The sequence below is a fragment of the Sulfitobacter sp. 1A15299 genome, from assembly GCF_043556915.1.
Taxonomy (GTDB): domain Bacteria; phylum Pseudomonadota; class Alphaproteobacteria; order Rhodobacterales; family Rhodobacteraceae; genus Sulfitobacter.
Genome location: NZ_JBIFFJ010000004.1, coordinates 112,042 through 167,783, shown reverse-complemented (window position 1 = coordinate 167,783; position 55,742 = coordinate 112,042). Strand labels below are relative to the sequence as shown.

At 63.6% G+C, this 55,742-nt stretch carries 52 protein-coding genes and 1 tRNA gene (2 of these 53 only partly in view); 13 read left to right on the top strand and 40 right to left on the bottom strand.

What is annotated here, in order from left to right; genetic code table 11:
* The 9 genes from ACGYK7_RS08090 to ACGYK7_RS08050 form a co-directional block, all read right to left on the bottom strand.
* A protein-coding gene (locus tag ACGYK7_RS08090) for a c-type cytochrome (protein ID WP_394400805.1) crosses the window boundary here: on the bottom strand, positions 1-209 show its 5' end (the start). 850 nt of this gene lie to the left of the window's left edge; only the first 209 of its 1,059 coding nucleotides appear in the window; it begins with the start codon at positions 207-209; the stop codon falls past the left edge of the window.
* Complete coding sequence (gene soxC, locus ACGYK7_RS08085) at positions 193-1,455, bottom strand: sulfite dehydrogenase (RefSeq protein ID WP_394400802.1); 1,263 nt, start codon at positions 1,453-1,455, stop codon at positions 193-195. The genes ACGYK7_RS08090 and soxC overlap by 17 nt, the downstream gene beginning before the upstream one ends.
* Before the next feature lie 73 nt (positions 1,456-1,528).
* Entirely contained in the window at positions 1,529-3,229 is a 1,701-nt protein-coding gene (gene soxB / locus ACGYK7_RS08080) for a thiosulfohydrolase SoxB (protein WP_394400800.1), read from the bottom strand.
* 87 nt (positions 3,230-3,316) lie between these two features.
* Positions 3,317-4,168 (bottom strand): sulfur oxidation c-type cytochrome SoxA, encoded by an 852-nt coding sequence (gene soxA, locus ACGYK7_RS08075; RefSeq protein ID WP_394400798.1) that lies wholly within the window; start codon positions 4,166-4,168, stop codon positions 3,317-3,319.
* Positions 4,169-4,212: 44 nt separating this feature from the next.
* Positions 4,213-4,542, bottom strand: a complete 330-nt coding sequence (soxZ, locus tag ACGYK7_RS08070; RefSeq protein WP_394400795.1) for a thiosulfate oxidation carrier complex protein SoxZ — start codon at positions 4,540-4,542, stop codon at positions 4,213-4,215.
* Positions 4,543-4,574: 32 nt separating this feature from the next.
* Positions 4,575-4,994 (bottom strand): thiosulfate oxidation carrier protein SoxY, encoded by a 420-nt coding sequence (soxY, locus tag ACGYK7_RS08065; RefSeq protein WP_394400792.1) that lies wholly within the window; start codon positions 4,992-4,994, stop codon positions 4,575-4,577.
* 122 nt (positions 4,995-5,116) lie between these two features.
* On the bottom strand, positions 5,117-5,593 hold the full coding sequence (gene soxX / locus ACGYK7_RS08060; RefSeq protein ID WP_394400789.1) for a sulfur oxidation c-type cytochrome SoxX: 477 nt from the start codon (positions 5,591-5,593) through the stop codon (positions 5,117-5,119).
* 136 nt (positions 5,594-5,729) lie between these two features.
* Positions 5,730-6,314 (bottom strand): thioredoxin family protein, encoded by a 585-nt coding sequence (locus ACGYK7_RS08055; protein WP_394400787.1) that lies wholly within the window; start codon positions 6,312-6,314, stop codon positions 5,730-5,732.
* A 27-nt stretch (positions 6,315-6,341) separates the two neighbouring features.
* Positions 6,342-7,079 (bottom strand): cytochrome c biogenesis CcdA family protein, encoded by a 738-nt coding sequence (locus ACGYK7_RS08050; protein WP_394400785.1) that lies wholly within the window; start codon positions 7,077-7,079, stop codon positions 6,342-6,344.
* Positions 7,080-7,176: 97 nt separating this feature from the next.
* Here ACGYK7_RS08050 and ACGYK7_RS08045 point away from each other — a divergent pair, with 97 nt between their 5' ends.
* The 4 genes from ACGYK7_RS08045 to ACGYK7_RS08030 all read left to right on the top strand — a co-directional run bounded on the left by ACGYK7_RS08045 (position 7,177) and on the right by ACGYK7_RS08030 (position 11,021).
* A complete protein-coding gene (locus ACGYK7_RS08045; protein WP_394400782.1) occupies positions 7,177-7,548 on the top strand; it encodes a hypothetical protein in 372 nt (123 codons plus the stop codon).
* Positions 7,545-7,883, top strand: a complete 339-nt coding sequence (locus ACGYK7_RS08040; RefSeq protein WP_394400779.1) for an ArsR/SmtB family transcription factor — start codon at positions 7,545-7,547, stop codon at positions 7,881-7,883. The genes ACGYK7_RS08045 and ACGYK7_RS08040 overlap by 4 nt, the downstream gene beginning before the upstream one ends.
* Complete coding sequence (locus ACGYK7_RS08035) at positions 7,876-8,934, top strand: YeeE/YedE family protein (protein WP_394400776.1); 1,059 nt, start codon at positions 7,876-7,878, stop codon at positions 8,932-8,934. Before ACGYK7_RS08040 ends, ACGYK7_RS08035 begins: the two co-directional genes overlap by 8 nt.
* Before the next feature lie 65 nt (positions 8,935-8,999).
* Complete coding sequence (locus ACGYK7_RS08030; protein ID WP_394400893.1) at positions 9,000-11,021, top strand: PhoX family protein; 2,022 nt, start codon at positions 9,000-9,002, stop codon at positions 11,019-11,021.
* Positions 11,022-11,131: 110 nt separating this feature from the next.
* On the opposite strand, the gene ACGYK7_RS08025 is transcribed toward ACGYK7_RS08030, so the two are convergent.
* Positions 11,132-12,238 (bottom strand): zinc ABC transporter substrate-binding protein, encoded by a 1,107-nt coding sequence (locus ACGYK7_RS08025; protein WP_394400773.1) that lies wholly within the window; start codon positions 12,236-12,238, stop codon positions 11,132-11,134.
* 83 nt (positions 12,239-12,321) lie between these two features.
* On the opposite strand from ACGYK7_RS08025, the gene ACGYK7_RS08020 reads away from it, so the two are divergent.
* Genes ACGYK7_RS08020 through ACGYK7_RS08010 form a run of 3 tightly spaced genes read left to right on the top strand, consistent with a single transcriptional unit; the run spans position 12,322 to position 14,358 of the window.
* Positions 12,322-12,801, top strand: a complete 480-nt coding sequence (locus ACGYK7_RS08020) for a Fur family transcriptional regulator (RefSeq protein ID WP_394400770.1) — start codon at positions 12,322-12,324, stop codon at positions 12,799-12,801.
* Positions 12,798-13,559 (top strand): metal ABC transporter ATP-binding protein, encoded by a 762-nt coding sequence (locus ACGYK7_RS08015; protein WP_394400768.1) that lies wholly within the window; start codon positions 12,798-12,800, stop codon positions 13,557-13,559. Before ACGYK7_RS08020 ends, ACGYK7_RS08015 begins: the two co-directional genes overlap by 4 nt.
* Positions 13,552-14,358 (top strand): metal ABC transporter permease, encoded by an 807-nt coding sequence (locus ACGYK7_RS08010; RefSeq protein WP_394400765.1) that lies wholly within the window; start codon positions 13,552-13,554, stop codon positions 14,356-14,358. Before ACGYK7_RS08015 ends, ACGYK7_RS08010 begins: the two co-directional genes overlap by 8 nt.
* Before the next feature lie 18 nt (positions 14,359-14,376).
* Here the strand turns inward: ACGYK7_RS08010 and ACGYK7_RS08005 are convergent, their stop codons facing one another.
* The 14 genes from ACGYK7_RS08005 to ACGYK7_RS07940 form a co-directional block, all read right to left on the bottom strand.
* Positions 14,377-14,775 carry a RidA family protein gene (locus tag ACGYK7_RS08005; RefSeq protein ID WP_394400762.1) on the bottom strand — a complete coding sequence of 133 codons (399 nt, stop codon included), beginning with the start codon at positions 14,773-14,775 and terminating at the stop codon, positions 14,377-14,379.
* A gap of 23 nt (positions 14,776-14,798) precedes the next feature.
* Positions 14,799-15,488 (bottom strand): ABC transporter ATP-binding protein, encoded by a 690-nt coding sequence (locus tag ACGYK7_RS08000; protein ID WP_394400760.1) that lies wholly within the window; start codon positions 15,486-15,488, stop codon positions 14,799-14,801.
* Entirely contained in the window at positions 15,485-16,240 is a 756-nt protein-coding gene (locus ACGYK7_RS07995) for an ABC transporter ATP-binding protein (protein ID WP_394400758.1), read from the bottom strand. The genes ACGYK7_RS08000 and ACGYK7_RS07995 overlap by 4 nt, the downstream gene beginning before the upstream one ends.
* A complete protein-coding gene (locus ACGYK7_RS07990) occupies positions 16,233-17,216 on the bottom strand; it encodes a branched-chain amino acid ABC transporter permease (RefSeq protein ID WP_394400755.1) in 984 nt (327 codons plus the stop codon). Before ACGYK7_RS07990 ends, ACGYK7_RS07995 begins: the two co-directional genes overlap by 8 nt.
* Before the next feature lie 3 nt (positions 17,217-17,219).
* Positions 17,220-18,137, bottom strand: a complete 918-nt coding sequence (locus ACGYK7_RS07985; RefSeq protein ID WP_394400752.1) for a branched-chain amino acid ABC transporter permease — start codon at positions 18,135-18,137, stop codon at positions 17,220-17,222.
* A gap of 93 nt (positions 18,138-18,230) precedes the next feature.
* The gene (locus ACGYK7_RS07980) at positions 18,231-19,376 is read right to left on the bottom strand and encodes an ABC transporter substrate-binding protein (protein WP_394400750.1); all 1,146 of its coding nucleotides are present in this window, start codon (positions 19,374-19,376) and stop codon (positions 18,231-18,233) included.
* An 87-nt stretch (positions 19,377-19,463) separates the two neighbouring features.
* On the bottom strand, positions 19,464-20,651 hold the full coding sequence (gene kynU / locus ACGYK7_RS07975; protein WP_394400747.1) for a kynureninase: 1,188 nt from the start codon (positions 20,649-20,651) through the stop codon (positions 19,464-19,466).
* A complete protein-coding gene (locus ACGYK7_RS07970; protein WP_394400745.1) occupies positions 20,652-21,479 on the bottom strand; it encodes a tryptophan 2,3-dioxygenase in 828 nt (275 codons plus the stop codon).
* Positions 21,476-23,098, bottom strand: a complete 1,623-nt coding sequence (locus ACGYK7_RS07965) for an AMP-binding protein (protein WP_394400743.1) — start codon at positions 23,096-23,098, stop codon at positions 21,476-21,478. Before ACGYK7_RS07965 ends, ACGYK7_RS07970 begins: the two co-directional genes overlap by 4 nt.
* Positions 23,095-24,246, bottom strand: coding sequence for an acyl-CoA dehydrogenase family protein (locus ACGYK7_RS07960; RefSeq protein WP_394400741.1), 1,152 nt, complete (start codon positions 24,244-24,246; stop codon positions 23,095-23,097). Before ACGYK7_RS07960 ends, ACGYK7_RS07965 begins: the two co-directional genes overlap by 4 nt.
* Positions 24,247-24,291: 45 nt before the next feature.
* A complete protein-coding gene (locus ACGYK7_RS07955; RefSeq protein ID WP_394400738.1) occupies positions 24,292-25,092 on the bottom strand; it encodes an enoyl-CoA hydratase family protein in 801 nt (266 codons plus the stop codon).
* A complete protein-coding gene (locus tag ACGYK7_RS07950; RefSeq protein ID WP_394400736.1) occupies positions 25,082-25,543 on the bottom strand; it encodes a MarR family winged helix-turn-helix transcriptional regulator in 462 nt (153 codons plus the stop codon). The genes ACGYK7_RS07955 and ACGYK7_RS07950 overlap by 11 nt, the downstream gene beginning before the upstream one ends.
* Positions 25,540-26,271 carry an SDR family NAD(P)-dependent oxidoreductase gene (locus ACGYK7_RS07945; RefSeq protein ID WP_394400733.1) on the bottom strand — a complete coding sequence of 244 codons (732 nt, stop codon included), beginning with the start codon at positions 26,269-26,271 and terminating at the stop codon, positions 25,540-25,542. The genes ACGYK7_RS07950 and ACGYK7_RS07945 overlap by 4 nt, the downstream gene beginning before the upstream one ends.
* Positions 26,268-28,559, bottom strand: a complete 2,292-nt coding sequence (locus ACGYK7_RS07940; protein ID WP_394400730.1) for a bifunctional salicylyl-CoA 5-hydroxylase/oxidoreductase — start codon at positions 28,557-28,559, stop codon at positions 26,268-26,270. The genes ACGYK7_RS07945 and ACGYK7_RS07940 overlap by 4 nt, the downstream gene beginning before the upstream one ends.
* A gap of 180 nt (positions 28,560-28,739) precedes the next feature.
* Here ACGYK7_RS07940 and ACGYK7_RS07935 point away from each other — a divergent pair, with 180 nt between their 5' ends.
* The gene (locus ACGYK7_RS07935; RefSeq protein WP_394400728.1) at positions 28,740-29,636 is read left to right on the top strand and encodes a 2-dehydro-3-deoxygalactonokinase; all 897 of its coding nucleotides are present in this window, start codon (positions 28,740-28,742) and stop codon (positions 29,634-29,636) included.
* 8 nt (positions 29,637-29,644) lie between these two features.
* Here ACGYK7_RS07935 and hpaR read toward each other — a convergent pair whose 3' ends face one another.
* Positions 29,645-30,115 (bottom strand): homoprotocatechuate degradation operon regulator HpaR, encoded by a 471-nt coding sequence (gene hpaR, locus ACGYK7_RS07930; protein WP_394400726.1) that lies wholly within the window; start codon positions 30,113-30,115, stop codon positions 29,645-29,647.
* A gap of 187 nt (positions 30,116-30,302) precedes the next feature.
* On the opposite strand from hpaR, the gene ACGYK7_RS07925 reads away from it, so the two are divergent.
* Entirely contained in the window at positions 30,303-31,703 is a 1,401-nt protein-coding gene (locus tag ACGYK7_RS07925) for a pyridoxal phosphate-dependent decarboxylase family protein (RefSeq protein ID WP_394400723.1), read from the top strand.
* On the opposite strand, the gene ACGYK7_RS07920 is transcribed toward ACGYK7_RS07925, so the two are convergent.
* Positions 31,700-32,575: a hypothetical protein gene (locus ACGYK7_RS07920; RefSeq protein ID WP_394400720.1), complete on the bottom strand. Its 876-nt coding sequence runs from the start codon at positions 32,573-32,575 to the stop codon at positions 31,700-31,702. The two genes, ACGYK7_RS07925 and ACGYK7_RS07920, sit on opposite strands and share 4 nt — an antisense overlap.
* A 127-nt stretch (positions 32,576-32,702) precedes the next feature.
* On the opposite strand from ACGYK7_RS07920, the gene ACGYK7_RS07915 reads away from it, so the two are divergent.
* Positions 32,703-32,778, top strand: a tRNA-Thr gene (locus tag ACGYK7_RS07915).
* A 130-nt stretch (positions 32,779-32,908) separates the two neighbouring features.
* On the opposite strand, the gene purU is transcribed toward ACGYK7_RS07915, so the two are convergent.
* The 3 genes from purU to ACGYK7_RS07900 all read right to left on the bottom strand — a co-directional run bounded on the left by purU (position 32,909) and on the right by ACGYK7_RS07900 (position 39,248).
* Positions 32,909-33,793 carry a formyltetrahydrofolate deformylase gene (gene purU, locus ACGYK7_RS07910; RefSeq protein ID WP_394400717.1) on the bottom strand — a complete coding sequence of 295 codons (885 nt, stop codon included), beginning with the start codon at positions 33,791-33,793 and terminating at the stop codon, positions 32,909-32,911.
* A gap of 235 nt (positions 33,794-34,028) precedes the next feature.
* On the bottom strand, positions 34,029-35,417 hold the full coding sequence (locus ACGYK7_RS07905; protein WP_394400714.1) for a DUF11 domain-containing protein: 1,389 nt from the start codon (positions 35,415-35,417) through the stop codon (positions 34,029-34,031).
* Between the two features lie 15 nt (positions 35,418-35,432).
* Positions 35,433-39,248 (bottom strand): DUF6923 family protein, encoded by a 3,816-nt coding sequence (locus ACGYK7_RS07900; RefSeq protein ID WP_394400711.1) that lies wholly within the window; start codon positions 39,246-39,248, stop codon positions 35,433-35,435.
* Between the two features lie 297 nt (positions 39,249-39,545).
* Between ACGYK7_RS07900 and ACGYK7_RS07895 the strand changes: the two genes are divergently transcribed.
* Positions 39,546-42,065 (top strand): heavy metal translocating P-type ATPase, encoded by a 2,520-nt coding sequence (locus tag ACGYK7_RS07895; protein ID WP_394400708.1) that lies wholly within the window; start codon positions 39,546-39,548, stop codon positions 42,063-42,065.
* 9 nt (positions 42,066-42,074) lie between these two features.
* Positions 42,075-42,467, top strand: coding sequence for a Cu(I)-responsive transcriptional regulator (gene cueR, locus ACGYK7_RS07890; protein ID WP_394400705.1), 393 nt, complete (start codon positions 42,075-42,077; stop codon positions 42,465-42,467).
* Positions 42,468-42,536: 69 nt separating this feature from the next.
* Here cueR and choV read toward each other — a convergent pair whose 3' ends face one another.
* The 11 genes from choV to ACGYK7_RS07835 form a co-directional block, all read right to left on the bottom strand.
* Positions 42,537-43,553, bottom strand: coding sequence for a choline ABC transporter ATP-binding protein (gene choV / locus ACGYK7_RS07885; protein WP_394400702.1), 1,017 nt, complete (start codon positions 43,551-43,553; stop codon positions 42,537-42,539).
* Positions 43,550-44,383: a choline ABC transporter permease subunit gene (gene choW, locus ACGYK7_RS07880; protein ID WP_394400700.1), complete on the bottom strand. Its 834-nt coding sequence runs from the start codon at positions 44,381-44,383 to the stop codon at positions 43,550-43,552. The genes choV and choW overlap by 4 nt, the downstream gene beginning before the upstream one ends.
* An 86-nt stretch (positions 44,384-44,469) precedes the next feature.
* Positions 44,470-45,390: a choline ABC transporter substrate-binding protein gene (choX, locus tag ACGYK7_RS07875; protein ID WP_394400697.1), complete on the bottom strand. Its 921-nt coding sequence runs from the start codon at positions 45,388-45,390 to the stop codon at positions 44,470-44,472.
* A gap of 128 nt (positions 45,391-45,518) precedes the next feature.
* Positions 45,519-47,141: a caspase family protein gene (locus ACGYK7_RS07870; RefSeq protein WP_394400695.1), complete on the bottom strand. Its 1,623-nt coding sequence runs from the start codon at positions 47,139-47,141 to the stop codon at positions 45,519-45,521.
* A 145-nt stretch (positions 47,142-47,286) separates the two neighbouring features.
* Positions 47,287-47,682 carry a monovalent cation/H(+) antiporter subunit G gene (gene mnhG, locus ACGYK7_RS07865; protein WP_394400692.1) on the bottom strand — a complete coding sequence of 132 codons (396 nt, stop codon included), beginning with the start codon at positions 47,680-47,682 and terminating at the stop codon, positions 47,287-47,289.
* Complete coding sequence (locus ACGYK7_RS07860; protein WP_067630872.1) at positions 47,679-47,966, bottom strand: K+/H+ antiporter subunit F; 288 nt, start codon at positions 47,964-47,966, stop codon at positions 47,679-47,681. The genes mnhG and ACGYK7_RS07860 overlap by 4 nt, the downstream gene beginning before the upstream one ends.
* Positions 47,963-48,463: a Na+/H+ antiporter subunit E gene (locus tag ACGYK7_RS07855; RefSeq protein WP_394400689.1), complete on the bottom strand. Its 501-nt coding sequence runs from the start codon at positions 48,461-48,463 to the stop codon at positions 47,963-47,965. Before ACGYK7_RS07855 ends, ACGYK7_RS07860 begins: the two co-directional genes overlap by 4 nt.
* Position 48,464: 1 nt before the next feature.
* Positions 48,465-50,009: a monovalent cation/H+ antiporter subunit D gene (locus tag ACGYK7_RS07850; RefSeq protein WP_394400687.1), complete on the bottom strand. Its 1,545-nt coding sequence runs from the start codon at positions 50,007-50,009 to the stop codon at positions 48,465-48,467.
* Positions 50,006-50,353, bottom strand: a complete 348-nt coding sequence (locus ACGYK7_RS07845; RefSeq protein ID WP_067260931.1) for a Na+/H+ antiporter subunit C — start codon at positions 50,351-50,353, stop codon at positions 50,006-50,008. Before ACGYK7_RS07845 ends, ACGYK7_RS07850 begins: the two co-directional genes overlap by 4 nt.
* A gap of 2 nt (positions 50,354-50,355) precedes the next feature.
* Positions 50,356-53,214 carry a monovalent cation/H+ antiporter subunit A gene (locus ACGYK7_RS07840; protein WP_394400684.1) on the bottom strand — a complete coding sequence of 953 codons (2,859 nt, stop codon included), beginning with the start codon at positions 53,212-53,214 and terminating at the stop codon, positions 50,356-50,358.
* A gap of 174 nt (positions 53,215-53,388) precedes the next feature.
* Entirely contained in the window at positions 53,389-54,906 is a 1,518-nt protein-coding gene (locus tag ACGYK7_RS07835) for a malonyl-CoA synthase (RefSeq protein WP_394400682.1), read from the bottom strand.
* Between the two features lie 351 nt (positions 54,907-55,257).
* Here ACGYK7_RS07835 and ACGYK7_RS07830 point away from each other — a divergent pair, with 351 nt between their 5' ends.
* Positions 55,258-55,742, top strand: partial view of a putative DNA modification/repair radical SAM protein gene (locus tag ACGYK7_RS07830; protein WP_394400679.1) — the beginning only. It continues 751 nt past the right edge of the window; only the first 485 of its 1,236 coding nucleotides appear in the window; it begins with the start codon at positions 55,258-55,260; the stop codon falls past the right edge of the window.

The following is a 55,742-nucleotide window of genomic DNA, read 5'->3' as shown; positions in this document are numbered from 1 at the left end:
TGGCAGGAGGCGCATTTCCCGGTGTAAATCTCATCCCCGGTCATCACGTCGCCACGGCCCTCGGGTAAGCCCAGACCATCGGGGCGCACGTCGATGTCCCACAGCGCCACTTCCTCGGACGTGGCGGCGCGGCCTAGGCCCAAAGGCTCGGCGGCCAGCGGGCTTGCCAGCGCGGTGGTCAGGAGGGCAGCTTTAAGAAATCTCGACATTTTCGGCCTTTCCGTCTGCATCGACCGCCCAGGTCTGGATGCCGTTGTTGTGATAGATCGAATTCTCGCCCCGGACCGCGCGCAGCGCGTGTTTGGTGGGCTGGACGTAGCCGGTGCTGTCATGCGCGCGGCTTTGCAGCAGCAGGGGTTTGCCGTCCCATTCGAAGTCGAAATAGAAGCGGTGCAGCGCCTTGGGTGTGCTCGGCCCGTCCATCCGTGCCTGATGCCAGGTGATGCCGCCATCCAGCGTCACGTCGACGCGCGGGATCGTACCGCGGCCCGACCACGCGAGGCCGGTCAGCACGGTTGGCCCCGGGCCATGGGTGATCGGCGCCTGCGGGCTGGGGCTGGTGATGACCGATTTCGCGTCCATCTCCCAGGTGAAGCGCCGCGCCACGCCGTCGGCCATGAGGTCGGTGTATTTGCTGGTCTCCTCGCGGTGATGCCAGGGCTGATCGCCAACCTCGAGCCGGCGCAGCCATTTGACCCACATGTTGCCCTCCCACCCGGGCACCACGAGGCGCACTGGGTAGCCCTGTTCGGGACGCAGCGCCTCGCCGTTCATCTTGAAGGCGACGAGGCAATCGTCGAGCGCCTTTTCCATTGGGATCGAGCGGCTCATCGCCGCGGCATCCGCGCCTTCGGCCAGAAGCCACTTGCCCTCGGGCTTCACACCGGCCTCCTCCAGCACCAGCCGCAGCGGCACGCCGGTGTATTGGACGTTGTGGATCATGCCGTGGGTGAACTGGCAGCCGTTGAGCTGTGCGCCGCGCCATTCCATCCCGGAGTTCGCCGCGCATTCGAGGAAATAGACATGGTTCTCGCGCGGGAAGCGGTGCAGGTCGTCCATCGTCAGCACCAGCGGCTTGTCGACCAGCCCGTTGATCATCAGACGGTGCTTGGCTGGATCGACCTTGGCTACGCCGGAATGGTGCCGCTCAAAACACAGCCCGTTGGGCGTGATGGTGCCGTCGAGGTCATGCAGCGGGGTAAAGTTGATCGAGCTTACCGGGTCGGCGGTCAGCCATTCCACCGTGCGGCGTTTCACGTCCGCCTCATGCGGCGAGGGCATCCCGTAGGGCGCGACGTCGACGCCGTCGCCCAACTCTTGCATCCATGAATGGATTGCAATGCCCGGATCGGTCTGGGCAGCGCTGGCCTGCCCCGCCAGCGTCCCCGCGGCCGCCGCCCCTGCCCCCGTCAGAAAGGCACGGCGCGATGGCCCCTTGTGGTTCTCTTCTGTCATGTCGTGGCCCTCACATATTCAAATTCATTTTATTGAATTTGTATCTATGTGAGAACCCCTATTCTCATTTTTCTTACTTTGGCAGAACGATTTTCACCGGGGTCCGGGCGCCTTCGCCTACGGTGTTCAGTTTCGAGATATGGCTCTCCACCACGTCCCAGATCGGCGGGCCTTCGGTGCCCTCGTTGACCGAAGCCCAACCGGCGACGACATAGCTGCGCTGCGGATCAATCGGCTCCCCGGTGCTGAGCAAGGTCATCTCGCTGATCCGCTCGCCCTGCGGCTTGGCGATGTCCATCTTGAAGCCCATGCCGCCGACGCGCACCATGTCGCCGCCCTGCTGGTAATAGGGGTCGGGGTTGAACAGGTTGTCGCCGACGTCCTCCAGCACGACTTTCAGGAATTCGCCCGTCATTTCCGTGCGGTAGGCGTTCGGGTAGGTCATCGAGGTGACGTTGAAGATATCCTCGCGGGTGATGTCCTGCCCCGGCAGGATCGACGGCCCCCAACGCACCCCGGGGCTGAGCGCGATCTCGGCGTCGCGCTCGCTTAGCAGGGCGTCGCAGATGAGGTCGTCCCATGTGCCGTTGAAGTTGCCCCGGCGGTAGAGCAGCGCATCCGACTGTCCCACCACATGGGTGAGTTCCTCAAGGAAGGGCGCGCGCTGCGCGTCGATCAGCTTGGCCACCTCTGCGTCCGGCGTGATCAGGTCCGAGAAGATCGGAATGAGCTTGTGCCGCAGCCCCATCATCTTGCCGTCCCGCACGTCAAGATCGACGCGGGAGACGAATTTCCCGTTCGAGCCGGAGGCGATGATATGCGTCTCGCCCACCAGCACAGGCTCCGGCAGCGCGTCATGGGTGTGGCCCGAGAGGATCACGTCGATTCCCTTGACGATGCCCGCCATCTTCTTGTCGACGTCAAAGCCGTTGTGGCTGAGGCAGACGACCAGTTCCGCGCCCTTGCTGCGCACCTCGTCGACCATCTGCTGCATATGCTCGTCACGGATGCCGAAGGAGTATTCGGGGAACATCCAGCCGGGGTTGGCGATCGGCATATAGGGGAAGGTCTGCCCGATCACGGCGATCTTCACGCCGCCGCGCTCGAAGAACTCGTAGGGTTTGAACAGTTCCGCCGGCTCGTCCCATTCACGGTCGAAGATGTTCTGACCAAGAGCGGCGAAGGGCAGACCCTCGACGATCTCCTGCACCCGCTCGGAGCCGAGCGTGAACTCCCAGTGGAAGGTCATCGCGTCGGGCTTCAGCGCGTTCATCACGTTGACCATGTCCTGCCCTTGGGTCTTCAGGCAGGTCATCGAGCCGTGCCAGGTGTCACCGCCGTCCAAGAGCAGCGCATCGGGACGGTCGGCGCGGATCGCGTTCAGCACGGTGGCCACGCGGTCAAGCCCGCCGACCTTGCCGTAGGCCTGCGCATGGGCGACAAAATCGTCATAGGTCAGCGCGTAATCCAGCGGCGTGCCGCCGCCGATCCCGTAGCGGATGCGGAAATCCTCGCCAGTGATATGAGGCACCTTGCCGCGGTTCTCGCCGACGCCGATGTTGACGGCAGGCTCGCGGAAATAGATCGGTTTCAGCTGGGCATGGATGTCGGTCACATGCATCAGAGTGACATTGCCGAAGGTCTCGAATTCCAGTAGCGCGTCCTGATCGAACTTGTCCTGTGCCGCGAGCCGCGCCCAGCTGCCGAAGCCCGAGCCGCCGTAGATGGAGGCCGCGGCCATGGACATTTGCAGAAAATCACGGCGAGACAGCATGTTACGCTCCAGCACTTGAAAACAGGGAAAGGCCCCGCCCCCTTGCGGGGGGCGGGATCAGGTCAGGCAAGACGCCCGGGTTCTAATTCAGTTACGCACCGAAGGCGCTTCGACCGAGAGGCCGTTGCCGCGGCTGGCCACGTAAAGTTCCAGCGCCACGAACTCGGGGCTGCCGGGGCTGAAAGTCTCGGCCCGCGTGTCGCGCACGCAGCCCTTGAAACGCGCATGGGCGCTGTTGAGCTTGGTATTTTTCAGACGGTAGACCGGGAAGCCGTTGATCTGGCCCTGGCTCAGGTGGTCGGCCCGGATCATGTTGCCGTAGTTGTCCTCGTGGCAATTGGCGCAGCTCAGCTCAAGCTGGCCGTAGCGGGTGTAATACATCTCTTTGCCCTGCTCCCATGTGCTCTGGGCCGGGCCGTCGATCGCCACGTTGACCGGCATGCCGCGCGACTGGACCGAGATCAGCGCCTCCATCGCGGTCATCTGGCTGCCGGTGTATTTGTAGGGTTCCGCGCCCATCTGGTTCTCGCGGCAGTCGTTGATCTGCTGCGCCAGCGTGCGCACTTCGCCCGCGTCCTCGTTCCACTTCGGATAGACCGCGCGGACACCCTTCATAGAGGTCTCCACCTCGTTATGACACGACGCACAGGACTTGCCCTCACTGCCCTCTGCCGTGTCCCACGCCGCCTGCGCCTGATCGACGAAGATCATGCCGGAGTTGTCGAAGTCGTCCATTTGAAGCTGCTGCGTCTCGTCCGAGCGGAAGCGCCAGCCAGACATGATCTCGGGCAAGGCGCCGTCGAGATGCGCAGGCGGTTCGGTCTTGGTCACCATCTCGATCTCGCCGTTGACGACAAGCTCGGCCTCCTCATCGGCGGCCCCCAGCGTGGGGGCGGCCACCAAAAGCGCCGCGACCGCGGTCATTGCCTTGAATTTCATGTCTTTCCTCCCTGTTCCATGCGCCGTCTGGCTGACCCGAAAGGTCAGCCGACAGTGATGGATTTGACTTCTTCGTAGACCGAGCCGTCGTCGTCGTACCACGTGAATTTGAACTCACCCGCTTCCGGCACGGTGGCGTCAAATTCGAAATAGGGGTTGGTCGACATCGCCGGTTCCATCTTAACGTCGATCACGCTCTCGCCGTTGAACTCGGCGGTGAAGCGGTTGATGATCGAGCGCGGGATCGGGTTGCCGTCGCTGTCCTTGCGCTGGCCCGATTCCATCGGGTGGCTGATCAGCGTCTTGATCGTGATCACCTCACCGGCCTCTGCCGATTTCGGCACTTTGACGCGGGGTGTTACACCTTCTGCCATTTTCTTGACTCCTGAATATGGGGCGCGCGGGCTTAGCCGCCGCAGCCACCGATTGTGACTTTGATCTCGGCACTGGTTCGGGCAAAGGTGCCGTCTTCCAGCTTGGCGATGGCGATGACATCTTGGGTCTGCGCCAACCGGATGCGGGTGGAGGCGCTGCGCGAGCCTGCCAGCGGGCCGAAGTTAAAGGTGCCCACGGGCGGCGTCGGGTTGCCCGCGGCCAGCACCATGATCGCCGAGGCGCCGGGCGCCTCGACGGAGATCGGCACGGTGTTGCCGTTCTCGGCGATCTCGGGCGCGGTCAGGGTCACGCCGGTCTCGGCCATGTCGGCCCCGCCGGTGAATTCCGCGATCAGTTCGTCCACCGTGGCGGCCGAAGCCCCCACCGGCAGGATGGTCAGCGCCATGGCGCCAAGGCCGAGGCCCAGAGTTTCACGTCTTGAGAAGTTCATCTCGCATCTCCTTGTTCGTCTGCGGCGCGCGGCGCCGTCATTCCGTTCCACGAGGCTTAGGCTCGCGATCTCTTGCACCGGTCCACCGCCGCCGCCTGCTCTCGCAGGGTGGCGGGGCCGCGTTACTCGTCCTTGAGCGTCGCCAAAAAGGCCACGACATCCTCGATTTGCTGCGCGTCGAGCAGCGGTGGCAAAGGTTCTGTCCCCGCTTTGCCGGTGAACCCGTCGCCGGGGCGGATATAGCCGCTGGTCTTGTAATAGGAAGGCATCATGGAGCCTTCGAAGGTCATCTTGCTATTGGCCACGATGCCGCGCAACTCCGCCTCGTTCCAGCGGTCGCCCGCCCCGTCGAGCATCGGACCGATTTCGCCCTGAAAGGGAACCTCGCTAAGCGCGCTGATCTGGTGGCAGGCCACGCAGTTGCCCGCCTTCTTACTGCCGACGATGGCCGCCCCCCTGGCGGCATCGCCGGGTGTCCCTGTCAGGGATTGTTCAACCGAACCATAGTCATCATAGGTCACGTCGGCAGGTGCCACGGTTTCAGCGGCGGCCAGAACGGGCGCGCCCGACACAATTGCGGCGGCGATCCATCTCATCATCGAAAACTTCCTCCCAGTGCCGATCACGGTCATGTGTGATCCGGTTTACCTGACCCTAAGACAGGGATGCGGCGCGGCGCAACAACAAATTCAAACTTTTGAATAGCTTTCCCCGTGCGGCGCCGCTTTCCCCCGGTCAATCCGTGCTGCCATTGTTGCGCTCTTGGATCATCCGCGCGTGGTAGCGTTGGAAATCCTCACCCCCTTCGAGCGCGTAGCGTTCCTCGTTGACCCATGTGAGCATATCAAGCGTGGTTCCCTTGCCAAAGGCCCCCGGCATCACCGCCACCGCCGCCTGCGGCGCGGTCGCCTCTTCGGGCACCTCATGGGGCAGGAACATCAGCGTTGGGGTAAAGAGAATCCCCCATTTCCGCGCCATCTGCTTTTCCGAAAGCGTCTCCCCGTCGAAATCGGTCACTTCGATATCGCCGTGCAGGTTCAGCTGCACGACGAAGTAATTCTCATTGATGTAATTGGCGATTTCGGGGGTGGGAAAAACCTCTTCGTGCATCTTGGTGCAATAGATGCAGCCGCGTTGCTCGAACATCAGCATCAGACGTTTGTCCTCGCCCCGAGCCTCCTCCAGATCCTCGCGCAGGTCTTTGAAGGTGTCGCGCATCCAAGGCGCCTTGTGCAGCCCGTCGTCGCCCAGTTCCGCCGCGGCCAAAGGCCAAGTCAGCATCGCCGCCGCCACCGCGGCCCCTATCCTCGATCCAATCATCTTGGCGTCCTCCTCCTGATTGTGCGTCTATCCTAGCGTCGTGAAGCTGGGGAACCAACGGATCATCGCATCCGCGATCAGTTGCACCCCGCCGGTCACGATCAGCACGGCAAAGAGGATCAGCATCACCCCCATCGCCTTTTCCACCTTTTGCACCAGCGCCATATGCCGCGCGGCCCAATTGAGAAACGGTTTGGCGAAAAGCGCCGCCACCACGAAGGGCGCGGTCATCCCCGCGCCATAGGCGGCCAGCAACAAACCACCCCGCGCGACATCGCCCATGCCTGAGGCAATCATCAAGATCGCCGCCAGCGCGGGGCCGACGCAGGGGGTCCAGCCAAAGCCGAAGGCAAGCCCCATGACATAGGCGCCCCAGACCGAAGTGGGCTTGCCGCCCCCCTCCAGCCGCGCCTCGCGGTAGAGCAGCGGCACTTTGATCACGCCAAGGAAGTGCAGACCGAAAACCATCAGGATCGCCGCCGCCACCCAGCTCAGCGGTTCGAGGTACTGGGTGAACACCTGCCCGATGGCCGTGGCACCCATGCCGAGCAGAACGAAGATCGTCGTGACCCCAAGCGCGAAGAGCAGCGAAGACAGCACCAAGCGCCGCTGCGCCCCCGGTGCGATTGCACCATCGCCGCGCAATTCGGTCACGCTGAGCCCCGCCATATAGCTGAGGTAGAATGGCACCATCGGCAGAATGCAGGGCGTAAAGAAGCTGAGCAGCCCTGCGAAAAGCGCGCCTGCATAGGTGATGTCGAACATGTTACCCCCCGCCCGCGCCGCGCTGGTCCGCCGCGCTTGAACAATTCACATATTCAAATTACGTTGAGTGTCGTCCAAACGTCAATCAGGCAAGCCGATGATCCGCACCCTGACCGCCTTGAGCCTCGCGGCGCTGACCGCCCTGCCCGCCCAGCCCCTACAGGCGGTGGAACTGGTCATGGTCGAACAACCCGGCTGCATCTATTGCCAGCGTTGGGACGAAGAGATCGCCCCCGCCTATCCCAAGACCGCCGAAGGGGCATTCGCCCCGCTGCGCCGCGTCGATATCTCTGCCGTGGAAGAGAGCGTCACCCCGCAGCGTGCGGTGATCTTTACCCCGACCTTTTTGCTGGTCGAAGACGATGTCGAATTGGGCCGCCTCGAAGGCTACCCCGGTGCGGAGTTCTTCTGGCCCATGCTTGATAAGCTCTTGCACGACACGACCGATTTCGAGGATCCGAGCGAATGACAACCTTGCCCGTGATGACCCCCGACATGTCCCAAGAGGACATGGACCGGATGCTGACAAATGCCGTGACCGCGTCGAATTTCCTCAAGGCGATCAGCCATGAGGGGCGGTTGATGATCCTGTGCCACCTCGTCTCTGGCGAAAAATCGGTGAGCGAGTTGGAGGCGCTTTTGTCCACCCGGCAGGCGGCGGTGTCGCAGCAGTTGTCGCGGCTCAGGCTCGAAGGTCTGGTCACGCCGCGCCGCGATGGCAAGACGATCTATTACCGGCTGGCCGACGACCGCCCGCGCAGGATGCTGGAACTGGTCTACGAATTGTTCTGCAAGGATGATTGAGCTTTGGGGCCAGCCGCTGACCGCCGCCCTTCTGGGCGGGCTGGGCGGCGTGTTGCTGGGCCTCGCCGCACGATTGGGGCGGTTTTGTACCCTGGGCGCGATCGAAGACCTGCTCTATGGCGGATCGGGCGACCGGATGCGGATGTGGGGACTGGCCATCGGCATGGCAATGCTGGGCAGTTTCACCCTCTCGGGGCTGGGCCTGATCAACCTCGACCGCGCCTTTCATCTGACGATTGCCTTCGCATGGGCGCCTGCGGTCTTCGGCGGGCTGATCTTCGGCTATGGCATGGCGCTGGCGGGCACCTGCGGCTTTGGCGCTTTGGCGCGGTTGGGCGGGGGTGATCTGCGCGCCTTCGTGATCGTCTTGGTGATGGGGCTTGCGGCTTTCGCCGTACTCTCCGGCCCGCTTGCCCCGGCGCGCGCCCTGCTCTTTCCGCGCCAGATGAACACCGGCCTGCCCGATGGGATCGCCCATGCGGTCGCCGCGCTGACGGGCGGATCGGTGGCGCTGATCGGCATTCTGCTGGGCCTTGCGGTCTGTCTGCTGATGCTCAGCGCCCGCAGCTTCCGGCGTGATCTGCGCAAAGTGGTCTGGGGCGCCGTGGCCGGGCTGGCCATAACCTCGGGCTGGGCGGGCACGGCATGGCTGGCGCAGACCGGTTTCGGCGCGCAGACGCTAATGTCGCATAGCTATGCCGCCCCCGTGGGAGAGACACTGCTCTATGCGATGCAGGGGTCGGTCCGCCCGCTGAGCTTTGGCATCGGCTCGGTCGCCGGGGTCTGGATCGGAGCCTTTCTGGGGTCGCTCTGGCAGGGGCATTTCCGCTGGGAAGCCTGCGAAGACCCGCGCGAACTCCGCCGCCAGATATTCGGCGCGGGGCTCATGGGGGCGGGTGCGGTGATCGCCATGGGCTGCACCATCGGGCAAGGCATCTCGGCCATCTCGGTGCTGGCCTTCAGCGGGCCGGTGACCCTCGCTGCAATCTTTGCGGGCGCGGCTTTGGGCCTGCGCCAACTCATCGTAGGATTTCGCCGCAGCGCCGTCTGACGCGTCATAAAACCGTGACAGTCATGGTGCAGATGGAGGCCAGCCAAGTCACCAAAGGACATATGATGACCCGCCGCGAGATTCTCAACGACCCCGCCATCGGCAACAAGGCCGAAGCCTTTGAAGCCTTTGACGACATCCCCACCAATGCGAACCTGTCGCGCACCATCGGCGATGTGATCAACGCCCGCTATGGCCGCCGCGACATTCTGCGCGGGATGCTTGGGGTGTCGGCCACCACCGCCCTTTTCGGCAGTGCCGCCGCCCTCGCCCCGTCCAAGGCCCGCGCCGCCGAAAGCCGCTATGTCTTTGACGAACTGGCCTGGGGCAATGATGAAACCCACCACGTCGCCCCCGGCTATGACGCGCAGATCCTGTTGCGGTGGGGCGATCCGATCACCGCCGACGCGCCGGAATTCGACGTGATGAACCAGACCGCCGCGGCGCAGTCAAAACAGTTCGGCTATAACAACGACTATGTCGGCTTCGTGCCCCTGAACGACGACGCCAGCCGCGGGCTGCTCTGCGTGAACCACGAATACACCAACGAAGAGGTCATGTTCCCCGGCCTTGGCCGTCAGGACAAGGTGAACTTCAAAGCCATGACGCCCGAGTTGATCGATATCGAGATGGCCGCCCACGGCGGCTCGGTCGTCGAGATCGCCCGCGATGCGGCGGGCAAGTGGCAAGTGGTGCGCGACGGCAAGATGAACCGCCGCATCACCCCGCTCGACACCGCGATGACGCTGAGCGGCCCCGCCGCCGGTCACGCGCGGCTGCAAACCAACGACGACCCCAGCGGCACCAAGGTCATCGGCACGCTCAACAACTGCGCGGGCGGGCTGACCCCTTGGGGCACATGGTTGATGGCCGAGGAAAATTTCCACGGCTATTTCTGGACCGACAAGCTGGATGCCGATGACAAGCCCGACATCACCGGTGCCGCGGAAGAGAAATCATGGGACCGCTACGGCGTGCCGGGCATGTGGTACGCTTGGGGTCAGAAACACGACCGTTTCAATGTGGATGCCGAGCCGAATATGCCCAATAAATTCGGCTGGGTGGTCGAGGTTGACCCGATGGACCCGAGTTCGACCCCCGTCAAACGCACCGCTTTGGGCCGTTTCCGCCATGAGGGCGCCGAGACCACGGTCAGCAAAGACGGCAAGCTCGTGGTCTATATGGGCGACGACAACCGCTTTGATTATCAATACAAATACGTCTCCGCCGGGACCGTTTCCGATGATCCGGCGGCCAATGGCGATCTGCTGGACGAAGGCACGCTCTATGTCGCGCGGTTTGAGGAGGACGGCACGATCAATTGGCTGCCGCTGGTGCATGGCACCGGGCCGCTGACCGCCGAGAATGGGTTCAACGACCAAGGCGACGTGATGATCGACACCCGTCTTGCCGCCGACCTGCTGGGCGCCACCCCGATGGACCGCCCCGAAGACGCGCAGCCGCGCGGCGATGGCACGGCCTATATCCTGCTGACCAACAACACCAAGCGCAAACAGGGCGACACCAACGCCGCCAACCCGCGCCCGGAAAGCAGCTTTGGCCATATCATCGAGATCAAGGAAGCGAATGCCGACCACGCCGCCACCAGCGGCACTTGGACGATCCTCGTGCAATGCGGTGACCCGGAGGTGGCCGAGGTCGGCGCCCAGTGGAACCCCGAGACATCGGAGAACGGCTGGTTCGGCAGCCCCGACAATGCCGCGATGGATGCCGACGGGCGGCTCTGGATCAGCACCGATCAGGGCAGCGGCTGGGGCAAGACCGGCAAATCCGACGGGCTTTATGCGCTTGAGACCGAAGGCGAGGCGCGTGGCACCTCAAAGCTCTTCTTCCGCTGCCCCGTGGGCGGTGAGATGTGCGGCCCCTACTTTACCGAGGATGGCGAGACGCTCTTTGTCGCGGTGCAGCACCCGGGCACGGATGGCACCAAGGACATCCCCGGTTTCGAACGGGAAAGCACCTTTGAAGATCCGGCCACCCGCTGGCCCGACTTCGACCCCAAGATGCCCCCGCGCCCTGCGGTGGTCGTCATCACCAAGCAAGGCGGCGGTAAGATCGCCGTCTGATCAGAATTCCATAAAAGTCATTTCAGCATGTAAGATGTGGTGCAGCTTCCCCGGCTGCACCACTTTTCATTGGCCTGTTCCTATAGGCCGTTTCCTTGCCAGTGGCCAAATCAGTCCGACAGGCAGTCAGACATGCTCTGCGCCATGCCGCGCAGCAGATCGGGGTAGAAAGATACGCCAAGCTCTAGGTCTGCGCCGATCGGGTCGAGCGTGCCGGTCCCGGTCTCCTGCCCCTCGGTCACGGCGGCGATCAGGCCGGGGTTGAACTGCGGTTCGGCGAAGACGCATTTCGCGCCGCTCTCGGCCACGAAGTCGCGCAGCTTGGCCACACGTGCCGCCCCCGGGGCGCGGGCGTCATTTTCGCTGATGGCACCCCGGGCTTCGATGTCGAAGCGCGCTTCGAAATAGTGGTAGGCGTCATGGAAGACGATGAAGGGGCGGTCCTTGACCGGGGCGAGAGTCTCGGCGATGTCTTCCTCTAGGGCCGAAATCTCGGCCTGAGCGGCCTCGGCATTCGCACGGTATTGCGCGGCGTTCTCAGGGTCCAGTTCCGCCAGCGCCTCGGCGATCTGGCCGAGCCAAAGCTGCCCGTTGCGCGGGTCAAGCCAGACGTGGGGATCATCGCTGCCATGGGCGTGATCGTGACCTTCGTGGCCGTGATCGTCGTGATCCTTCTCGCCATGTCCGTGATCGTCCCGATCGCCGTGGTCCTCGTGGTTATGTCCTTCGTGGTCCTGCGCCCCGTGGTCATGCGCGTCGTCATGTTCCTCATGCCCATGCGCGTCGTGGTCATGCCCTTCCTTGGCATGATCATGACCCGCGTGCTGCCCCTGCCCCTCGTCACCATGGCTATGCGGCTCGAAGGTCGCCCCTTCGCGGAAGGCCAGAACCCGCGTGCCGGGCTGTTCCATCAAGGCCAGATGGCTGGCGCTGCCGGCCAGCGATTGCAGCGGATCGACCAGCCATGGGGTCAGCGACGGGCCGACCCAGACGACCAGATCGGCCCCGCTCAGCGCGCGCGCCTCGGAGGGGCGCATGGCATAGCCATGGGGCGAGCTGCGCGGCGGCACAATGAGATCGGGCGTGCCGACCCCTTCCATCACCTGCGACACCAGCCCATGCACCGGGGCGATATCTGTCGCAACGGCGGGGACATCCGCCCAAAGCGGCGAGGCGGCAGCGGCGAGAACAGCGGCGGGGAGCGTGAAACGATACATGGCAGACCTTTAAAATGTTATAGTATCACCTTGCTAACACCGCTGTTATAACATATCAACACCGAAACGAGTTGAGGTCCCCCATGCGCCCCATTGGATTTAGTGATCATGACCACGCCGCCTGCATGCGCAGCACCATGCAGGCTGCCGAGGCGCAATGCGCCGAACGCGGGCTGCGGCTGACCCCGGTGCGCCGCCGCGCGCTGGAGATCCTGCTGTCGGAACACCGCGCCTTGGGCGCCTATGACCTGCTCGCCCACCTGTCGGCCGAGGGGCTGGGCGCACAGCCCCCCGTGGCCTATCGCGCGCTGGATTTTCTGGTGAAGGCGGGGCTTGCCCATAAGATCGAAGCGCTCAACGCCTATGTCGGCTGCGTGCACCCGGGCGAGGATCACGCGCCCGCCTTTCTGATCTGCCGCAGCTGCCGCTCGGTGGCCGAGGCCGAGACCACCCCGAACAAAAGCCGCCTTGGCGATGCTGCCCGCGCCGCAGGCTTCCGCATCGAACGCAGCGTGGTCGAGGCCGAAGGCCTCTGCCCGGCCTGTCAGGAGCCCGGTGTATGAGCCTGATCAAGACGCGCGGCCTGACCCTGCGCCATGACGGTCAGATCGCCCTGCGCGACGTGAACTTCAACATCGACGCCGGTGAGATCGTCACCATCGTCGGCCCCAACGGGTCAGGCAAATCCAGCCTGCTGCGCGCGCTGATCGGCGCGTTAAAACCGGCGGCGGGCAAGATCACCCGCAAACCGGGGCTCCGCATCGGCTATGTGCCGCAAAAATTGCAGATCGACGCGACCCTGCCGCTTACCGTGCGCCGCTTCATCAACCTGCCCCGCCGCCAGAAGCCCGAGGCGATCCGCGAGGCGCTGGCCACCGCTGGCGTGCCGGAATTGGCCGAGCGGCAGATGGTCGACCTCTCAGGCGGGCAGTTCCAGCGCGTGCTGCTGGCCCGCGCACTGCTGGAAAGGCCCGATCTGCTGATCCTCGACGAGGCGACGCAGGGGCTGGACCAGCCCGGCTCCGCCGCCTTTTACCGCCAGATCGAATCCGTGCGCCAAGACCTCGGCTGCGCCGTGCTGATGGTCAGCCACGATCTGCATGTCGTCATGGCGGCGAGCGACCGTGTGCTCTGCCTCAATGGTCATGTCTGCTGCGAAGGCACGCCCGAGACCGTCTCCGAAGCGCCCGAATACCGCGCCCTCTTTGGCAGCGGCACCCAAGGGGCGCTGGCGCTTTACCGGCACGATCACGACCATCACCACCACCACCATCACGGCGCTGCCTGTGACGGCCACCACCAAGAGACTGAGAATGCTTGACGATTTCATTCTGCGCGCCGCCCTCGCCGGCCTCGGCGTGGCGCTGGCCGCCGCCCCGTTGGGCTGTTTCGTGATCTGGCGGCGCATGGCCTATTTCGGCGATGCCACCAGCCACGCCGCGCTTCTGGGCGTGGCGCTGGCACTGGCGACCGATCTGCCGATCACCGCGGGCGTGCTTTTGGTGGCCCTCGTCATGGCGCTGGTGATCAGCACGCTGTCGGGCCGCAATGTCAGTGCCGACGCGCTTTTGGGTGTGATGGCCCATTCCGCACTGGCCCTTGGCCTCGTGGCCGTGTCGCTGCTGCCGGGGCAACGGGTCGATCTGTCGTCCTATCTTTTTGGTGAAATCCTCGCCGTGACGCGGTTTGACCTTGGCGTGATCTGGGGCGGCGCCGTGGCGGTGGCGCTGTTGCTGGCCTGGCGCTGGTCGGCGCTGCTGGCGGCGACGCTGAACCCCGATCTGGCGCAGGCCGCGGGCGGCAATCCGCGGCGCGAGCAATTGATCCTGACGCTGGCGCTGGCAATCATGGTGGCCGTGGCGATCAAAGTGGTCGGCGCGCTGCTGATCGCGGCGATGCTGATCATCCCCGCCGCCACCGCCCGCCCCTTTGCCCGCACGCCGGAAACCATGGCCCTTTGGGCCATGGGTCTGGGCGCGGTGGCGGCCCTCGGGGGGCTGATGGCCTCGCTGGAGTTCGACACGCCCACGGGGCCGAGCATTGTCAGCATCGCGGCGGGTCTCTTTGCGCTTTCCTCGGCCTTTTCGGCGGCCCTTCCGGCGCTGCGCCGCCGCGGGTGATCCCGACGGCGGCTTGGCTTAGCGCGCGATCACCGCGTCGGCTTCGATCTCAAGCTTGGCTTCATCCTCGACCAGACCGGCGACGACCACCATCGCCATGGCCGGGAAATGCTTGCCCATCACCTCGCGATAAGCGCGGCCCACGTCCTTTTGCGCGGCGAGATATTCTTTCTTATCCGTCACATACCACGTCAGACGGGTGATATCCTCGGGCGTGCCGCCGGCGGCTTCAACCACATCGCGGATGTTTTGCAGCGCCTGTTTCATCTGACCGATGAAGTCATGGCATTCAAACTTCTGCTCGGCTGTCCAGCCGATCTGTCCGCCGACGAACAGATGGCCATCCGCGCTCAGCACGCCGTTTGCATAGCCTTTCGCGGGGGCCCAACCGTCGGGCTGAATGATTTGATGCGACATGTCGTGTTCCTTTTTGTTAACAGTCACACGCCGAGGAATTGATCGGCGATTTGGGTGTCGAGCGCGGGCATCGGACCGGCCCAGACCGAGCGGCCCCGTTCGAGGATGACGGCGTGATCGGCCACGCGCCGCAACTCGGCGAGGGATTTGTCCACCACCAGAAGCGCCAGACCGCTGTCGCGCTTCAATTCGGCCACGGCAGCCCAGATTTCTTGACGCACCACCGGGGCCAACCCCTCGGTCGCCTCATCCAACAGCAAAAGCTGCGGGTTGGTCATCAGCGCGCGGCCAATCGCCAGCATCTGCTGCTCCCCGCCAGAGAGGGAGCCTGCGGTCTGGTCGCGCCGCTCGCCCAAGCGGGGGAAGAGCTTGACCACCCGCGCCTCGTCCCACTCCCCGGGGCGCGCGGCGGCGATGAGGTTTTCATGCACCGTCAGCGGCGCGAAACAGCGCCGCCCCTCGGGCACCAGCCCCACCCCGGCCTGAGCCGCACGAAAGGACGGCAGCCCGGCAATGTCGCGCCCATTCAGCCGCAGGCTCCCGCCATCGTGTTTCAGCATCCGGCAGATCACCTTGATGGTGGAGGATTTGCCCATCCCGTTGCGCCCCATCAGCGCGCAGACCTCGCCCGCCTCCAGCGTCAGATCGACACCGAAAAGCGCCTGTGTCGGCCCGTATGAGGCGGTGATGTCTTTCAGTTCCAGCAGGCTCATGCCGCGTCCTCCTCGCCCAGATAGGCCACGCGGACCTGCGGATCGGCCTTGATCTCGGCCGCCGTGCCGCTGGCGATGATGCGCCCGTAGACCAGCACCGAGATGCGGTCGGCGAGTGCAAAGACCGCGTCCATGTCATGTTCCACCAGCAGGATCGGCGCCTCGGCCCGAAGCCCATCGAGAAAGCCGGTCATCTCGCGCGACCCACTTGCGCCAAGCCCGGCCATCGGTTCGTCCATCAGGAAGACCTTGGGCCGCAGCGTCAGCGCCACCGCGACCTCAAGCTGGCGGCGTTGTCCGTGCGACAGGTCCGAGGTGCGCTTGGCCGCGTGATCGGCCAGCCCCACCAGTTCCAGCGCGCGCATCGCCTCGGCCCGCAACTCAGGCTGCCGCATCACCGGCGCGAAGAAGCGCATCACCCGGCCCGACTGGCCAAGCGCGCCCAGCACCGCGTTTTGCAGCACCGTGTATTCCATCGCCAGCGAGGAGATCTGGAAGGTCCGCCCCAACCCGGCCCGCGCGCGCTGCACGGTGCTGAGCGGCGTCACGTCCTGTCCGGCGAAATGCACCGTCCCGCTGTCCGAGCGCAGCCCGCCCGCGATCTGTTTGATCAGCGTCGACTTGCCCGCCCCGTTGGGGCCGATCAGCGCATGGATCTCGCCCGGGCGCAGGGTGATCGAGACATCGTCGGTGGCCTTCAGCGCCCCGAAGCTCTTGTGCAGGTTGCGCACGTCCAGAAGTACGTCAGTCATGGGCCACCTCCCGTCCGGCGATCAGGCCGATCATGCCGCCCCGGGCAAAGAGCACGACCATAAGGAGCAGCAGCCCCAGATAGATGTGCCAGAACTCCGACAGCCCGCCCAAGACATGCTCCAGCAAGATGAACAGAGCCGCCCCGGCCACGGGACCAAACAGCCGCCCCACCCCGCCAAGGATCACGAAGATCATGATCTCGCCCGAGGTCTGCCACGAGAACATCGTTGGGCTCACGAAACGGTTGAGGTCGGCAAAAAGCGCGCCCGCCAGTCCGGTGACAGCACCCGAGATGACAAAAGCCACCAGCCGCAGCCGGAAGGGCGCGAGGCCCACGCTCTCCACCCGCTCGGCGTTCTGCCGTGCCGCCGAGAGCGCGAGGCCAAAGGGCGCGCGCGCCAAACGGCCTGCGAACAACAGCACCAGCGCCAGCACGGCGAAGGCGATGGCGAAAAAGGTCAGCGGGTCCAGCGTGTTCAGCCCCGGAAAGCCATTGCGCACATAGATCGACAGCCCGTCCTCGCCGCCATAGGCCGGCCAAGAGATCGAGAAGTAGAACAGCATCTGCCCGAAGGCGAGCGTGACCATGATGAAATAGACGCCTGAGGTGCGCAGCGACAGCGCCCCGATCAGCAGCGCCGCCAGCGCCGAGACCACAATCGCGACCAGCCAGATCACCGGCATCGACTTCGTGCCCTCGATCAGGAACGGGCTTTCCATGATCGGCGTATAGCTCTGCGCATGCGCCGCGAGGATGCCCATGGCATAGCCGCCAAGGCCGAAGAATGCCGCGTGGCCGAAGCTGACCAACCCGCCCAGCCCAAGCGCGATGTTCAGCCCCACGCCGGCCAGCGCGAGGATCGCGGCCTTGGTCGCCAGCGTGATGATGAAGGGCTCATCCAGCGCAAAGGCCGCCAGTGCCGTGACCGGCAGGAGAAGGAAGAGGAAGACGTTCAGAAGTGTTTCGCGCATCATGGCTCAGGCCTCCCCGAACAGGCCGGTAGGCTTGAACAGCAAGACCCCCGCCATGAGAATGTAGATCGACATGGAGGCGAGCGAGGAGCCGACCGAAGTGGCCGCCGAGGCCTCCATGAAATTGGCAAAGAACAGCGGCAGCAGGACCGAGCCCAGCGTATCCGTCAGCCCCACCAGCAGCGCACCGATGAGCGCGCCCTTGATCGAGCCGATGCCACCGATGACGATGACCACGAAGGCAAGGATCAGCACCGGCTCGCCCATGCCCACCTGCACCGACTGGATCGCCCCCACGAGCGCACCGGCGAGCCCCGCCAGAGCGGCACCAAGCGCGAAGATCAGCGTGTAGAGCTTGGCGATATCGACGCCAAGCGCCGCGATCATCTCGCGGTCGGCTTCGCCCGCGCGGATCTGAATGCCGATGCGGGTGCGCGCGATCAGCAGGAAGAGACCGGCGGCGATGGCAAGGCCCACGCCGATGATGACGAGGCGGTAGAGCGGATATTGGATGCCCCCCGGCAGGGTCACCGGCCCGGCGACGGCGTCCGGCATGTCGAGAAACAGCGGGAAGGAGCCGAAGAGGAAGCGTGTGCCTTCGGAAAAGATCAGGATCAGCGCGAAGGTCGCCAGCACTTGGTCGAGATGGTCGCGGTCGTAAAGGCGGCGGATCATCGTCATCTCTATGAGGCAACCTGCCAACGCAGCCGCGGCAAGGGCCGCCACCAGCGCCAGGAGGAACGACCCGGTGGCCGCCGCCACCGCCGCGGCGGCAAAGGCGCCGACCATGTAGAGCGACCCATGGGCGAGGTTGATCAGCCCCATGACCCCGAAAATGAGCGTGAGCCCCGCGGCCATGAGAAACAACATGACCCCGGACTGGATCCCGTTCAGCACCTGTTCGACGAGCAGGATGAATGACATTTGGCAAAGCCTCCCGGCGCGCCGGACCGAGGGACCGGCGTGAAAGCGTTGGACCGTCGGCCCCGGCGCAAGGCGCACCGGGGCCGCGCGGGATTACATCTTGCAGTCAGCCGCGTAGGCGTCCGCGTGGTCGGTCAGCGAGGGGCCGATGAGCTTGTTGGTATAGACATCGCCCTCCTTGACCACTTCGCGCACGTAGTAGTCCTGCACCGGGTGCTGGTTGTTACCGAAGGAGAACTTGCCGCGCACGCTCTCGAAATCGGCCTCTTTCAGCGCTGCCTGGAAGGCGTCCTGATCCGATACATCGGCCTTTTCCATCGCGCTCAGCAGCAGGTTGGCGGTGTCATAGCCCTGGCTTGCGTAGAGCGAAGGCAAACGGTCGTATTCTGCCTGGAAAGCCTCGACGAAGGTCTTGTTGGCTTCGTTGTCGAGATCCTTGTTCCACTGGCTGGTGTTCTTGATGCCCAGTGCGGCCTCGCCCACGGCCTGAAGGATGCCCTGGTCAAAGCTGAAGGCCGGGCCAACTACGGGCAGGTCCACGCCCGAGTTGGCGTATTGCTTAAGGAAGGAAATCCCCATGCCGCCGGGCAGGAAGAAGAACACGCTGTCGGCGCCCGAGGCCCGGATCTGCGCGATCTCGGCGGCGTAGTCGGTCTGGCCCAGATCGGTATAGACCTCGCCCGCCGCTTCGCCCTCATAGGTGCGTTTGTAACCGGTCAACGCGTCCTTGCCCGCCGGGTAATTCGGCGCCAGCATGAAGGTGTTCGCATAGCCCGCGTCGTTCGCATAGGCGCCCGCGGCCTCATGCAGGTTGTCGTTCTGCCATGCCACGTTGAAGTAAAGCGGGTTGCATCCCTTGCCCGCCAGCGCCGAGGGACCGGCGTTGGGCGAGAGGTAGAATTTGCCCTGCGCCGTCGCCGCCGGCACCACAGCCATGGCGAGGTTGGACCAGATGATGCCGGTCATCACGTCGACCTTCTCGGACTGGATCATCTTGTCGGCCAGTTGCACCGCGATCTCGGGCTTGCGCTGGTCGTCTTCCACCACGACCTCGAGGTTCTCGTTCCCGGCCAGTTTGGTGGCCAGCAGGAACCCGTCGCGCACGTCGATGCCAAGGCCCGCGCCGCCACCCGAGAGGGTGGTGATCATGCCGACCTTCACCTTGCCCTCTTCGGCCCAAGCGCCGCCTGCCGCCAATGCCGCGACCGAGGCCGCCATCACCAGTGATTTCATCTTCATTTCAGTCTCCCTTGGTTGGTTTGGGCCTCTTTGCCGGGCCCGTTCTGTTGGGTCGTCTCGCCAGCTTAACGCCTGCGCCTGATACTGTCAGGTCACCCGCGCGCGGGTCTTGTATTTTTCGTTGTCCCAGAGGCGGTTCTCCATCACGTCGCGGATGATCGCGACGGCCTTGGAGACATCCTCGGCATCCAGATAAAGCGGCGTGAAGCCAAAGCGCATGATGTCGGGCGCGCGGAAATCGCCGATCACGCCGCGGTCGATCACAGCTTGCATCGCGGCATAGCCCTCCTCGAAGCGGAAGGAGACCTGGCTGCCCCGCTCGGCGCTGTTGCGGGGGCTCGCCAGCGTCAGCTGCGGCACGTCGCGCTCGATTTCTTCGATGAACTGCTCCTGCAGCGCCACCGAGGCCTCACGCAGCGCCTGCATGTCGACATCGGCCCAAAGCTCCATCGCCACTTCCAGCGCGGTGAGCTGAATGACCGGCGGGGTGCCGACGCGCATCCGCTCGATCCCCTGTCCCGGCTGATAGCTTTGCTCAAAAGCAAACGGCTGGCGATGGCCGAGCCAGCCCGCCAGCGCCGGCTGCACCTCACCGGCCAGATCGGGGCGCACGTAGATGAAGCCCGGCGCGCCCGGGCCGCCGTTGAGGTACTTGTAGGTGCAGCCCACGGCGAATTCGCAGTTGGAGCCCGCCAAATTCACCGGCAGCGCGCCCGCCGAATGCGCCAGATCCCAGATCATCACCGCGCCATGGGCATGGGCCAGTTCGGTGACCGCCTTCATGTCGTGCTTGCGCCCGGTGCGGTAGTCGACCTCCGTCAGCATCACGGCGGCGATATCCTCGCCAATGGCTTCGGTCACCTCTTCGGGCGCCACGATGCGCAGCTCATAGCCCTGCTCCAAGAGCCCCACCAGCCCCTCGGCCATGTAGAGGTCCGACGGGAAGTTGCCGTTGTCGGACAGGATCACTTTCCTGCCCGGGCGCAGCTTCAACGCCGAGGCCAGCGCCTGAAAGACCTTGATCGACAGCGTGTCGCCCATGACGACCGAGCCTTCCGGCGCGCCGACGATCTTCGCCACCATATTGCCGACGCGGGCAGGCTGTTCCATCCAGCCGGCCTTGTTCCAGCCGCGGATCAGCATCTCGCCCCATTCGTCCGTGATCATCTCCTGCACCCGCGCGGCGGCGGCCTTTGGCAATGGTCCCAGAGAGTTGCCGTCGAGGTAGATGACGCCCTCGGGCAAGACGAACTGATCTTTTTTCAAAACAGACACTTACAGTGCTCCTCTCACATGCCAAAGCTCGGGGAAGAGCTCCACTTCGAGCATCTTGCGCAGGTAGGTCACCCCCGAGGTGCCCCCGGTGCCGCGCTTGAACCCAATGATACGTTCCACGGTGGTGACGTGGTTGAACCGCCAGCGCCGGAAGTAGTCCTCGAGATCGACGAGATTTTCCGCCAATTCGTAGAGTTCCCAATGGGTTGTCGGGTCTTCGTAAACCTTCTGCCAGAGGTCCTGCACTTCTTGCTTGGCCTCCCATGCGCGCGGCTCTGGATCGCCCGCCAACGCGGGCACCCCCATCCGGTCGCACATCAGGTCGATCGCCACTTGATAAAGGCTCGGCTGCTGCATCTCCGCCAGCAGCGCGGCATGTGGCGCGGGCGTATGTTCGTGCAGCTTGGTCAGCGCCGCGATGCGGTTTCCCAGAAGGTACTCGATCAAGCGATACTGGTAGGACTGGAAGCCCGAGGAGGCGCCAAGGTAGGGGCGGAACTGGCTGTATTCGCTAGGCGTCATGGTGCGCAGCACGTCCCAAGCCGAATTGAGCTGCTCGAAGATCCGCGCGACCCGGGTCAACATCTTGAAACTGGGGCGCAAATCGCCGGCCTGCAACGCCTTGCGGCAAGCCGTTAGCTCGTGGATCGCGAGCTTCATCCAAAGCTCCGAGGTCTGGTGCTGGATGATAAAGAGCAGCCCGTCATGCGCCATGTCGAGCGGGTTTTCGGTTGTCAGGATCTGGTCCAGCCCAAGGTAATCGCCATAGGACTTGTCCTTGGCGAAATCCATCTTGGCGCCGCGGGAGGCTTCGTCGAAAGTGCTCATTTGTCCTCTCTCAGCGCGAAACGCTGGATCTTGCCGGTCGCGGTCTTGGGCAGTTCCTTGATGAAACGAATGTCGCGCGGGTATTTGTAAGGCGCGATCGTCGCTTTAACATGATCCTGCAAGGTCTTGATAGTATTAGCATCTTCCGGCGCCCCCTCGACCAGCACCACATGCGCCTGCACGATGGAGCCGCGCGCCTCGTCGGGCGCCGCGACCACGCCGCATTCGCTGACCCATGGGTGGCTCAGAAGCGCGGCTTCCACCTCCGGCCCCGCGATATTGTAGCCCGAACTGATGATCATGTCGTCGTTGCGGGCGGCGAAATGCAGGTAGCCGTCTTCGTCCATGATGAAGCTGTCGCCGGTGATGTTCCAGCCGTCCTTGACGTAATCGGCCTGCCGCTTGTCCCCTAGATAACGGCAACCGATCGGCCCGCGCACTGCCAAACGGCCCACCTCGCCGCGCGGCACTTCCTTGCCCTCCGCGTCGATCACCTTGGCCTCGTAGCCCGTCACCGGCTTGCCGGTACAGGCCGCGCGGTGGTCGTCAAAACGGTTGGAGATGAAGATATGCAGCATCTCCGTCGCGCCGATGCCGTCGAGCATAGCCTTGCCTGTCTTCTCCTGCCATTCGTGATAGACGGGCGCGGGCAGCGTCTCCCCGGCGGATACGGCGGCGCGCAGGCTGCTGAGGTCCGCGCCTTCCTCCATCGCCTGCAGCATGGCGCGGTAGGCGGTGGGCGCGGTGAAACAGACGGTGGCTTTGTACTTCTCGATGATCTCGATCATGTTGGGCGGGCTGGCGGTCTCCAACAGCGTCGCCGCGGCGCCGAAGCGAAGCGGGAAGACGGCGAGCCCGCCAAGGCCGAAGGTAAAGGCCAAGGGCGGGGAGCCGACGAAGACATCTTCAGGGGTGACGTTCAGCACCTCGCGGGCATAGCCATCCGCGATGATCAGAAGATCGCGGTGAAAATGCATTGTGGCCTTAGGGTTACCGGTCGTTCCTGAAGTAAACCCCAAGAGCGCCACATCGTCCTGTGCGGTGTCCAGCGCCTCAAAATGAACCGGTTTTTCCAGCGCGAGGCGGTCCAATTCGGCATCGTGGTTGCTGGTGCCGTCGAAGCCCGCGACGGTTTTCAGGAACTTCGAGGTCTTGGCGCAGGCCGTCATTTCATCCATCAACCGCGTGTCGCAGAGCGCATGGGTGATCTCGGCCTTGTCGACGATGGCCGACAGCTCGCCCGCGCGCAGCATGGGCATGGTGTTGACCACAACCGCGCCCGCCTTGGTCGCCGCGAGCCAGCAGGCCACCATGGCAGGATTGTTGGCCGAGCGGATCAGCACCCGGTTGCCGGGTTTCACGCCCAGATCCTCGACAAGCGCGGCGGCCAGACGGTTGGTCCAGTCCGACAACTCCTTGTAGGTCCGCCGCCGCCCGTTTCCGATCAGCGCTGTGTGGTCGCCAAAGCCCTTTTCCACCATCTTGTCAGTAAGTTCGACGCCGACGTTCAGGCGCTCTGGGTAATCGAAGCGCTCCAGCAGGAGGTCCGGCCACTGGTCGAAGGGCGGCAGGTTGTCGCGGGCGAAAGTGTCCTCATGTCCGGTTGGATGCAGCTTCATGACATGGCTCCCAAAGTCTGTCGCGCGATGACGACACGTTGCACGTCCGAGGCCCCCTCGTAAATGCGCAAGGCCCTGATTTCACGGTAAAGTCGCTCGACTGCCTCCCCATTGCGCACGCCGTCGCCGCCATGCAGTTGCACGGCCTTATCGATGACCTTCTGCGCCTGATCGGTGGCGAAAAGCTTGGCCATCGCCGCCTCGCGGGTGACACGCGGCGCACCGCTGTCCTTGGTCCAAGCCGCGCGGTAGACCAGCAGCGCCGCGGCATCAACGTCGAGCGCCATGTCCGCGATATGGCCCTGCACCATCTGCAACTCGCTTAAAGGCGCGCCCTGCACCTGACGGCTGGTCACCCGCGTGAGCGCCTCGTCCAACGCGCGGCGGGCAAAGCCGAGGGCGGCGGCGGCGACGGTGGAGCGGAAGACGTCGAGCACCGACATGGCGATGGCAAAACCGCGCCCCGCCTCGCCCAGAAGGGCCGAGCCGGGCAGTTTCACCCCGTCGAAATGCAGCGTCGCCAGTGGATGCGGGGCCATGACTTCGAGCCGTTCCTCGACCTTCAGCCCCGGCGTGTCGGCGGGCACGATGAAGGCCGAAAGCCCCTTGGCGCCCGGCGCTTCCCCGGTGCGGGCAAAGACGGTGTAGACATCCGCGATGCCGCCGTTGGAGATCCACGTCTTGCGCCCGTCGAGCACATAGCCGTTGCCATCAGGCTTGGCGGTCATGGTGGAATTGGCCACGTCCGAGCCGGACTGCGGCTCGGTCAGGGCAAAGGCCGAGATCGCCTGCCCCGACCGGGTCTTAGGCAGCCATTCGGCCTTTTGCTCATCACTCCCGAAGAGCGAGATCGCGCCGGTGCCAAGCCCCTGCATCGCAAAGGAAAAATCCGCCAGCCCGTCGTGCCGCGCCAGCGTTTCGCGGATCAGACAGAGGGTGCGAACGTCGAGCACCTCATCCCCCTCGGCACCGCTGTGGCGCAGCCAGCCGTCCTGCCCCATCATCGTCACCAGATCGCGGCAGGCGCCATCGGTATCGCCGTGATCGACGTTTTTCAGCTCGCGCCCGGCCCAATCGTCGAGCTTCAGCGCCAGCTCCTTGTGGCGCGGCTCGAAAAACGGCCAGTCGAGAAAACTTTTGTCAGCCATGGTTACGCCTCCCCGCGTATTTTTCTTTTGGCTTTCGGTATCGGCTCAGTCGCCCTCGAAGATCGGACGTTCCTTGGCGACGAAGGCCTTGTAGGCGCGCTCGAAGTCGCCGGTCTGCATGCAGATCGCCTGCGCCTGCGCCTCGGCCTCGATCGCCTGTTCGATCGACATCGCCCATTCCTGCGCCAGCATCGTCTTGGTCATCATATGCGCGAAATTGGGGCCGGCCTGAATCTTCTGCGCCAGTTTCAGGGCCTCTTCTTCCAGCGTCTCGCCCGTCACAAGACGGTTGTAGAAGCCCCAGCGTTCGCCCTCCTCGGCCGACATCGAGCGCCCGGTGTAGAGCAGTTCCGCCGCGCGCGTCTGGCCGATGATGCGCGGCAGGATCGCGCAGGCGCCCATGTCGCATCCGGCAAGACCAACGCGGGTGAAGAGGAAAGCTGTCTTCGCCTCCGCCGTCGCCAGCCGCAGGTCCGAGGCCATGGCGATGATCGCGCCCGCGCCGACGCAGACACCGTCGACAGCGGCGATCACCGGCTTGCCGCAGTTCACGATGGCCTTGACCAGATCGCCGGTCATCCGGGTGAAGCGCAAGAGCTCCTTCATGTTCATCTTGGTCAAAGGGCCAATAATATCATGCACATCCCCGCCGGAGCTAAAGTTGCCTCCGTTGGAGCCGAAGATCACCACATCGACGTCATCCGCATAGACCAGATCGCGGAACCAGTCGCGCAGTTCGGCGTAGCTGTCGAAGGTCAGCGGGTTCTTGCGGTCGGGCCGGTCGAGCCGCACGGTGGCGATCCGGTCTTTGATCTCGCATTGAAAATGCGTCACATCACTGCGCATTGGCTTTTTCCTCTTCTTCCGTTTGGGCGGCGAAGGCTTGCAAGCGGGCCGCCATGGCGCGGGCTTCCTCGGAGGAGATTCCGCGCAGTTTTTCGTTGATCCAGTCTTCATGCGCCTGCGCTTGGCGGGCGAATTGCGCCGCCCCCTCAGGCGTCAGCCGCAGCATCATCGCGCGGCGGTCGCCCGGCACGGGGATGCGTTCCACCAGCCCCTCGTCGCTGAGGCGGTCGGCGATGCCGGTCACATTCCCGTTGGAGACCCGCAGCACGCCGGAAAGCTGGCTCATCTTCAGCCCCTCGGGGTGGCGCGAGAGGGCCGACATCACGTCGAACCGCGGCAGCGTGGTGTTATGCTCGCGCCGCAGTGTGTCGCGCAGTTCCTGTTCCAGCCCGCGCACCACTTTCAGCAGCCGCAGCCAGAGCCTTACACGATCCTTGGCCGCGTTGCTCACACCTCGCCCCCCGATAGCGCCAGCGCGTGGCCGTTGACGGAAGCCGCCGCGTCCGACAGCAGATAGAGCACGGCGGCGGCGACCTCGGAGGTTTCGACAAAGCGGTTCTGGGGGCTCGCGCGTTTCAGCAGGGCGCGGGCCTCCTCGGCGCTCTTGCCGGTGGTGCTGGTGATATTCTCGACCGAGCGCTCCAGCAACGGTGTGTCGATGAAACCGGGGCAGATCGCGTTCACGGTGATTCCGGTGCGCGCGAGTTCCAGCGCCAGCGCGCGGGTGAGCCCCACGACACCGTGTTTCGCCGCGACATAGCCCGCGACATACGGATAGCCCTTGAGCCCCGCGGTGGAGGCCACGGCGATGAGCCGCCCCTGCCCGGCGTCCTTCATCTCCGCCAGTGCGGCCTGCCAGACGTTGAAGACGCCGGTGACGTTGACCGCCATCATATCGCTCATATCCTGCGCGGTGATCTTGTGGAAAGGCGCCGAATGGGCCGCACCCGCATTGGCGATGACGCCGGTTACGGGGCCATTCTCGGCGCGCGCGGCGGCGAAGGCCGCTCGCACGGCTTCCGCGTCGGTCACGTCGCAGGTCTGGAAGGGCAGCCCCTGATCGCGCAGAGGCGCTTCGCGGCGGCCCATGATGGTCACCTTGGCGCCGGTGCCGGCCACCGCATGGGCGATCTCGGCCCCCACGCCGGTGCCGCCGCCGGTGATGACGATATGGCTCATACCTTCTCCATCTCCGCGGCACGGTCCGCCAGACGCCATGCCTGATCGCGGCCGGGGCCGTAGGGCAACGGCCAATCGGCGTGGCGGTCACCGATGGCGGCGGCGGCGTGCAGGGTCCAATAGGGATCGGCCAGATGCGGCCGGGCGAGGCAGACCAGATCGGCGCGGCCCGCCATCAGGATCGAGTTCACGTGGTCGGCCTCGTAGATATTGCCCACGGCCATGGTCTTGATGCCGCCATCGTTGCGGATTCGGTCGCTGAAGGGGGTCTGGAACATGCGGCCATAGACGGGCTTGGCCTGTTTCGAGGTCTGGCCCGCCGAGACGTCGATGATGTCTGCGCCCGCCTCATGGAACATGCGCGCGATCTCGACCGCTTCTTCCGGCGTGACGCCATCCTCCTCGACCCAGTCATTGGCCGAGATGCGCACCGCCATCGGCTTTTCTTCGGGCCAGGCGTCGCGCATCGCGCGGAAGACCTCCAGCGGGTAGCGCATGCGGTTCTCGAGGCTGCCGCCGTATTCATCCTCGCGCCGGTTCGACAGCGGCGAGATGAAGGACGAGATCAGGTAGCCATGCGCCGCGTGCAATTCGATCATGTCGAAATTGGCGCGGTCGGCCATGCGGGCGGCCTCGACGAATTCGTCGCGGATCTTGTCCATGTCATCGCGCGTTGCCGCCTTCGGCACGGCGTTGTTCTCCGACCACGGGATCGCGGAGGCCGAGATGATCTCCCAATTGCCCTCCCTCAACGGCGCGTCCATCTCTTCCCAGCCGAGCTGGGTCGAGCCTTTGCGGCCCGAGTGGCCGATCTGGCAGCAGATCTTGGCGTCGGTCTCGGCATGGACAAAGTCCGTAAGCCGCTTCCACGCCGCCTCATGCTCGGGCGCGTAGAGGCCGGGGCAGCCCGGGGTGATCCGGCCCTCGGGGGAAACACAAGTCATCTCGGTATAGACCAGCCCGGCGCCGCCCTTCGCACGTTCGGCGTAATGCACGAAATGCCAATCGGTCGGGCAGCCGTCGACGGCCTTGTATTGCGCCATCGGCGAGACGACGATGCGGTTCTCGAGCTTCATGTCGCGCAGGCGGAAGGGGGCGAACATCGGGGCGCGGACGGGGCCATTGGTCTCGGCGCCGGCCTGTTCAAGGAACCATTTCTCGGCCCCTTCGAGCCACTTTGGGTCACGCTCGCGCAGGTTCTCGTGGCTGATCCGCTGGCTGCGGGTCAGCATGGAGTAGTTCAACTGCACCGGGTCCAGATCGAGATAGCGCTCCACATCCTCGAACCATTCGACCGAGTTGCGCGCCGCCGATTGCAGGCGCAGCACCTCAAGGCGGCGGGCCTCCTCGTATTTCTCGAAGGCGGTCGGCAGATCGGCGTCGTCGGTGACATGTTTCGCCAACGAGATCGCCGATTCCAGCGCCAGTTTCGTGCCCGAACCGATCGAGAAATGCGCCGTGGCCGAGGCATCGCCCAGCAGCACGACATTCTCGTGGCTCCATTTCTCGCAAAGCACACGGGGGAACTTGATCCAGGCCGAGCCGCGGATGTGGCTGGCGTTGGTCATCAGCTTGTGGCCATCGAGGTGATCCTTAAAGATCTCCTCGCAGATCGCGATGGTCTCCTCCTGCGACTTCTCGCCGAAACCGTAGGCGTCGAAGGTCTTTTGGCTGCATTCGACGATGAAGGTCGCCGTGTCCTTGTCGAACTGGTAGGCATGGACCCAGATCCAGCCCTTGTCGGTCTTCTCGAAGATGAAGGTGAAGGCGTTGTCGAACTTCTGATGCGTGCCAAGCCAGACAAAGGGGCAACGGCGCACGTCGATATCGGGCTTGAAGGTCTCCTCGAACTCCATCCGGGTCTTGGAGTTCAGACCGTCGGCGGCGACCACCAGATCGTAGTCGGCCATGTAGTCCGAGGCGGCCTTTACCTCGGTCTCGAACTGGAGGTTCACGCCCAGTTCGCGCGCCCGCTCCTGCAGGATCAGCAGCAGGCGCTTGCGCCCGATGCCGCAGAAACCATGGCCGGAACTGAGGATCGTGTTGCCCTTGTGGTGCAGCGCGATGTCGTCCCAATAGGCGAAATGGCTGCGGATTTCCTTGGCCGAGGCCGGATCGTTGGCCCGAAGGTTGTCCAGCGTCTCATCCGAGAGCACGACGCCCCAGCCAAAGGTGTCGTCGGGCCGGTTGCGCTCCAGCACGGTGACATCGGCCTCGGGCTGGCGCAGCTTGAGAGAGATCGCGAAGTAAAGCCCCGCAGGACCGCCACCAAGACAGATTGCACGCATCGAATATCCCCTCCGGTTCTCGTTTGAGGAAGCCTAGGGCGAGTCGCTTTTTCGTTCAAGAATAAATATTTTAGGCTTGAAGCAAATTGGCGGCGCGTCTTTGCTGTGCGTGGCGGACACGTTGAACCCGCAGGCCATAGGGCCTATGCCGTGGGGACATTCCACGACGAGGGCAGCGCGATGACGGGTTTGAGCAATGCAGATTGGCTGGCGGTTGAGGTTCACGAGGCGCGTTTGCAGGTCTGGGCCATGCAGGGCGGATCGGTGCTTAAGTGCGCCATGAGCGATGGCGGGACTGCCGAACCCGGCGACCTTGCGGCCTTCGACGCCGCGCTCGCGAAGCTCACCGCGCCGTGGCAACTGCCCCGCCTGCCGGTTTTCGTCGCTGGCATGCCCATCGGCTGGACCGATGCCGCGCCGCGCATGGTGCCCTGCACCGCCAAGGCAGAGCGCACGATGGCTGTCGCCACCGAAAACTTCGACCTTCAGGTCATCCCGCCCCTGCGCCAGCAAAACCCCAGCGGCCTTCTGCAAGGGGTCGAGACGCGGATTGCGGGGTTTCTGAGCTTCAACAAAGATTGGGACGGGGTGATTTGCCTGCCGGGGGCCACGTCGGTCTGGGCGCAGATCAGCGCGGGCGAGGTGGTGAGCTTTCAAACCTTCCTGACCGGGGAGTTGCTGGGCCTTTTGAGCGATGGCACCCCTGCCGAGGGCACGGCGCTGGACGACACGGCCTTTGACGATGCGCTTAGCGATGGGCTGTCGCGGCCTGAGCGTATGGCGGGGCGGCTTGCCTCCACCCGGGCCGATCTGGCCTTACAGGACATCCCGCCGCCTACCGCAGAGGCGCGGCTGGCGGGCACTTTGATCGGCGCGGAACTGGCGGCGGCGCGGGCCTATTGGCTGGGGCAAACACTGGCGGTGATTGGCACGGGCGGGGCTGGGCCGCTTTATTTGCGGGCGCTGTCGCAACAGGGCGCACCGGCGACCGAGGCCGATGGTAGCCGCATGGCGCTGGCGGGAATTTGCGCGGTGCAGCGGGCGACGCAAGGGGGCTACCCCCCTGCCCGCCCGTGACAATTCCGTCAGTCGGCCTTCTGCCCGTCGGTCTTTTTCTGCATATCCAGATTGACGAGGTCTTCGAGCATATCGAGCAGGTCTTCCATCCGCTGCTTGCCGAAGCGGGCCTCGAAATCCGAAAACAGTGCCGCGGCATCGCCGGCGTGGTCTTGCAAGATCTGTTGCCCTTGTTCGGTGATCGTCACGATGGATTTGCGCCCGTCATCGGGATCACTGGCGCGGTTGAGCAGCCCCTCTTCCTCCATTGCACGCAGCATGCGGGTCAGGCTCGGCAGGAGCAAACAGGCCTGCTGCGCCAGCGCCGTTTGCTCCATCGGGCCGGATTCCTCGACCACGCGCAGCACGCGGAACTTCTGTTCCGAGATGCCGCTTTCGTTCAAGATTTCGCGGATCGGTCCCATCACCCTTTCGCGCGCGCGCAAAAGCGCAATCGGAAGGGAGCGGGCCGTGCGGCGCAGAGGGGGCATTGTGGCCATTCTTGACGGATTCCTGATCGCTACTTACCAAGTCAAAGACCGCCCGGAAAGGGCGTGACGACCACCATAGCCGCTGCGACGACATTCTTGAAGAGGTCAGGCTCAGCGGAACAACAGTGAGACAATACAACAACATGGGGCAGGAAATGCGTATGACAACCAGAATCCCACACCACGGGAGCCGCGCATGAATTGGGAGGAATTCCGAGCTTGGGGCCGCCGCGCCGCCGATTGGGCCGCCGATTACCAAGCAGGTCTGCGCGATCGTCCGGTGCGCGCACAGGTGGCCCCCGGCGCGGTGCTTTCCGCCCTGCCCGACGCCCCGCCCGAAGGGGCCGAGGCGATGCAGGCGATCTTCGACGATTTCGAACAGACCCTCATGCCGGGCATAACCCATTGGCAGCATCCCCGCTTCTTTGCCTATTTCCCCGCCAATGCCGCGCCGGTCTCGGTGCTGGCGGAATATTTTGTTTCGGCCATCGCGGCGCAATGCATGCTGTGGCAGACCTCTCCGGCAGCGACGGAGTTGGAAACCCGCGTCTGCGATTGGATGCGTCAGGCGATCGGTCTGCCGGATGGCTTCACCGGGGTGATCCAAGACAGCGCCAGTTCCGCTACGCTTTGCGCCGTGCTGACCATGCGCGAACGCGCGCTTGATTGGCAGGGCAACAAGGCGGGTCTGTCGGGCCAGCCGCGCCTGCGGGTCTATTGCTCGGCAGAGGTGCATACCTCGGTCGACCGGGCCATCTGGGTCGCGGGGCTGGGCGAAGAGAACCTTGTTCGCATTCCGACCCAGGGCACGACCCGCGCGATGGATGCAAAAGCGCTCCGCGCCGCCATCGAAGCCGACCGCGCGGCGGGGCATTTGCCTGCGGGCATCATCGCCTGCACCGGGGGCACCAGCGCGGGGGCCAGCGATGACATCGCCGCCGTGATGGATGTGGCCGAGGCCGAAGCGCTCTACACCCATGTCGACGCCGCCTGGGCCGGGTCGGCGATGATCTGTCCTGAATTCCGCAGCCTTTGGGCCGGGGTCGAGCGGGCCGACTCGGTGGTGATGAATCCGCATAAATGGCTTGGGGCGCAGTTTGACTGCACCACGCATTTCCTGCGCAATCCCGGCGATCTGGTCCGCACCTTGGCGATCCAGCCGGAGTACCTGAAAACCCATGGCGCGGATGGTGTGGTGAACTATTCCGAATGGTCCGTGCCGCTGGGCCGCCGGTTTCGCGCGCTGAAACTGTGGTTCCTGATCCGTGCCCACGGGCTGGAGGGGCTGCGCGAGATGATCCGCAATCACGTCTCATGGGCGCAGGACTTGGCCGCGCGGCTGGAGGCGACGGAGGGGTTCGAGATCGTGACCCCGCCGATGCTCTCGCTCTTTACCTTCCGCCATCTCGGCGGCGACGACCTCGATGCCCATAACCAAGACCTGCTGAACCGGATCAATGACGACGGGCGCATTTACCTGACCCAGACCCGGATCGACGGGGCGTTGGTGATCCGATTTCAAGCAGGTGCCTTCACCGCCACGGCCGAAGATGTGGCAATGGCCCATGACGTGATCACCGAATTGGCCGAGGCTTAGGGCGCGATCAGGGTGACGCCCGGCATGGCGCGGATGGCCTCGACATCCGCGTCATAGATCGCCGTCATCCGCTCGACCAACTCCTCGGTCCAGCCGGGCATGTCGAGCTCTTCTTCGATCTCTTCCGCCAGCGCGTATTTGTCGAGGAACGCGGTGATCACGCGGCGCTTCTGCGCCTCGGACATATCGGGGTGGGTGTCGAGATAGCCGCGAAAACGCTTCATCCCCTCTTCCGACATGATCGTCTGCAAAAGATCGAAACCGCCCTTGATCTTGGTCTCGGGCGCCAATCCGGCCATTTCGCGGATGATCTGAGCCCAGATCAGCGGCGCATCCTCGTTGCACCAAAGGGTGATGGGAACCCCCGGCGCCGCCTCGCGCAGCTGGCCGATCGTCTCGGACCAGCGCAGGTCTTCCGGCCCCCGCTCCCCCCAGAACGCGGCCGAGGTTTTATCCGCCGCTTTCTCGTAAAGCACCGGCACGAGTGAGGCGGGATTTCGGATCGCCAAGAAGATGCGAATCTCATCCTCGGGGAAAAGCTGCGCCATGCGCAGCATGCGCACGGCGGCGGCGGGATAGAGCACGCCTTCTTGCAGGGCCGTGGCGGGAGAGCGGAAGAAATTCGCATCCGACAGGATCACCCGGCTGGCTGTCCCATCATCGAGGATCGCGTCCAGCAGAACGTCCCGCGCCACCTCCGACGGCTCCGCCTTATGCATCGCGTTGAGCGTGTCGCGAAACAGGTTGCGATAGGTGCTGGGGCCGGGCACTTTGACGCCCGCCCTGGCGAAATCGTCCTGATTGCGCAGCAGGCATTTCAGCAGCCGCTCGTCTTCCGTGAAATGGACACCTGTGTGCAAAACGAGCTGCATGATACTCTGCTTACCCCTGAAGATCTGGGCGTTGAATAGCCCGTCCCGCCGCGCGTGTAAAATCCGAAAGAATCTCGCATTTCCCCTCTTGCACCCCCCGGCTCCTTTCTCTAAATGAGCCCTCAGTGCCCCTATAGCTCAGCTGGTAGAGCAACTGATTTGTAATCAGTAGGTCCGCGGTTCGAGTCCGTGTGGGGGCACCACTTCTCTCTTTAAATCTGATACATCGATCCGCGGCCCCTAGAGGCTGGTTTGTAGTGGGCTATGGGCTCGGCCAAGCCGCCCGATGGCCCCGCGCCCCTGCCGCAGTCGGCAGACGCGGGGCCGTGGCCCCTAGCCCATCAGCTTGGAGCTGTAGCTGCCGGGCGATGCGGGAAAAACCACGGTTTTATTGCCGTTGAGAAAGACCCGGTGGTGGGCATGGGCGTGAATCGCCCGCGCCAAGACGCTCGCCTCCACATCGCGACCGAGCGAGACATAATCCGAGGCGCTTTGCGCATGGGTAATGCGCACGGTGTCCTGTTCGATGATCGGCCCCTCGTCCAGATCGGCGGTGACGTAATGCGACGTGGCACCGATCAATTTCACGCCCCGTTCATAGGCCTGCTTGTAAGGGTTCGCCCCCTTGAAAGACGGCAGGAAGGAATGGTGAATGTTGATGATCCGCCCCGACATCTTTTGGCACATGGCGTCCGACAGAATCTGCATGTAGCGCGCCAGCACGATCAGCTCCGCGCCGGTGTCCTCAACCACCTCCATGATCCGCGCTTCGGCCTGCGGTTTGTTCTCTTTCGTCACCTTGATGCAGTGAAATGGAATGTCGTGGTTCGCCACGACCTTTTGATAATCCATATGGTTCGAGATCACGGCGACGATCTCAATCGGGAGCGCGCCGATCCGCACCCGGTAGAGCAAATCGTTCAGACAGTGGCCAAAGCGCGAGACCATGACCACGACCTTCATCGTGGTGTCTTGGTCGTGGAATTCATAAGTCATGCCGAAGGGCTCCGCGACCGCTGTGAACCCCTCGCGCAGGGTCTCAAGCGTGGCACCGGTTTCGGCCTCGGCGCTGATGCGCATGAAGAACTGGCCGTTTTCGGTGTCGTCGAACTGCGCGCTGTCGGTAATGTTGCAGCCGGTTTCGGCGATGTAATTGGCGATGGCGGCGACAATCCCGCGTTGCGAGGGGCAGGTCACGGTCAGGCAGAACTTGGTCATCGGGCGGTCCTTGAGGGCTTTTGTCGGGGGCGGAAGGATCTGTTTAACTTGCCTCACCGTTTGCAAGCTCCGCGGCGGAAGGCAAGCGATAGCGCGCGTATGACAGCACGCGCCCAAGCCAGATCGACACCCCTGCCCAAGTGACGATTTCCTATGCGCATCAATGTTGATGATCCGCCAAAAACCGAGCGGCGGCGCATCGAAATGCACCGCCGCCACGGCAAGAACGATCGACCTATTGAATGCCGACCCTGAATTGCACGGCCCCGGTTTCCCCCGGCAACATCTGGCCCGTGCAATTCCACTCGATCGTCCCGGCATAGCTGGCCACATTGCTTGCCGGCACCACCAGATCACAACTGAGGTTGGGCGAGACCTGTTGCGGATCGACGATAGGCTCCGACAGCTGAGTGTAGGGCGGGGTTCTATCGTAGATCTTGACGTTCGACGCCTGTGTGGTCGCGTTGTTTTGCAGATAGATGCGGTAAAGAAGGATATCGTTCACACTGCCGAGGTTGGTGGTGCCCTCCCCAGTGCCTTGGGTCTCATTCTCGACCGTTTTGCGCAGTTCGATCTGGGTGGAACGCCCTCCGACCGAGACCTCATCGGTATTGCTGGCCGAACTGGTTACCGTGGTCCGGGCGAATGCCGTGGTCGCCAGCACTTGATAGACATAAGTGCTGCCCTGCCCAGCGCCCGAACCGGCTGACACCCGCGAGACGATACAGATGGTCTGCCCCGTGGTGACGGCGATGGGGCCGGTGATCGGCCCGTCGACGCTGTCGTCACAGCCGATATCTTGGAACAGCGCCGCGCTGAAGGCGCCGGTGGGGGTCGAGGTGGCCCCGGCGTAGGAGAAGGTCACCTGCCCGTCTGAAGTGGCGGTATAGATATGCGGCAGGGTCGCGACCTGCCCCTGTGCGACGGTCGTTGTCCGGTCGTTGGAGAGGCTGGGCAGTTGGAGCAGTCCGATGTCCAACCCCATGCGATTGCCGAAAGCCTCGGGCGTGAAGGTGAATTCACCGTCATGCGGGTTGGTGTCGACCAGATCGGGCAACCCAGCCGTCGCTTCCGAGATCGCCCGGTAATCATTCGCCGGGATCGCGCGGATTGTGATCGGCCCGCTGTAGCTGCCAGAGAGCCCATAGCTCCACGTGCCATCCGTCGCCAGACCGGGGGTGGCCAGCACCGCGCCGTCACTGTCGAGGATCTCCAACACCGCCGAGGATGCCCCCCCTTCGCTGCCGTTGCGCAGGGCGTCATGGGCAGTGCCGCCGCCTGCCCCATTGTCGATAAAGACCCGGCCTGTCAAAATCCGCTCTCCGGTAACGAGGTTCACGGAATACGAGGCTTCGTCATCATCGGGCAGTTGGTCGAACAGGTCATCGGTCAGCGGCCCCGTGCTGGGATCGCTGTCGGGATCGGGCAGCGAGCTATAGATGATCTCGGCCTGATTGGTGAAATCACCGCTGCCCAGTACGGTGGTGGTGATCGTCAGGGTCTCGCTCTCTCCGCTCAGCAGTTCATCCACGAACCACAAGCCTGTATCGGGGTCATAGGTATCCCCCGTCGCGGGCGCATCATCCGAGACATAGGCGAAACCGCTTGGGATCTGGTCGATCACCTTGACCCCCGAGGGCTAGCCGCCGCTGACATTGGTGACGGTGATGATCCAGTCGATGGTATCCCCTTCCGACACATTGGTGATCGGCGTGGTCGTCCCGGTGGCAGCGGCGATTTTGCTGAGTTCAAGGTCACTGCCCGCCGGATCGAAGCCGAAGTCTTGGTCACTGGTCACGCTATTGCCGGACACCGGAACGCCAAGCAGCGGATTGGACGTGCCGATGGTCAGCCCCGGCGGCAGATCGGGGTCCGCTTCGTCCAGTGCGACACGGTAGGTCGAGTTCACCATCAACTCCCCCACCGCATAGGTGCCATCGGCCAAAGTATCCGTGGTCACCAGAAAGATGTCATCGGCGGTATTGGCCGGGGTGCCATTGTCGGCATAGACCGAGATGCCCACGCCCGCCCCGAAATTCGTCTCCCCATTGTCTTTCACGTCCGAAGCATCCGCATCTTCGTAGATATTGCCCGAAATGCCGCCCAGCGGGATCGGTGCCGGCCCCCGGCAAGAGATGCCATCGCTGCGTCCGCCCTCATCCACCGGAATGCCAGACACCAGTTGCGGCACGCCTGTCGCGGTGGAAATGACGAAGAGGTTGTTGGTGGTATTGGAATAGCCATAGAGCCTGCCGTCACGGTCGAACCAGAGCGCGTCGAACATGCCCGCATAGACGGCAGGGCCGATCGCTTGGGGTGTCACGCTCCCCGGGGTGCCGTTGTTGACCGCCGCGCGGAACAGGAAGCCTGAGTTTCTGTCGATCCCATACATGATGCCGTCAACGGGGTTGAAGGCGAGGTCTTCGGGATTGACGCCGATAGAGAGGTTGATCTCGCCCAGAGCGATGGGCGTGGCGGGATTGGACAGATCGACGATCTGCCAAGTGTTCTGGTCAACCTCGTAGATCAGCCGCCCATTCGGCAGGATATCCCCGGCATTCAACGCATCCTCCGCACCAGAAATATTGCCGAAATCCGTGATATCCCCCGCCCCGTCGATCCGGTAGAGCCGTCGGCTGTTCTGATCGACGCCGTAGATATAGCCGTCCAGCGCGTTATAGCCCCATGCGCCATCGCGGTTCTGCCCGGTGCTGCCCGACGTCTCCACCGTTGTGGCATAGCTCCCCCCGCCGTCACGGAAGGTCATACGCCTCAGCGCCGAGGGGCTGTCGACGATGGCATAGAGCGAGGCATCGCAGACCAGCGGCGGGGGATCGCTTGAGATGGTGAGCGTATAATCCTCCACCTCCCCCTCAAAGGCTGTGACAAGGCCAGTGCTGTCGGTCGACCAGCGAAAGCGGGCATAGGTGGGCAGTGTCGTTGCCCCCGCGGGAACCGCCACTTCGAACAGGATCGTGCCATTGCTGAGGCCGTCCTTGTCCTGCGGGCCGCCGTCTTGCAGGTTCACCGCCACCTGCTCCCCGGCTTGGTTGAAAGTGCCATCGCCATCGAAGTCGATAAAGGCTTGCAGATAAGACGACCCCGGCGCGGCAATCAGATCGCTGACCGTCACCGTGATCTCAGCCAGACCGCCACGGTAGAACTGCGGCAGGATCACCCCGTCTTCATCATCCGACCCGTCGGCATCATCCCCCGTGGCCCCAATGGAGTTTTGCGTCAGCAGATCGATGTCCGGCGGTGTGCTGCCCAGATAGACCTCAGGCGCGCCCGGGCCTTCGATAATATGCTGCGGATCGCCATAGCTCGCCGGGGCATCCCCCCGGTCGGCGTCGGGCGGTGTCTTGATGGTGATGCCATAGTCTTCGACCTCCCCATCGGGGGCGGGGGTGATCGCATCGAGCCCCGCGGTCGAAGACCAGCGCAGCCGGACGAAGGTCGGGGTCAGCACGGCGGTGACCGGCACGCTGACGGGGAAAGAAATCTCTCCATTCACCACCCCGTCGAGGTCTTGCGCCCCGCCGTCTTGGATATCGGTCGCGACCTGATCGCCAAGAAAGATGCCATCGCCGCCGAAATCCACGAAAGCCTGCAGGTAGCCAGTGCCGGGGGTGGGTTCGTTTACGACCACGGTTACCGTGCGGGTCAGATCACCATAGAGCTGGGGAAAGCTCTCTTCGTCCTCATCATCCTTGCCATCGAGGTCATCGCCGGTGCCATCGACAGAATGCTGCGCCGAGCCGTCGCCATCCCCGTTGAGCGCGCCGATCCAATATTGCGCGGTGTCCGCATGCTGCGGATCGCCATAGGTGACTGGCGCATCCCCCCGGTCGGGGCCGGAACCTGCATAGATCGTCGTGGGATCATCACGCCCTGCGCCCGGCCCGTTCGACGCCACGCCATCCCCGTCGCCGGGGTTCTCGGAATCCGACAGATCCGAGACTGGCGTGCCGCCCGGTGTCTCGGCCGTGACCACAGCTTGGTTGCTGATCGTGGTGTCCAAATCTTCGGGCACTAGCGTGTAGGTCGCCGTATAGACAGCCTTTTCCCCGACCAGCAGCGTGCCTTCGGGCGACAGCGCCGTGGCGGCCTGAAAGGTGATCACCGGTGGCACGCCCTTGCCACTGAACTGCGTTTCAGCAAGCTGCACATTGGTCAGATCGACATTGCCGAAGTTCTCTGCCGTAAAGACATAGGCGATGGTCTCACCGGGGTCGGCATAGCCGTTGAGGTTGGTATCGACCAATTGCGCCAGTTTCAGCAAACCGACAGAGCCCACATCGATCGAGACCTGCGCGGGTGCGGAATAGGCCCGCGGCTCATTCGGCAGGATGATGGGCGATTGATAGCGGTAGCCGATCGGCGTCGGCGCGGCAAAGAAGGCGACAAAGGGGGTAAAGGTCAGCTCCCCGGTCAAGTCGTCATAGCTCCATGTGCCCTCCCCCAGAATGTCGAAACCCACCCGGTGGCCTTCGGAATCTGTCACGATGTTCTGCGCCCCGGCAGGGGGGATCAGATCAATGGCCTGTTTGGAGTATTCGCTGGGCTGGCCCGAATTATTGGCCGGTGCATTGTTGTTTTCCGTCGCCACACTGTCGTTGAACAGGATGTTGACCACCACAGGCTCGCTCAGCACCTGTTCTTTCAGATCGTCCTGCAAAACGGGCGCTTTGAAGTCACCGCATTGCAGGTCATAGGTCTGCGCTTCGTCATAGGTCGGATTGGCGAGCCGGACGAGGAAGCCCCTGTTGGCGGTCCGACCAAAGCGGAAGGTCGAAGTCTGCGGGTAGAAAATTTCAAGCCCAGATACCGGCTGGTTGCTATAGTTGCGGTCCCCGGCGAGATAGAACACCTCTGTCCCGAGGTTTGCATCCGGCCCTTCGATATAGCCCCGATAGGTCGTCGCGCTGCGGTCAATGCGGACATATTCGACCGTACCGTCGCAAATGTTCACATAGACCTGCTCATTCAACGGCCCGTCGATGTCATTGATCTGAAAGAAAACATCCGCCACCACCGGCACCCCGCCGGTATTGGTCGTGATGTCATGGGTGCCTGCTTCATAGAGGTAGAAATCCATGAAATGCGGGTCTTGCCCGGTCGAGGTAATCTGGATTTGCCCATTGCCCGAGGCGAAAACATGATCCTGCGCGGCAAAGGCCATTTCCCCGACGATATCGACCGACACCCCGCCAACCGTGCCCGCGTTGCGCCACAAGGCCCGTTCTCCCACGCCCGCACCGACCACGGTGGGCGCGGCGACGGGGTTGAGAATCAACTGCTGCGCCAAGGCCGCCTTGGTCAGCACCGCCAGCAAAAACAGCGACCAGACCGATGCCGAGATCAACCGAAGCCACGGACCCTGCCCTGCCAAAGCCGAAAGGCGGCGCAAACGCTGCGCCGCGAACCTGCCAAGAGAATGAATGTAAAAATGCATATCTTTGCTCACAACCTTTTGAGACTCAGTCTAGCGACGAAGCGGGTTCTGAGAACTTACGCAGAAAGGTATTAAGATATGCTTCCGGGTATACGGGCAGCGAAAGGATAAGCGCCGTTCCCCTTTGCGCATATGCCCCTGCCCCTGCGCACAGGCTCAACTGCCGTGCCCCTATCCCGTCGCGCGGCGCCCGCCCGTGCGTCGCAAAGCCTCCTCACCAATTTTTCGAAAATGACCCCTTGACCCTCCAGCAGCTGGAAGCCCCATCTTTGTCTCAAGACAGATAGAGGGCTTGATATGGGCAAGGTGGAAACACTCACTTTCGGCGTGCAGAACATGAGCTGCGCGTCCTGTGTGGGGCGTGTTGAAAAAGCGTTGAGCGCACTGGACGGGATCGACGAGGCGCGGGTGAACCTTGCAGCAGAGACGGTGCGCGTGACGGCAAATCCGGGATTTGACGCGGGCAGGCTCGACGCCGCCTTGGCGCAGGCGGGCTACCCGGCGCGCAAGACCACCCATCGGTTGCGGTTGTCGAACATGAGCTGCGCCTCCTGCGTGGGCCGTGTGGAACGCGCGCTGCTTGCGGTGCCGGGGGTGCTTTCGGCCACGGTGAACCTCGCCAGCGAGGAGGCGCGGGTCGAAACCTTGGAAGATGCCGATATCTTGGCCGCCCTGCGCGATGCGGCAGCAAAGGCGGGCTATCCCGCGAATGTCGACGCAACCGCGGCGGGCACCCCCGACGCCGCGACGCGCAAGGAAGCGGAGGCCATCCACCTCAAACGGATGACCCTGCTGGCCGCCGCGCTCACCCTGCCTGTCTTTGTGCTTGAAATGGGCGGCCATCTGGTGCCCGCTTTCCACCATTGGACCGCGGAAACCATCGGGAGGGAGACAAGCTGGCTTATTCAATTCCTCCTCACCACCCTCGTGCTGGCATGGCCGGGGCGGCATTTCTATAGCAATGGCCTACGTGCGCTGGCGAAGGGCGCGCCGGATATGAACTCGCTCGTGGCACTCGGATCGGGGGCGGCGTGGCTCTTTTCGGTCACCGCGCTCTTTGCGCCGGGGCTCTTGCCCGAAGGCAGCCGCGTGGTCTATTTCGAAGCCGCCGCCGTGATCGTGACGCTGATCCTGCTGGGCCGCTATCTTGAGGCCCGCGCCAAGGGGCGCACCGGGGCCGCGATTGCCAAGCTTATGGGCCTGCGCGCCTCCAGCGCGCGGGTCGAGCGCGACGGCACCGTCATCGAACTGCCCTTGGAAAAAATCAAGACTGGCGACACCATCTACCTCCGCCCCGGCGAGAAGATCGCCACCGACGGCATCGTCGTCGATGGGCGATCCTATGTCGATGAAAGCATGATCACCGGCGAGCCTGTGCCGGTGGAAAAGACCGGCGGTGCGGCACTTGTCGGCGGCACGGTCAATGGCACCGGCAGCCTGACCTATCGCGCCACCAAAGTGGGCGGCGACACGGTTCTGGCACAGATCATCCGCATGGTCGAAGAAGCCCAAGGCGCGAAGCTGCCGATTCAGGACTTGGTCAACCGCATCACCCTTTGGTTCGTCCCCGCGGTGATCGCCGTGGCGCTGGTCACCTTTGCCGGCTGGCTGGCCTTCGGACCCTCGCTCAGCCACGCTTTGGTGGCGGCGGTGGCGGTGCTGATCATCGCCTGCCCCTGCGCCATGGGTCTGGCCACGCCCACGTCGATCATGGTCGGCACTGGGCGGGCGGCGCAACTGGGCGTGCTGTTCCGGCAGGGCGATGCGCTGCAAAGCCTGCAGGGCGTCACGACCGTCGCCTTGGACAAAACCGGCACGCTGACCAAGGGCACCCCCGAACTCACCGATCTGGTGCTGATGAACGACATGACCGAAGAGGCGCTATTGCCGCTGATCGGCGCGGTCGAGGCGCGCTCGGAACATCCCATCGCCCAAGCCATCCTGCGCCGGGCCGAGGCGGCTGGCCCCGTGCCCCGCGAAGTGAGCGGCTTCCAATCCCATACCGGCTACGGCGTCAGCGCCTTGGTTGCAGGCCGCAGGGTCACTCTGGGCGCGGACCGGCTGATGACGCGCGAGGGGATCGATCTGGGCACTTCGGCGCCGATCAGCGCGGAACTGGCCAAGGCGGGCAAAACGCCGCTTTTCGCCGCGGTCGACGGCAAATTGGCGGCGGTCATCGCCGTGGCCGACCCGATCAAACCCGGCACGCCCGAGGCCATCGCGCGGCTGCACGACCTTAACCTCGAAGTGGCGATGATCACCGGCGACAATAGGATCACGGCAGACGCGATCGCCGCACAACTGGGCATTGATTGGGTGATCGCGGAAGTGTTGCCAGATGGCAAAGTGGCCGCCATCGACAAGCTCAGAGAGGGTGACAATCGAATCGCTTTCGTCGGCGATGGGATCAACGATGCCCCCGCGCTTGCGCAGGCCGATGTGGGGCTCGCCATCGGCACCGGCACCGATGTGGCGATCGAAGCGGCGGATGTGGTGCTGATGTCGGGCGATCTGCGCGGCGTGGTCAATGCCATCGACGTGAGCCAGCGCAGCATGGCGAATATCCGGCAGAACCTCTTCTGGGCCTTCGGCTATAACGTCTTGCTGATCCCCGTCGCCGCCGGCGCCTTTTACCCGCTAACGGGTTGGCTCTTGTCGCCCGCGCTGGCTGCCGGGGCGATGGCCCTGTCGAGCGTTTTCGTTCTCAGCAACGCCCTGCGCCTGCGCTGGATCGCCGCCCCTCTGACCGAAAGCACCCCCCCATCCCACGGCCAGCGGGTCGCCGCCCCCGTGGCCGCAGACGTAGCTGCAGAATAGGATCGTCCCATGAACATCGGAGAAGTCTCACAACGCACCGGGTTGCCGCCCAAAACCATCCGCTATTACGAGGATATCGGGCTGGTCAAACCGCTGCGCGACGCCAATGGCTACCGCGCCTTCCGCGAAAGCGAGATGCACAAGCTCGCCTTTCTGGGCCGCGCCCGCACGCTGGGGTTCAGCATCGAAGACTGCCGCAACCTGCTGGCGCTTTGGGAGGACAAGAACCGCGCCAGCGCCGATGTGCGCGCCATCGCCAAGGACCATCTGGCCCAGATCGAGGCCAAGATCAGCGGCCTGCAAGAAATGCGCGACACGCTCAGCACGCTGGTGCGCGACTGTGCGGGCGATGACCGGCCGGATTGTCCGATTTTGAAAACACTTGGGACAGCGGCGACCTGATGCCCGAGTGACCACGGAGGGCAGCGCTGCCCTCCGTGAGACAGCGCTGCAGGGCGCGTGGCCCCCGCCCTAGCGTTGCAGCCGTTCCACGATGCTATGCGCCGTCACCGTGCCGATCTGCCTGCCCTCTTCCATCACCGCAAAACCCGCGTCGGGGCCGCGCAGCCCGTCCATCAGATCCCGCACCGGCGTCTCGGCGCTGGTCTCGGGAAGGGCCGCACCCTCGGCTGGCCCCATCACATCACGGGCGGTCAACACCTCAAGCGGGTTCATATTGGCCACGAATTCCGCCACATAGTCTGAAGCGGGGTTCGAGAAAATCTCGCGCGGGGTGCCGATCTGCACGATCCGCCCCCCTTCCATGATGGCAATACGCCCGCCCAGTTTGAACGCCTCATCAAGGTCATGGCTGACGAAAATGATCGTGCGGTTAAGATCGCGTTGCAGGTCCAACAACTCGTCCTGCAGCCGCGTGCGGATCAGCGGATCAAGGGCCGAGAAAGGCTCGTCCATCAGCAGGATCGGCGCTTCGGTGGCAAAGGCACGGGCAAGGCCCACACGCTGCTGCATCCCGCCCGAAAGCTCCCCCACCTTGCGGTCGGCCCAATCGCTGAGACCGACCAGCTTCAACTGCCGTTCCGCCCGTTCCAGCCGCTCGCCCTTGGGCACATTCGACAGTTCCAACCCAAGCGCCACGTTGTCGCGCACCGTGCGCCAGGGCAGCAGGCCGAACTGTTGGAACACCATCGACACACATTCACGGCGCACGCGGCGCAGCTCGGCGGCATTGCTGGCGTGGATGTCGCAAGACCAGTTTTCATCATGCACATGCACCGTGCCGCGCACCATGGGGTTGAGCCCGTTCACCGCTCGCAAAAGCGTCGATTTACCCGAGCCTGACAGGCCCATCAGCACAAGGATCTCGCCATTCTCGACGGTGAGCGAGCAATTGTGCACGCCCAGCACCTGCCCCGTTTCCGCCTCGATCTCGGCGCGGCTTTGGCCCGCGTCCATCAAGGGCAGCGCCTTCTCCGGCTTGTCGCCAAAGACGATGGATACGTTATCGAATTCTACTGCTTTCGTCATTTCCGTCCCACCCGCAGGATACGGTCGAGCATGATCGCCACGACAACGATCACCAACCCGGATTCAAATCCCAAGCCTGTGTTGACTTGGTTCAGGGCACGCACCACCGGCACGCCCAAACCGTCCGCGCCCACCAAGGCCGCGATCACCACCATCGACAGCGACAGCATGATGGTCTGGTTTAGACCCGTCATGATCTGCGGCAGCGCATAGGGCAGTTCGATCTTCCACAGCGTCTGGCGCGGTTTCGCGCCAAACGCCTGCGCCGCCTCCAAAAGCGCCTTGGGGGTCGAGGAGATGCCCAGTTGCGTCAGCCGGATCGGCGCGGGAAGCACGAAGATCACCGTGGCGATCAGCCCCGGCACCATGCCGATGCCGAAAAAGACGATCGCGGGGATCAGATAGACGAAGGTCGGCAGCGTCTGCATCAGGTCCAAGACCGGGGCCACCCATGCATAAAGCCGGGGCCGATGCGCCACGGCGATGCCAATCGGCACGCCAACGCCCATACAGACCACACAGGCCGAGAGCACAAGCGTCAGGCTCTCCATCGTCTCTTCCCAGTAGTCTTGGTTCAGAATGAACAGAAAGCCGAGCACCACAAAGGCCACGGTTTTCCAGTTGCGCTGAATCGCCCAAGTGATCGCGGCGAAGACGGCGATCAGGATCAGCGGATGCGGGGTTTGCAGCAGCCAGAGGATCGCGTCGATCAGCCGTTCCATCAGGTCCGACAGCCCGTCAAAGAACCACGCCCCGTTCGTTTGCAACCAATCCAGCGCGTCTTCGGCCACATCGGCCACGGGGATCTTGTTTTCTGTCAGCCAGTCCATGTCAGTCCTTCAGGATTGGAGAATTGCGCATGAGAATGACCCGCCCCATCGATCTGGGGCGGGTCTTGTCCATCATAGCCTGCGGATCACTTCAGCGAAGCGACAGCTTCCATCGCATCGCCACCATCGACGGTTGTCACACCGTCCAGCCATGTGTCGAGCACGTCAGCGTTGGCCTTGATCCAAGCGGCGGCGGCCTCTTCCGGCTTTTCGCCGTCATCGAGGATCGCGCCCATGATCTCATTCTCCATCGCAAGGCTGAATTCGAGGTTCTGGAGGAATTTGCCAAGGTTCGGGCATTCTTCGACGAAACCGGCGCGGGTGTTGGTGTAGACCGTCGCACCGCCCAGATCGGGGCCGAAGTAATCGTCACCGCCTTCGAGGTAGGTCAGGTCGAAGTTGGCGTTCATCGGGTGCGGCTCCCAACCAAGGAAGACCACGGGCTCTTCCTTGCGGCTGGCGCGCTGCACCTGAGCGAGCATCCCCTGTTCAGAGGATTCGACGACTTCGAACTCGCCCAGCTCAAAGGCATTCTCGTCGATCATCGACTGGATCAGGCGGTTGCCGTCATTGCCCGGCTCGATGCCGTAGATCTTGCCTTCGAGTGCGTCGGCATTGGCGGCGATGTCGGCGAAGGTCTTGATGCCCATGTCGGCGGCGGCCTTGTTCACGGCCAGCGTGTATTTCGCGCCTTCGAGGTTCGCGCGCACGGTGTCGACGCTGCCCTCTTCACGGTATTTGGCGATATCGCCTTCCATCGTCGGCATCCAGTTGCCCAAGAACACGTCGATGTCGCCGGACGCCATGGAGGTATAGGTCACCGGCACGGCGAGGATCTTGGTCTCGGTGTCATAGCCAAGCGCGTCGAGCACGACAGAAGCGGCGGCGGTGGTGGCTGTGATGTCGGTCCAGCCGACGTCGGAGAAGGTGACTTCGCTGCACTCGGCAGCGGCCAGCGAGGTCGCGGCGACTGTCGCCAGAGAGGATGTCATAAGCAGTTTTTTCATTGGTGTTCTCCCCAGAGAAGTTTTTATTGACTGATGCGCCAATCAAAAGCCATCGGCCGCGATATTGCAACCGGATTAATTTTGCCAACTTACTGGAGGGGAAAAAGCAATACTACTTGTTTCAAAATTCACTCCCGCGCGGCCTGTTTCGGGCGCAGAACCGGGGTGACATTTTCATCCGCGCCGGGCTCTGGCTGGGCGTCGATTTCGGGGGTGTCCTCGGCCTCCGATGGCGTCTCGTGATCAGGTTCATCCTCCGGCGTCTCGGATGGCACCGGGGAAGTTTCCGAATCCTCTGAGTCCGGCGTTTGTTCAGCAACTTCAGTATCTTCGACCTCAATCGCGCCAGCCTCCAGCCCGAATGCCGCGCGGATCGCAGCTTGGGTGCCGTCGCCATAAAGCCCGTCGATCGCGCCATCGTAGAACCCGAAGTCCGACAGTTTGCGTTGCAGCGCTTTGCGGGTGTCGCTGTCGAACAGGCGCGGCTCTTCCTGCATCAGCCCCAGCAGCGTGCCATCTCCTGCCCGCAGCGCGCGATAGAGGTAGAGCGCGGCATCAGCCGCCCCGCGCCCCGGCACTTTGCCGTCGTCGATCATCGCGGCAAAGTTGAACATCGCGGCGGGGTGTCGCCTGTCGGCTGCACGGCGGAAGTAGTCGAGCGCCAATTTGGGGTCGGCCTCCTGCCCCAATTCGCCCTGCAAATGGATAAAGCCCAGATCGTTCAACGCCCCCGCATGGCCCCGCGCAGCAGCGTCGCGATAAAGCTGCATCGCGCGGTTTTCGTCCTGCGCCACGCCCCGCCCCTCTTCGTAAAGCTGAGCCAGTTGATAGCGCGCCTCGGCCGAGCCGGTCTCGACCGCCCGCATCAGCTGCGCCGCCGCATTCTGCGGATCATAGCGCGGATCATCGGGATCGCTTTGCAGGGCGGCGAGGCCGAGTTGCGAGCGGGTATCGCCCTGCCGCGCCAATTCGGCCAAACGCTGGCCCTGTGTCTCGTTCAAATCGGCCCACCCCTCTGGGGCCGCTTCCCCGTCACCGCTGCCAAGGAAGAACGGCGTGGGGCTCAGCCGCCCGAAACGGCGGGCCGACAGGCTGCCGCCGCTGCGGCTGCGCAGAGTGGCGCGGAAATCATCCAGCATCGCGCCAACCTCAACCTCCGGCTGCGCCAAAACCTCGGCCAGCGTTTCGGCGAAAAGGCCCGCGTTCTCGCCGCCTTCGTCACAAGCGCCTACCTCGCCAGAAGTCACGACCAAAGTGCCGAGACGCGGTTCAGGCGGTGGCAGGGGTGCGGCGGCTTGCTGCGGGGCGGCGTGGCAATTGTCGAGCAGAACAAGCCGTATCTGCCGCGCCTTGCCCGCCGCACGCAGGAGCGCAGGCAGGGCCACCCCCTCGCGCCGCAGGGCCGAAGCCGGGGCCGAGGGCGCATCCGCCGGGATCAGATAGCTCTGCCCGCCAGAGGCGACACGGCGGCCCGCGTAGTAGATCAGGGCGACATCCGCTGTTTCGGCGTGAAAGGCAAAGTCGGAAAGCGCCTGTTTGAACGCCGCGCTGTCGGCGTCGATCAGGGTGGTAACGTCAAAACCCTGCCCCTCCAGCGCCTGAGACAGGCGCGTCGCATCCGCGCGCGGGCGATCTGGCGTGGCGGCAGCGGCATCTTCATTGACGGAAATGCCGATCACCATCGCCACACGGTCTTGCGCCGCCGCGGCGAGGGGCAGGAGCAACATCAGCAGGAGCGCGGTCAGACGCATATGGCAGGATCCTTTCGGTCAGCTTCGGTTGGGCAGCACCGCCCATTAACCTATGCTGGCAGGAAAAGGTTTCCACCATCGTAACAGTTTGAAATGAATCCGACCTTGGCCCCACGGCATCCGCCCGGGGGCCAAGGCGTCATGCTCAGGCCTGCGGCGACATCTCTTCGATCTCGCGGTCTTCCTCCGGCACGTTGAGCGTTGCCCAAGTATCGCCCTCCGGAAGTTCCGGCGGGTTCGGCAGGCAATCGCGGCGATGGATGTTCGCCTTGGCCATGAAATTGGCCGAGACCGGCGCGGTGACAAAGATGAAGGCCATGATCAGCAGCTCATGTAGCGACCCCGTGCCCGACAGGAAGGAGTTTACCATGGCCGCCAACAGATAAGCCCCGATCCCCAGCGTCGCGGCTTTGGTCGGCGCGTGCAGCCGTGTCATCGGGTCGTTCAGTTTGAGCAAGCCAATCCCGGCGACCAGCACGAAGAAACTGCCGATCACCAGCAGTGCGATAACGAAATAGGTAGCGATGATCTCAGGGCTCATTCGATGATATCTCCGCGCAGGACGAAACGGGCATAGGCCACGGTCGAGACGAAACCCAGCATGGCGATGATCAGCGCCGCCTCGAAATAGATTTGCGTGCCTTGCAAGATGCCCAACAGCACGATGATGCCGATGGCATTGATGAACATCGTGTCCAGCGCCAGAATCCGGTCCCCCGTGCCGGGGCCGATCCACAGACGGATCATCGCCATGAATTGCGCAATGGCGACGAGGGTCAGCGCGCCGTAGAGCGCCAGCGTCAAAAGGTCGGTCGCTTGGGTCATACGAAAATCTCCTTCAAGCGGCGTTCGTAGCGGTCTTTGATCTCATCCCGCACCGCATCGGGGTCGGTTGCGTCCAGCGCGTGCACCAAGAGGTAGCGCCCATTGTCCGACAGGTCCGCCGAGACGGTGCCGGGGGTCAGCGTGATGGTGCCCATAAGGATCGTGATCGCCTCGGGTTCTTTCAGGTCGAGCGGCACGACGACCCAAGCCGGCGACATGCTGGCGTTGGATTTGGTCAGGATGATCCACGCCACTTGGATATTGGCGATGATGATGTCCCACAGGACCAAGATCACATAGGCGATCATGCGCAGCGGGCGGATGCCTTGGGGCCGGTCGGTCCACCACCGCGCGGTCAATACCGGGATCACGATCCCGAGGATCAGGCCAAAGACCAACATGCCCGCGCTGAACTTGTTTTGCAGCAAGATCCACACAACGGTGAGCAGCAGGGTCAGAAACGGGTGCGGCAAAAGCCAACGGATCGGTCGCATCATGTCAATGGGCCTCCTCTTTGCCGTCCGACAGTTTGCCGGGAGTTTCCAGCACGGTGGTCAGGTAACGCTCCGGCCCGAACAATTGCTTTAAAATCGCGGTGGCATATTGGGTGGCCGGACCCGCCAGCAGCGTATGCGCCACCAAAAGGGCCAAGAGCCCGCCCACCGCAACATAGCTCAGCGCCGAGGGGCGCGCCGCCGGGGTCGCCCCCTCCTCTGGCGTGACGCTGCGCGCCTTCCAGAAGACCACGCTGCCCGCCCGGCCAAAGCCCACGAGGCTCAAAAGGCTCGCGCCCAAGATCACGGCCCAGATCCACACCCAGGCATCGCTGGCGGCGGCGGCATCCATGATCAGCAGCTTGCCCAGAAAGCCCGAAAGCGGCGGCACGCCGACCATGGCGATGGCGGCGACAAAGAACAGGGCCGAGGTCAGCTTGGCCCCCGCGACCTGCGGCTGCGCCGTCAGGTCCAGATTGTCGCGCCCGGCCCGCGCCAGATCGGCGATCAGGAACAGCGCGCCAGCGGCCAGTGTCGAATGCACGATATAGTAAAGCGCCGCGGCGATCCCTTCGGGCGTGAACAGCGCGATCGAGATCATCACCATGCCCATGGAGCCAATGACGGAAAAGGCCACCATACGGTCCAACTGCTTGGCCGCCAGCACGCCGATCATGCCAAGCGCCAGCGACAGCAGTGCGGCAGGCAACAGCCATGTGGTATGTAGATCCGCCGTCACGGCCAGTTCGGGCGGGAAGATCAGCGTATAGACGCGGATGATCGCATAGGCGCCGACCTTGGTCATAATGGCGAAAAGCGCCGCCACCGGGCCGGGCGCTTCGGCATAGCTCGACGGGAGCCAGAAATGCAGCGGCACCACGGCGGCTTTGACCGCGAAGACCATCAAGAGCAACACCGCCGCGATGCGGATGCCCACTGTCGCGCCCGCGTCGATCAGGGCAACGCGCTGCGCCAGATCGGCCATGTTGAGCGTCCCCGTCTCGGCATAGATCGCGCCAAGCGCAAAGAGAAACAGCGTCGAGCCCAGCAGGTTATAAAGCACATATTGCACCCCTGCCCGCAGACGCGGTGTGCCGCCCGCGTGGATCATCAACCCGTAGGAGGCGATCAGCAGCACTTCGAAAAAGACGAAGAGGTTGAACAGGTCGCCCGTCAGGAAAGCGCCCATAATCCCCATCAGCTGGAACTGGAACAGCGCATGAAAATGCCGCCCGCGTTCGTCCCATTTCGACCCGATGACATAGAGGAGCACAAACAGCGCCAGCACCGCTGTCAGCGTGACCATCAGCGTCGACAGGCGGTCGCCCACCAGCACGATGCCAAAGGGCGCGGCCCAATCGCTGAGACGGTAGAGCATGACATTGCCGCTCGCCGCCTCGACCGAGAGGCCAAGGCCCACGGCGACCAGCGCCAGCACCCCGAACAGCGACAGCACCCGCTGGATGGTGATGTGATAGCGCGCCGCCAGCACGATGAAAGGCGCGATAAACGCGGGCAGCACGATGAGCAGGATCAGCCAATGGGTCATGTGCGGTCCTCCGCCTTGGTATCGGTCAGCGGCTCGTCCACATGATCATCCTTATTGCCCAGATAGGCGCCGAGGGCGATCATCACCACCACGGCGGTCATGCCGAATGAAATCACGATGGCGGTCAGCACCAGCGCTTGGGGCAGCGGATCGGTATAGCGTGCGGCATCCGAAAGGATCGGCGGCGCGCCCACGGTCAAACGGCCCGAGGCAAAGAGAAAGACGTTCACCGCATAGGTCAGCAGCGAGGTGCCCATGATGACCGGAAAGCTCCGCAAGCGCAGCACAAGATAGAGGCCAGAGGCCGTCAGGATGCCGATGGCGGATGCGACGAGAAGTTCCATGTTTATGCCTCCGCCTTGGTGGTGTCTTCGCGCGAGGGGTCGATGTCCATCGCATGTTCGGCTTCGGGCACATGCGCCCGGCGCGCCAGCCGCGAGAAGCTTTCAAGCGACAGCATCACCGCCCCCACCACGGCAAGGAACACGCCCAGATCGAAAAGCGCCGCCGTGGCCAGTTCGAACTTGTAGAACGGCGGGATGCGCACATAGGTGAAGTCCGACGTCAGGAACGGTTTGGCAAAGAGCCACGATCCGATCCCCGTCAGCCCCGCGATCAAGACGCCGGTGCCGATGATCCCATGATAGGGATAGCGCAGCCGCGCCGAGGCCCAGGCAAAGCCGCTGGCCATATATTGCATTACCACGGCGATAGAGACGATCAGACCGGCGATGAAACCGCCGCCCGGCTCGTTATGGCCGCGCAGGAAGATGTAGAAACCTACCATGAGCACCACCGGCATGATCACACGGGTCATCACCACCATCATCATCGGGTGACGGTCCCCCGCGCGCGGCTGGTCGGGCTTGCGGTTCAGCAAGAGCGCACGCACCGGGCCCGAGAGCAGCGTCTCGGTCAGCGCGTAGATCAGCAGGGCCGCGATGCCCAGAACGATGATCTCCCCATAGGTGTCGAAGCCCCGGAAATCGACGAGGATCACGTTCACCACATTGGTGCCGCCGCCGCCCTTGTAGGAGTTGGCAAGGTGGAATTCGGAAATGCTCGGCGCCACGGTGTCGCGCAGCAGGTAGTGATAGGACAGCGCCATGGTCGCCGCCCCCGCCGCGAGAGAGACGACAACGTCCCGCGTCCGGCGCAGCACGCTGCTTTCGATCGGCGTGCGGTTGGGCAGGAAGTTCAGCGCCAAGAGCAGCAGGATGATCGTCACCACCTCGACCGTCAGCTGGGTCATCGCCAAGTCCGGCGCGCTGAAGAAAACGAAACCAGCCGAGACGATCAGCCCGACGATGCCGATCAAGATCAGCGACAACAGGCGGTTGCGGTGCAGGAAGACAAGGCCGCAGGCCGCCGCGACCAACATCAGCCAGCCTGCGATCTGCACGGCATTCGTCGGCTGCAGCGCACGGCTCGCCGCGCCCACCGTGCCGGTGGCCCAAGCGTAATAGCCCACGCCCACGACGGTCACCGCCATCACGGCGGCATAGCGCGAGAAAGCCCCATTGTGCAGCCGCAGCGATACCGCCTGCGACAGGCCGACAGCGGCCGCGATGATCCGGTCAAAGATGCGCTTGGCCTCGGGCCGCGGGGCGGCATCCCAGATGCGCAGCAGCGGGGTGAAGAGCGCCAGCAAGATCAGCCCGCCCACCACCGCGACGATCGACATATAAAGCGCCGGCCCCAGCCCGTGCCAGATTTTGAAATGCGCAGAAGACATCTCGGCCGCGTCACCAAGGACAGAGGCGGTCACCAGCTTGACGAAAGGCTCGGCCAGAAACGGCGCGAGGCCGATCACCACCACGGGGATGATCAACAGCGCCGGCGGCAGCCAGAGGCCGGGCTTGGGATCATGCGGATGATCGGGGTAATCGTCGCGCTCCTTGCCAAGAAAGGTGTGGCCGATCAGCCGGAAGCTATAGGCCGCAGAGAAGAGCGCGCCGAAGGTCGCAAGCGCAGGCACCAGCCACGGCAGATCGAAAAGCGTCGTGTGCAGCGTCTCTGCCAGCATCATCTCTTTCGACAAGAAGCCGTTGAGCAGCGGAATACCCGCCATTGAAAGCGACGCCAGCGTGGCGATCACGAAGGTCACCGGCATCAGATGCCGCAGCCCGCCCAAGCGCCGGATGTCGCGCGTATGCACCGCGTGATCCACGATCCCCGCCGACATGAAAAGCGCCGCTTTGAAGGTCGCGTGGTTCAGGATGTGAAACACCGCCGCCAGCGCGCCAAAGGCCGTGCCGGTGCCCAAAAGCATGGTGATCAGACCAAGGTGGCTGACGGTCGAGAAAGCCAAGAGCGCCTTCAGGTCATGTTTGAACAGCGCGATCACCGCGCCCAGCACCATGGTGATCAGCCCCGCCGTGGTGACGATGACGAACCACTCCGGCGTGCCCGAAAGCACCGGCCACATCCGCGCCATCAAGAAGATCCCCGCCTTCACCATCGTGGCGGAGTGCAGATAGGCCGACACCGGCGTCGGCGCGGCCATGGCGTGGGGCAGCCAGAAATGAAAAGGGAACTGCGCGGATTTGGTGAAACAGCCCAGCAGGATCAGGATCAGCGCAGGCAGATAGAGCGGCGAGGCTTGGATCGCCTCGCGGTTTTCCAAGATCACGCTCAGGTCATAGCTGCCGACGATCTGACCCAGCAGCAGCATGCCACCGATCATCGCAAGCCCGCCCATGCCGGTCACGGTCAACGCCATCCGCGCGCCTTGGCGGCCTTCGGGCAGATGCTTCCAATAGCCGATCAGCAGGAAGGACGACAGCGAGGTCAGCTCCCAGAAAATCAGCAGGATCAACACGTTATCGCTCAGAACAATGCCCACCATCGCGCCTTGGAAGAGCAAGAGATAGGTGAAAAACTCACCCATATGATCATCGCGCGACAGATAAGAGCGCGCATAGGCGATGATAAGCAGACCGATGCCAAGGATCAGGCAGGCAAAGAAAAAGCCAAGACTGTCGAGCATCAAGGTCAGGTTCAGGCCAAGCTGCGGGATCCAATCAACCCGCGCGGTCAGCACCTCTCCGGCCAATACGGCAGGCAGATGGGTGAGCAGGCCCACAAAGGCCACGAGGGTAACCATGAAGGTGACCCCGGCGCAGGCTTGGCGCCCTGCGGAATTCATCAGTCCGGGTAGCAAAGCACCAAGGAAAGGCAAGGCAACGATAAGGAAGAGGGACACGCGAACTCCTGATCTAGCGGACTGAAAGGTCACCACGTTCTGTAGAAATTTTCCCGGCACCTCAAGCGAAACCGGGCATTAAACGCCAGATTGTCGCAGGTTACATCCCCGCCCCGCCCCGTGGGAGGGGGATGCCCGTGCCTTTGACCGTGAGACAGCGCCCCTCGGGCCGCGTCACCCCGGCTGGAAGAGATCCCGGTAGTTTTCGCGCAGCACGTTCTTTTGCACCTTGCCCATGGTGTTGCGCGGCAGTTCCGGCAGCACGATCAACTTGCGGGGCTGTTTGAACTTGGCCAGCGATCCGGCCACGTCCGAAGCGATCTTTTCCAAGTCCAATTCCACACCCCGGCGCGCCACCAGCACCGCCACGACGCTTTCACCGAAATCGGGATGCGGCACGCCGATCACCGCGCTTTCCAGCACGCCCGGTTGGTCGTCGAGCAGCAGTTCGACCTCCTTGGGGTAGATGTTATAGCCGCCCGAGATGATCAGGTCTTTGTCGCGGCCCACGATGGTGACATAGCCATCCGCATCGCGCCGCCCCAGATCGCCGGTGATGAAAAAGCCGTCTTCGCGCAGCTCGGCGGCGGTCTTCTCGGGCATCTGCCAATAGCCTTTAAAGACATTCGGCCCCCGCACTTCGATGCTGCCAATCTCGCCATCCGGCAGGGTCGCGCCGGTCTTGGGGTCGGTGATCTTGAGTTCCACATCCGGCAGAGGCAGGCCCACGGTGCCCGCCCGGCGCTCGCCCTCATAGGGGTTACTGGTGTTCATATTAGTCTCGGTCATGCCGTAACGCTCTAGGATACGGTGGCCGGTCCGGGCCTCGAAATCCACATGGGTTTCGGCCAAAAGCGGGGCCGAGCCCGAGATGAACAGCCGCATCTTCGCCGCCGTCTCACTGGTAAAGCGCGCGTCGTCCAACAGCCGGGTGTAGAATGTGGGCACCCCCATCATCGCGGTGGCATGGGGCATCCGGTCGATCAATCGGTCGATGTCGAGCTTGGGCATGAAGATCATCGCGCCTCCCGCCACCAGCGTCACATTGGTCGCCACGAAAAGCCCGTGGGTGTGGAAGATCGGCAGCGCATGAAGCAGCACATCCGCATTCGTAAAGCGCCACAGATCGGCCAGCGTCTGCGCGTTCGACAAAAGGTTCGCCTGCGTCAGCATCGCCCCCTTAGAGCGCCCCGTCGTGCCGGAGGTATAGAGGAAGGCCGCGAGATCATCCGCCTTTCGCGGGGGGGTCTCGAATTGATCGGTGACCGAGGCCGCGCGCTCCGCAAAACTGCCATCGTTTTCGGTGCCGAGCGTCTCAAGCTGGCAGCCCGTGTCCTTGGCCAGCGGCCCCATCTCGTTGCGCCGCGCAGGCTGGCAGACAAAAGCCGCCGCCCCGCTGTCGGTCACGAAATAGCGCACCTCATCCGCCGTATAGGCCGGGTTGAGCGGCAAAAAGATCACCCCCGCCCGCACGCAAGCGGCATAGAGCGCCAGCGCATCGGCGGATTTGTCGATCTGCACCGCCAGCCGGTCGCCCGGCTTCACCCCCAGCCCGCTCAGCACATTGGCAAAGCGCGCCGCCCGGCTCAGAAAGCCCGCATGTGTCAGCGTCACCCCCCCTTCGAGATGCAAAAAGGCGGTCGTCTTGCCCGCGTGACGGCCAAACAGAGTGTCATAAAGGGGGTTTGCCATCACGGTGCTCCTCGCGTGTTGTTCTTGGGAAAGCCGATTGTCTCCTCGCGGAATTACAACCGTATTACGCGAGGTAATGCAAGCAGGCGGAGGGCTACGGTGAGGGGAAATGTCGAACCGAGGCAATAGCTTGTAGGGCGATGCTGACACGCCCTTGCAGGGCGATGCAACGATGCGCCCTTGCAGGGGGATGCTTAAATGCGCCGCCCAAAAGGTTAGCGTCCCGTAGGCAAATCCGCAGGAACATCGACCGCGCGAAATCACCCCGCCCCTCGGCAGCCCCCCGCGCAAATTGTCGCGGCATTAAGATAGGTTGATGACGCCGCCCCTCCGAGAACATATATAGAACGCATGACCAAACAGACCCTCGATCAGAAACTGGCGATTCTCAGCGACGCGGCGAAATACGACGCCTCCTGCGCCTCCTCGGGCTCCACCAAGCGCGACTCGCGCGACGGCAAGGGGCTGGGGTCCAACGAAGGCAGCGGCATCTGCCACGCCTACGCCCCGGACGGGCGTTGCATCAGCCTGCTCAAGATCCTGATGACCAATTTCTGCATCTACGATTGCAGCTATTGCATCAACCGCGTGTCGTCGAACGTGGAGCGCGCGCGTTTCAGCGTGGACGAGGTGGTGAAACTCACCATCGAGTTCTACCGCCGCAATTATATCGAGGGGCTGTTCCTGTCGTCGGGCGTGATCCGCTCGCCCGATGCGACCATGTCGGACATGGTCCAGATCGCCCGCAAGCTTCGGCACGAGGAGAACTTCCGCGGCTACATCCACCTCAAGACCATCCCCGACGCCTCGCCCGAGTTGATCGAGGAGGCCGGGCG

What these genes read in the sequence shown, in the direction of transcription:
- ACGYK7_RS07895 (WP_394400708.1), top strand. Translation starts at nt 39,546, where the DNA reads ATGGGCAAGGTGGAAACACTCACTTTCGGCGTGCAGAACATGAGCTGC.
- ACGYK7_RS08010 (WP_394400765.1), top strand. Translation starts at nt 13,552, where the DNA reads ATGCTTGACGATTTCATTCTGCGCGCCGCCCTCGCCGGCCTCGGCGTG.
- hpaR (WP_394400726.1), bottom strand. Translation starts at nt 30,115, where the DNA reads ATGGCCACAATGCCCCCTCTGCGCCGCACGGCCCGCTCCCTTCCGATT.
- ACGYK7_RS07855 (WP_394400689.1), bottom strand. Translation starts at nt 48,463, where the DNA reads ATGATGCGACCGATCCGTTGGCTTTTGCCGCACCCGTTTCTGACCCTG.
- ACGYK7_RS07835 (WP_394400682.1), bottom strand. Translation starts at nt 54,906, where the DNA reads ATGGCAAACCCCCTTTATGACACTCTGTTTGGCCGTCACGCGGGCAAG.
- ACGYK7_RS07920 (WP_394400720.1), bottom strand. Translation starts at nt 32,575, where the DNA reads ATGCAGCTCGTTTTGCACACAGGTGTCCATTTCACGGAAGACGAGCGG.
- ACGYK7_RS07980 (WP_394400750.1), bottom strand. Translation starts at nt 19,376, where the DNA reads ATGAAGATGAAATCACTGGTGATGGCGGCCTCGGTCGCGGCATTGGCG.
- choW (WP_394400700.1), bottom strand. Translation starts at nt 44,383, where the DNA reads ATGGACTGGCTGACAGAAAACAAGATCCCCGTGGCCGATGTGGCCGAA.
- ACGYK7_RS08030 (WP_394400893.1), top strand. Translation starts at nt 9,000, where the DNA reads ATGACCCGCCGCGAGATTCTCAACGACCCCGCCATCGGCAACAAGGCC.
- ACGYK7_RS08040 (WP_394400779.1), top strand. Translation starts at nt 7,545, where the DNA reads ATGACAACCTTGCCCGTGATGACCCCCGACATGTCCCAAGAGGACATG.
- ACGYK7_RS08045 (WP_394400782.1), top strand. Translation starts at nt 7,177, where the DNA reads ATGATCCGCACCCTGACCGCCTTGAGCCTCGCGGCGCTGACCGCCCTG.
- ACGYK7_RS07985 (WP_394400752.1), bottom strand. Translation starts at nt 18,137, where the DNA reads ATGTCATTCATCCTGCTCGTCGAACAGGTGCTGAACGGGATCCAGTCC.
- ACGYK7_RS07860 (WP_067630872.1), bottom strand. Translation starts at nt 47,966, where the DNA reads ATGACCCAAGCGACCGACCTTTTGACGCTGGCGCTCTACGGCGCGCTG.
- ACGYK7_RS08025 (WP_394400773.1), bottom strand. Translation starts at nt 12,238, where the DNA reads ATGTATCGTTTCACGCTCCCCGCCGCTGTTCTCGCCGCTGCCGCCTCG.
- ACGYK7_RS08050 (WP_394400785.1), bottom strand. Translation starts at nt 7,079, where the DNA reads ATGTTCGACATCACCTATGCAGGCGCGCTTTTCGCAGGGCTGCTCAGC.
- ACGYK7_RS07935 (WP_394400728.1), top strand. Translation starts at nt 28,740, where the DNA reads ATGACGGGTTTGAGCAATGCAGATTGGCTGGCGGTTGAGGTTCACGAG.
- ACGYK7_RS07870 (WP_394400695.1), bottom strand. Translation starts at nt 47,141, where the DNA reads ATGCGTCTGACCGCGCTCCTGCTGATGTTGCTCCTGCCCCTCGCCGCG.
- ACGYK7_RS07940 (WP_394400730.1), bottom strand. Translation starts at nt 28,559, where the DNA reads ATGCGTGCAATCTGTCTTGGTGGCGGTCCTGCGGGGCTTTACTTCGCG.
- ACGYK7_RS08020 (WP_394400770.1), top strand. Translation starts at nt 12,322, where the DNA reads ATGCGCCCCATTGGATTTAGTGATCATGACCACGCCGCCTGCATGCGC.
- ACGYK7_RS07925 (WP_394400723.1), top strand. Translation starts at nt 30,303, where the DNA reads ATGAATTGGGAGGAATTCCGAGCTTGGGGCCGCCGCGCCGCCGATTGG.
- ACGYK7_RS07960 (WP_394400741.1), bottom strand. Translation starts at nt 24,246, where the DNA reads ATGGCTGACAAAAGTTTTCTCGACTGGCCGTTTTTCGAGCCGCGCCAC.
- purU (WP_394400717.1), bottom strand. Translation starts at nt 33,793, where the DNA reads ATGACCAAGTTCTGCCTGACCGTGACCTGCCCCTCGCAACGCGGGATT.
- ACGYK7_RS08000 (WP_394400760.1), bottom strand. Translation starts at nt 15,488, where the DNA reads ATGAGCCTGCTGGAACTGAAAGACATCACCGCCTCATACGGGCCGACA.
- ACGYK7_RS07965 (WP_394400743.1), bottom strand. Translation starts at nt 23,098, where the DNA reads ATGAAGCTGCATCCAACCGGACATGAGGACACTTTCGCCCGCGACAAC.
- choV (WP_394400702.1), bottom strand. Translation starts at nt 43,553, where the DNA reads ATGACGAAAGCAGTAGAATTCGATAACGTATCCATCGTCTTTGGCGAC.
- ACGYK7_RS08055 (WP_394400787.1), bottom strand. Translation starts at nt 6,314, where the DNA reads ATGATTGGATCGAGGATAGGGGCCGCGGTGGCGGCGGCGATGCTGACT.
- ACGYK7_RS07990 (WP_394400755.1), bottom strand. Translation starts at nt 17,216, where the DNA reads ATGATGCGCGAAACACTTCTGAACGTCTTCCTCTTCCTTCTCCTGCCG.
- soxA (WP_394400798.1), bottom strand. Translation starts at nt 4,168, where the DNA reads ATGAAATTCAAGGCAATGACCGCGGTCGCGGCGCTTTTGGTGGCCGCC.
- ACGYK7_RS07995 (WP_394400758.1), bottom strand. Translation starts at nt 16,240, where the DNA reads ATGACTGACGTACTTCTGGACGTGCGCAACCTGCACAAGAGCTTCGGG.
- soxY (WP_394400792.1), bottom strand. Translation starts at nt 4,994, where the DNA reads ATGAACTTCTCAAGACGTGAAACTCTGGGCCTCGGCCTTGGCGCCATG.
- ACGYK7_RS07900 (WP_394400711.1), bottom strand. Translation starts at nt 39,248, where the DNA reads ATGCATTTTTACATTCATTCTCTTGGCAGGTTCGCGGCGCAGCGTTTG.
- ACGYK7_RS07850 (WP_394400687.1), bottom strand. Translation starts at nt 50,009, where the DNA reads ATGACCCATTGGCTGATCCTGCTCATCGTGCTGCCCGCGTTTATCGCG.
- ACGYK7_RS08035 (WP_394400776.1), top strand. Translation starts at nt 7,876, where the DNA reads ATGATTGAGCTTTGGGGCCAGCCGCTGACCGCCGCCCTTCTGGGCGGG.
- soxC (WP_394400802.1), bottom strand. Translation starts at nt 1,455, where the DNA reads ATGACAGAAGAGAACCACAAGGGGCCATCGCGCCGTGCCTTTCTGACG.
- soxZ (WP_394400795.1), bottom strand. Translation starts at nt 4,542, where the DNA reads ATGGCAGAAGGTGTAACACCCCGCGTCAAAGTGCCGAAATCGGCAGAG.
- ACGYK7_RS07945 (WP_394400733.1), bottom strand. Translation starts at nt 26,271, where the DNA reads ATGAGCCATATCGTCATCACCGGCGGCGGCACCGGCGTGGGGGCCGAG.
- cueR (WP_394400705.1), top strand. Translation starts at nt 42,075, where the DNA reads ATGAACATCGGAGAAGTCTCACAACGCACCGGGTTGCCGCCCAAAACC.
- mnhG (WP_394400692.1), bottom strand. Translation starts at nt 47,682, where the DNA reads ATGAGCCCTGAGATCATCGCTACCTATTTCGTTATCGCACTGCTGGTG.
- ACGYK7_RS07845 (WP_067260931.1), bottom strand. Translation starts at nt 50,353, where the DNA reads ATGGAACTTCTCGTCGCATCCGCCATCGGCATCCTGACGGCCTCTGGC.
- ACGYK7_RS07955 (WP_394400738.1), bottom strand. Translation starts at nt 25,092, where the DNA reads ATGCGCAGTGATGTGACGCATTTTCAATGCGAGATCAAAGACCGGATC.
- choX (WP_394400697.1), bottom strand. Translation starts at nt 45,390, where the DNA reads ATGAAAAAACTGCTTATGACATCCTCTCTGGCGACAGTCGCCGCGACC.
- soxX (WP_394400789.1), bottom strand. Translation starts at nt 5,593, where the DNA reads ATGATGAGATGGATCGCCGCCGCAATTGTGTCGGGCGCGCCCGTTCTG.
- ACGYK7_RS08005 (WP_394400762.1), bottom strand. Translation starts at nt 14,775, where the DNA reads ATGTCGCATCAAATCATTCAGCCCGACGGTTGGGCCCCCGCGAAAGGC.
- soxB (WP_394400800.1), bottom strand. Translation starts at nt 3,229, where the DNA reads ATGCTGTCTCGCCGTGATTTTCTGCAAATGTCCATGGCCGCGGCCTCC.
- ACGYK7_RS07970 (WP_394400745.1), bottom strand. Translation starts at nt 21,479, where the DNA reads ATGAGCACTTTCGACGAAGCCTCCCGCGGCGCCAAGATGGATTTCGCC.
- ACGYK7_RS08015 (WP_394400768.1), top strand. Translation starts at nt 12,798, where the DNA reads ATGAGCCTGATCAAGACGCGCGGCCTGACCCTGCGCCATGACGGTCAG.